At 59.7% G+C, this 56,893-nt stretch carries 54 protein-coding genes and 1 pseudogene (2 of these 55 cut by a window edge); 31 read left to right on the top strand and 24 right to left on the bottom strand.

Annotation, left to right across the window (positions count from 1 at the left end; translation table 11 throughout):
• The 3 genes in view from O4H31_RS05240 to O4H31_RS05230 are tightly spaced (at most 3 nt apart) and all read left to right on the top strand, a layout consistent with a single transcriptional unit that may run on beyond the window.
• Window positions 1–563 carry the 3' end of an ArgE/DapE family deacylase gene (locus tag O4H31_RS05240; protein WP_269343514.1) on the top strand. Its footprint begins 727 nt before the window's first position, so 563 of the gene's 1,290 nt are visible here — the last part of the coding sequence; its start codon lies beyond the left edge, outside the window; the stop codon is at window positions 561–563.
• Entirely contained in the window at window positions 560–1,672 is a 1,113-nt protein-coding gene (locus O4H31_RS05235; protein WP_269343512.1) for a phosphotransferase, read from the top strand. Before O4H31_RS05240 ends, O4H31_RS05235 begins: the two co-directional genes overlap by 4 nt.
• A gap of 3 nt (window positions 1,673–1,675) precedes the next feature.
• Window positions 1,676–3,007, top strand: a complete 1,332-nt coding sequence (locus O4H31_RS05230; RefSeq protein ID WP_331283697.1) for an aspartate aminotransferase family protein — start codon at window positions 1,676–1,678, stop codon at window positions 3,005–3,007.
• A 10-nt stretch (window positions 3,008–3,017) separates the two neighbouring features.
• Here the strand turns inward: O4H31_RS05230 and O4H31_RS05225 are convergent, their stop codons facing one another.
• The 6 genes from O4H31_RS05225 to O4H31_RS05200 form a co-directional block, all read right to left on the bottom strand.
• Window positions 3,018–4,634, bottom strand: a complete 1,617-nt coding sequence (locus tag O4H31_RS05225; RefSeq protein ID WP_269343508.1) for an ABC transporter ATP-binding protein — start codon at window positions 4,632–4,634, stop codon at window positions 3,018–3,020.
• Between the two features lie 18 nt (window positions 4,635–4,652).
• A complete protein-coding gene (locus O4H31_RS05220) occupies window positions 4,653–5,471 on the bottom strand; it encodes an ABC transporter permease (RefSeq protein ID WP_201722017.1) in 819 nt (272 codons plus the stop codon).
• A 2-nt stretch (window positions 5,472–5,473) separates the two neighbouring features.
• Window positions 5,474–6,430 carry an ABC transporter permease gene (locus tag O4H31_RS05215; protein WP_269343504.1) on the bottom strand — a complete coding sequence of 319 codons (957 nt, stop codon included), beginning with the start codon at window positions 6,428–6,430 and terminating at the stop codon, window positions 5,474–5,476.
• A gap of 82 nt (window positions 6,431–6,512) precedes the next feature.
• Window positions 6,513–8,084, bottom strand: coding sequence for an ABC transporter substrate-binding protein (locus O4H31_RS05210; protein ID WP_269343501.1), 1,572 nt, complete (start codon window positions 8,082–8,084; stop codon window positions 6,513–6,515).
• Between the two features lie 484 nt (window positions 8,085–8,568).
• Window positions 8,569–8,715, bottom strand: a complete 147-nt coding sequence (locus O4H31_RS05205) for a hypothetical protein (RefSeq protein ID WP_269343499.1) — start codon at window positions 8,713–8,715, stop codon at window positions 8,569–8,571.
• Between the two features lie 260 nt (window positions 8,716–8,975).
• Window positions 8,976–9,254 (bottom strand): metal-sensitive transcriptional regulator, encoded by a 279-nt coding sequence (locus tag O4H31_RS05200; RefSeq protein WP_067630970.1) that lies wholly within the window; start codon window positions 9,252–9,254, stop codon window positions 8,976–8,978.
• A 199-nt stretch (window positions 9,255–9,453) separates the two neighbouring features.
• Here O4H31_RS05200 and O4H31_RS05195 point away from each other — a divergent pair, with 199 nt between their 5' ends.
• The 10 genes from O4H31_RS05195 (at window position 9,454) to O4H31_RS05150 (ending at window position 17,905) form a co-directional block, all read left to right on the top strand.
• Window positions 9,454–10,356, top strand: coding sequence for a DUF305 domain-containing protein (locus tag O4H31_RS05195; protein WP_269343497.1), 903 nt, complete (start codon window positions 9,454–9,456; stop codon window positions 10,354–10,356).
• 118 nt (window positions 10,357–10,474) lie between these two features.
• Complete coding sequence (locus tag O4H31_RS05190; RefSeq protein WP_269343494.1) at window positions 10,475–10,879, top strand: hypothetical protein; 405 nt, start codon at window positions 10,475–10,477, stop codon at window positions 10,877–10,879.
• Window positions 10,880–10,961: 82 nt separating this feature from the next.
• Window positions 10,962–11,252, top strand: coding sequence for a hypothetical protein (locus tag O4H31_RS05185; protein ID WP_120350362.1), 291 nt, complete (start codon window positions 10,962–10,964; stop codon window positions 11,250–11,252).
• Entirely contained in the window at window positions 11,252–12,715 is a 1,464-nt protein-coding gene (locus tag O4H31_RS05180; RefSeq protein WP_269343491.1) for a TolC family protein, read from the top strand. The genes O4H31_RS05185 and O4H31_RS05180 overlap by 1 nt, the downstream gene beginning before the upstream one ends.
• Before the next feature lie 17 nt (window positions 12,716–12,732).
• The gene (locus tag O4H31_RS05175; protein ID WP_269343489.1) at window positions 12,733–14,091 is read left to right on the top strand and encodes a multicopper oxidase family protein; all 1,359 of its coding nucleotides are present in this window, start codon (window positions 12,733–12,735) and stop codon (window positions 14,089–14,091) included.
• A gap of 45 nt (window positions 14,092–14,136) precedes the next feature.
• Window positions 14,137–14,871, top strand: coding sequence for a copper-binding protein (locus O4H31_RS05170; protein ID WP_269343487.1), 735 nt, complete (start codon window positions 14,137–14,139; stop codon window positions 14,869–14,871).
• A gap of 69 nt (window positions 14,872–14,940) precedes the next feature.
• Window positions 14,941–15,513, top strand: a complete 573-nt coding sequence (locus tag O4H31_RS05165) for a helix-turn-helix transcriptional regulator (RefSeq protein ID WP_269343485.1) — start codon at window positions 14,941–14,943, stop codon at window positions 15,511–15,513.
• A 46-nt stretch (window positions 15,514–15,559) separates the two neighbouring features.
• Entirely contained in the window at window positions 15,560–16,009 is a 450-nt protein-coding gene (locus O4H31_RS05160) for an ion channel (RefSeq protein ID WP_269343483.1), read from the top strand.
• 175 nt (window positions 16,010–16,184) lie between these two features.
• Window positions 16,185–17,483: a multicopper oxidase family protein gene (locus O4H31_RS05155; RefSeq protein ID WP_269343481.1), complete on the top strand. Its 1,299-nt coding sequence runs from the start codon at window positions 16,185–16,187 to the stop codon at window positions 17,481–17,483.
• Window positions 17,480–17,905, top strand: coding sequence for a c-type cytochrome (locus O4H31_RS05150; protein ID WP_269343479.1), 426 nt, complete (start codon window positions 17,480–17,482; stop codon window positions 17,903–17,905). The genes O4H31_RS05155 and O4H31_RS05150 overlap by 4 nt, the downstream gene beginning before the upstream one ends.
• Before the next feature lie 102 nt (window positions 17,906–18,007).
• On the opposite strand, the gene O4H31_RS05145 is transcribed toward O4H31_RS05150, so the two are convergent.
• The 3 genes from O4H31_RS05145 to O4H31_RS05135 form a co-directional block, all read right to left on the bottom strand.
• A complete protein-coding gene (locus O4H31_RS05145; protein WP_269343477.1) occupies window positions 18,008–19,636 on the bottom strand; it encodes an alkaline phosphatase family protein in 1,629 nt (542 codons plus the stop codon).
• A gap of 74 nt (window positions 19,637–19,710) precedes the next feature.
• Window positions 19,711–20,742, bottom strand: a complete 1,032-nt coding sequence (locus tag O4H31_RS05140) for a TAXI family TRAP transporter solute-binding subunit (RefSeq protein WP_269343475.1) — start codon at window positions 20,740–20,742, stop codon at window positions 19,711–19,713.
• A gap of 18 nt (window positions 20,743–20,760) precedes the next feature.
• Window positions 20,761–22,620 carry a TRAP transporter permease gene (locus tag O4H31_RS05135; RefSeq protein WP_269343473.1) on the bottom strand — a complete coding sequence of 620 codons (1,860 nt, stop codon included), beginning with the start codon at window positions 22,618–22,620 and terminating at the stop codon, window positions 20,761–20,763.
• 123 nt (window positions 22,621–22,743) lie between these two features.
• On the opposite strand from O4H31_RS05135, the gene O4H31_RS05130 reads away from it, so the two are divergent.
• The 4 genes from O4H31_RS05130 to O4H31_RS05115 all read left to right on the top strand — a co-directional run bounded on the left by O4H31_RS05130 (window position 22,744) and on the right by O4H31_RS05115 (window position 25,838).
• Window positions 22,744–23,529, top strand: coding sequence for an IclR family transcriptional regulator (locus tag O4H31_RS05130; protein ID WP_269343471.1), 786 nt, complete (start codon window positions 22,744–22,746; stop codon window positions 23,527–23,529).
• Window positions 23,530–23,811: 282 nt separating this feature from the next.
• Entirely contained in the window at window positions 23,812–24,063 is a 252-nt protein-coding gene (locus O4H31_RS19675) for a homogentisate 1,2-dioxygenase (RefSeq protein ID WP_419723584.1), read from the top strand.
• Window positions 24,064–24,067: 4 nt separating this feature from the next.
• Window positions 24,068–24,703, top strand: a complete 636-nt coding sequence (gene maiA, locus O4H31_RS05120) for a maleylacetoacetate isomerase (RefSeq protein ID WP_269343469.1) — start codon at window positions 24,068–24,070, stop codon at window positions 24,701–24,703.
• Window positions 24,704–24,968: 265 nt separating this feature from the next.
• Entirely contained in the window at window positions 24,969–25,838 is an 870-nt protein-coding gene (locus O4H31_RS05115) for a bifunctional allantoicase/(S)-ureidoglycine aminohydrolase (RefSeq protein WP_269343467.1), read from the top strand.
• Here the strand turns inward: O4H31_RS05115 and bhcR are convergent.
• Window positions 25,819–26,667, bottom strand: a complete 849-nt coding sequence (bhcR, locus tag O4H31_RS05110; protein WP_269343465.1) for an HTH-type transcriptional regulator BhcR — start codon at window positions 26,665–26,667, stop codon at window positions 25,819–25,821. The genes O4H31_RS05115 and bhcR overlap by 20 nt on opposite strands.
• 169 nt (window positions 26,668–26,836) lie before the next feature.
• Here bhcR and bhcA point away from each other — a divergent pair, with 169 nt between their 5' ends.
• From bhcA to O4H31_RS05075, 6 genes and pseudogenes are all read left to right on the top strand, one after another.
• A complete protein-coding gene (gene bhcA / locus O4H31_RS05105) occupies window positions 26,837–28,027 on the top strand; it encodes an L-aspartate--glyoxylate aminotransferase BhcA (RefSeq protein WP_269343463.1) in 1,191 nt (396 codons plus the stop codon).
• Window positions 28,027–28,998: a beta-hydroxyaspartate dehydratase BhcB gene (gene bhcB / locus O4H31_RS05100; RefSeq protein WP_269343460.1), complete on the top strand. Its 972-nt coding sequence runs from the start codon at window positions 28,027–28,029 to the stop codon at window positions 28,996–28,998. The genes bhcA and bhcB overlap by 1 nt, the downstream gene beginning before the upstream one ends.
• A gap of 35 nt (window positions 28,999–29,033) precedes the next feature.
• On the top strand, window positions 29,034–30,197 hold the full coding sequence (bhcC, locus tag O4H31_RS05095) for a 3-hydroxy-D-aspartate aldolase BhcC (protein WP_269343458.1): 1,164 nt from the start codon (window positions 29,034–29,036) through the stop codon (window positions 30,195–30,197).
• Between the two features lie 205 nt (window positions 30,198–30,402).
• Window positions 30,403–31,368 (top strand): iminosuccinate reductase BhcD, encoded by a 966-nt coding sequence (gene bhcD / locus O4H31_RS05090; RefSeq protein ID WP_269343456.1) that lies wholly within the window; start codon window positions 30,403–30,405, stop codon window positions 31,366–31,368.
• Window positions 31,369–31,434: 66 nt separating this feature from the next.
• Window positions 31,435–31,940, top strand: a pseudogene (locus O4H31_RS19655) (AmiS/UreI family transporter).
• A gap of 2 nt (window positions 31,941–31,942) precedes the next feature.
• The gene (locus O4H31_RS05075) at window positions 31,943–32,941 is read left to right on the top strand and encodes a type I glyceraldehyde-3-phosphate dehydrogenase (RefSeq protein WP_269343449.1); all 999 of its coding nucleotides are present in this window, start codon (window positions 31,943–31,945) and stop codon (window positions 32,939–32,941) included.
• Between the two features lie 122 nt (window positions 32,942–33,063).
• On the opposite strand, the gene O4H31_RS05070 is transcribed toward O4H31_RS05075, so the two are convergent.
• Genes O4H31_RS05070 through puuE form a run of 3 tightly spaced genes read right to left on the bottom strand, consistent with a single transcriptional unit; the run spans window position 33,064 to window position 36,438 of the window.
• Window positions 33,064–34,488, bottom strand: coding sequence for a uracil-xanthine permease family protein (locus tag O4H31_RS05070; protein ID WP_269343448.1), 1,425 nt, complete (start codon window positions 34,486–34,488; stop codon window positions 33,064–33,066).
• Between the two features lie 55 nt (window positions 34,489–34,543).
• Window positions 34,544–35,029, bottom strand: a complete 486-nt coding sequence (locus O4H31_RS05065; RefSeq protein WP_269343446.1) for an ureidoglycolate lyase — start codon at window positions 35,027–35,029, stop codon at window positions 34,544–34,546.
• Complete coding sequence (gene puuE / locus O4H31_RS05060; protein ID WP_269343444.1) at window positions 35,026–36,438, bottom strand: allantoinase PuuE; 1,413 nt, start codon at window positions 36,436–36,438, stop codon at window positions 35,026–35,028. Before puuE ends, O4H31_RS05065 begins: the two co-directional genes overlap by 4 nt.
• Window positions 36,439–36,588: 150 nt before the next feature.
• On the opposite strand from puuE, the gene uraH reads away from it, so the two are divergent.
• Window positions 36,589–36,942, top strand: a complete 354-nt coding sequence (gene uraH, locus O4H31_RS05055; RefSeq protein WP_269343442.1) for a hydroxyisourate hydrolase — start codon at window positions 36,589–36,591, stop codon at window positions 36,940–36,942.
• 24 nt (window positions 36,943–36,966) lie between these two features.
• On the opposite strand, the gene O4H31_RS05050 is transcribed toward uraH, so the two are convergent.
• Window positions 36,967–37,866 carry a LysR family transcriptional regulator gene (locus O4H31_RS05050; RefSeq protein WP_269343440.1) on the bottom strand — a complete coding sequence of 300 codons (900 nt, stop codon included), beginning with the start codon at window positions 37,864–37,866 and terminating at the stop codon, window positions 36,967–36,969.
• Window positions 37,867–37,966: 100 nt separating this feature from the next.
• Between O4H31_RS05050 and O4H31_RS05045 the strand changes: the two genes are divergently transcribed.
• The gene (locus O4H31_RS05045) at window positions 37,967–39,199 is read left to right on the top strand and encodes a urate hydroxylase PuuD (protein WP_269343438.1); all 1,233 of its coding nucleotides are present in this window, start codon (window positions 37,967–37,969) and stop codon (window positions 39,197–39,199) included.
• 144 nt (window positions 39,200–39,343) lie between these two features.
• Here the strand turns inward: O4H31_RS05045 and O4H31_RS05040 are convergent, their stop codons facing one another.
• Window positions 39,344–40,246, bottom strand: coding sequence for a LysR family transcriptional regulator (locus O4H31_RS05040; RefSeq protein ID WP_269343436.1), 903 nt, complete (start codon window positions 40,244–40,246; stop codon window positions 39,344–39,346).
• A gap of 160 nt (window positions 40,247–40,406) precedes the next feature.
• On the opposite strand from O4H31_RS05040, the gene xdhA reads away from it, so the two are divergent.
• Genes xdhA through guaD form a run of 5 tightly spaced genes read left to right on the top strand, consistent with a single transcriptional unit; the run spans window position 40,407 to window position 48,137 of the window.
• A complete protein-coding gene (xdhA, locus tag O4H31_RS05035) occupies window positions 40,407–41,870 on the top strand; it encodes a xanthine dehydrogenase small subunit (RefSeq protein WP_269343434.1) in 1,464 nt (487 codons plus the stop codon).
• 17 nt (window positions 41,871–41,887) lie between these two features.
• The gene (gene xdhB, locus O4H31_RS05030) at window positions 41,888–44,206 is read left to right on the top strand and encodes a xanthine dehydrogenase molybdopterin binding subunit (RefSeq protein WP_269343431.1); all 2,319 of its coding nucleotides are present in this window, start codon (window positions 41,888–41,890) and stop codon (window positions 44,204–44,206) included.
• A gap of 3 nt (window positions 44,207–44,209) precedes the next feature.
• Window positions 44,210–45,091: a xanthine dehydrogenase accessory protein XdhC gene (gene xdhC, locus O4H31_RS05025; RefSeq protein ID WP_269343429.1), complete on the top strand. Its 882-nt coding sequence runs from the start codon at window positions 44,210–44,212 to the stop codon at window positions 45,089–45,091.
• A 41-nt stretch (window positions 45,092–45,132) separates the two neighbouring features.
• Window positions 45,133–46,734: a xanthine/uracil/vitamin C permease gene (locus O4H31_RS05020; RefSeq protein ID WP_269343427.1), complete on the top strand. Its 1,602-nt coding sequence runs from the start codon at window positions 45,133–45,135 to the stop codon at window positions 46,732–46,734.
• Window positions 46,735–46,793: 59 nt separating this feature from the next.
• Entirely contained in the window at window positions 46,794–48,137 is a 1,344-nt protein-coding gene (gene guaD, locus O4H31_RS05015) for a guanine deaminase (protein ID WP_269343425.1), read from the top strand.
• A gap of 160 nt (window positions 48,138–48,297) precedes the next feature.
• On the opposite strand, the gene O4H31_RS05010 is transcribed toward guaD, so the two are convergent.
• From O4H31_RS05010 to O4H31_RS04980, 7 genes are all read right to left on the bottom strand, one after another.
• Entirely contained in the window at window positions 48,298–49,230 is a 933-nt protein-coding gene (locus tag O4H31_RS05010; protein WP_269343423.1) for an oligopeptide/dipeptide ABC transporter ATP-binding protein, read from the bottom strand.
• A gap of 8 nt (window positions 49,231–49,238) precedes the next feature.
• Entirely contained in the window at window positions 49,239–50,213 is a 975-nt protein-coding gene (locus O4H31_RS05005) for an ABC transporter ATP-binding protein (protein ID WP_419723586.1), read from the bottom strand.
• 5 nt (window positions 50,214–50,218) lie between these two features.
• Window positions 50,219–51,091 (bottom strand): ABC transporter permease, encoded by an 873-nt coding sequence (locus O4H31_RS05000; RefSeq protein WP_269343419.1) that lies wholly within the window; start codon window positions 51,089–51,091, stop codon window positions 50,219–50,221.
• Window positions 51,091–52,011: an ABC transporter permease gene (locus tag O4H31_RS04995; protein WP_269343416.1), complete on the bottom strand. Its 921-nt coding sequence runs from the start codon at window positions 52,009–52,011 to the stop codon at window positions 51,091–51,093. The genes O4H31_RS05000 and O4H31_RS04995 overlap by 1 nt, the downstream gene beginning before the upstream one ends.
• A 72-nt stretch (window positions 52,012–52,083) precedes the next feature.
• Window positions 52,084–53,616 (bottom strand): ABC transporter substrate-binding protein, encoded by a 1,533-nt coding sequence (locus tag O4H31_RS04990; protein WP_269343414.1) that lies wholly within the window; start codon window positions 53,614–53,616, stop codon window positions 52,084–52,086.
• A gap of 54 nt (window positions 53,617–53,670) precedes the next feature.
• Window positions 53,671–54,285, bottom strand: coding sequence for an RraA family protein (locus O4H31_RS04985; RefSeq protein WP_269343413.1), 615 nt, complete (start codon window positions 54,283–54,285; stop codon window positions 53,671–53,673).
• Between the two features lie 108 nt (window positions 54,286–54,393).
• Complete coding sequence (locus O4H31_RS04980; protein ID WP_269343412.1) at window positions 54,394–54,738, bottom strand: RidA family protein; 345 nt, start codon at window positions 54,736–54,738, stop codon at window positions 54,394–54,396.
• Between the two features lie 165 nt (window positions 54,739–54,903).
• Between O4H31_RS04980 and O4H31_RS04975 the strand changes: the two genes are divergently transcribed.
• On the top strand, window positions 54,904–55,836 hold the full coding sequence (locus tag O4H31_RS04975) for a LysR family transcriptional regulator (protein ID WP_260011557.1): 933 nt from the start codon (window positions 54,904–54,906) through the stop codon (window positions 55,834–55,836).
• On the opposite strand, the gene O4H31_RS04970 is transcribed toward O4H31_RS04975, so the two are convergent.
• Together O4H31_RS04970 and O4H31_RS04965 are read right to left on the bottom strand one after the other, a co-directional pair.
• Window positions 55,818–56,765 (bottom strand): ornithine cyclodeaminase family protein, encoded by a 948-nt coding sequence (locus O4H31_RS04970; protein ID WP_269343411.1) that lies wholly within the window; start codon window positions 56,763–56,765, stop codon window positions 55,818–55,820. The two genes, O4H31_RS04975 and O4H31_RS04970, sit on opposite strands and share 19 nt — an antisense overlap.
• Window positions 56,762–56,893, bottom strand: partial view of a Zn-dependent hydrolase gene (locus tag O4H31_RS04965; RefSeq protein WP_269343410.1) — the end only. 1,113 nt of this gene lie beyond the right edge of the window; 132 of the gene's 1,245 nt are visible here — the last part of the coding sequence; its start codon lies beyond the right edge, outside the window; the stop codon is at window positions 56,762–56,764. Before O4H31_RS04965 ends, O4H31_RS04970 begins: the two co-directional genes overlap by 4 nt.

Raw genomic sequence — 56,893 nt, 5'->3', positions numbered from 1 at the left:
TGCGTGAGATGGAGGAGGACTGGAACGCCGAGAAAGGCGACCACCCGCATTTCGAAGACGAAGCCCATCCCATTAACCTCAACATCGGCAAGATCGAAGGCGGCGATTGGGCATCTTCGGTGCCGTCATGGTGCAACATCGATTGCCGCGTTTCCATCTATCCGGGCCGCCGTGCCGAAGACGCCGCGCGGGAAATTACCGAACGGGTCAAGGCCTTTGCCCAGAGTGATAACTTCCTGTCCAACAACCCGCCCAAAGTGGTCTTTAACGGCTTTCACGCCGAAGGCTATGTGCTGGAGCCGGGCAGCGAAGCCGAAGCCGTGTTGGAACGCGCCCATGAAGAGGCCATCGGCGCGCCGCTGCAATCCTTTATGACGGCAGGCTACCTCGATACACGGGTTTATGCGCTTTACAACAAGATCCCGGCGCTCTGCTACGGGCCAAAATCGCGCAACATTCACGGGATCAACGAATCTGTCAGTCTGAGTTCGGTCAAGAAAATCACCCAAGCCATGGCGCTTTTCATCGCCGAATGGTGCGGGACCGAGGACATCACCCCATGACCGAGGTCGGGATCACGCCTCAAGGCGGCTTGCCCCCCTTTCTCAGCGGTGTGCTGGCCGAAGAGAGCGGCAACAAGACCGATCTTCTAGCGCAAGATCCGCCCGCCTTTGACGCGGCACGCGCGGCAGAGGTTGCCTTGCAGCGCTATGGTATCTCGGGTGAGATCAAGCCACTGGCGGCAGAGAAGGATGCAAATTTCCTGATCACCCTGCCAAGCGGAGAAGAGGCGTTGCTGAAGATCACCAATGCCGCCGAAGAGCGTGCTGTAACTGATATGCAGACTGCCGCGTTGATGCATCTGGCCGCCGCTGATCCCGACCTCCCCGTGCAGCGCATCTGCGCCAGCCTGAACGGCAAGGCCGCCGAAGTGGCCACCGCCGCCGATGGTCAATCCCATGTCGTGCGTTTGATGACCTTCCTTGGCGGCACCGTCCTCAGCAATGCCACGCCGCGCCCCGGCCTTCACCGCGCTTTGGGGGATTTTCACGCACGGGTGGCGCTTGGTCTGCGCGGTTTTTTCCATCCGGCGGGGGGACATTTTCTGCAGTGGGACATCAAACAGGCAGGCCATCTGCGCCCGCTGCTGGCGGATGTGCAAGACGCCGAGCTGCGCGCCCAACTGGGGCGCACCCTCGATCACTTTGATGCAGAAGTCGCGCCCCAGCTTCCACATCTGCGGACGCAGATCGTGCATAATGACTTTAACCCCCATAACATTCTGGTCGATGGGCCAGAGGCGCAGCACCCCGTCGGGCTGATCGACTTCGGCGATATGGTGCATACGCCGTTGGCCTGTGATCTGGCGGTGGCCTGCTCCTATCAACTCGGCCAAGGCTCGGACCCGCTCGGCGCCATTTGCGAGATGGTAGCGGGCTTTGCCGCACGGCTGCCGCTGGAGGCCGAGGAAATCGCGTTCCTGCCAAGCCTGATCCGTCTGCGCCATGCCACCACCTTGGCGATCGGTGCATCCCGCGCGCGGCGCTATCCCGAGAATGCCGCCTATATCCTGCGCAACGCCGCCGCCTCGCAACGCGGGCTGGCAGCACTCGACCAGATCGGCGACGCCGCCGCGATCAAAGCCCTGCATCGTGCTGCGGGAACGGAGTGACCGATAACCATGATCAACGCCTATGACAACGCCCAAGCTGACGCCCTCAGCCCCGCCGACCGCGCCCTGATCGACCGCCGCGCCAAGGCGCTCGGCCCCGCCTACCGGCTGTTCTACGACCAGCCGCTGCACATTGAGCGCAGCGAAGGCGTCTGGCTGTGGGACAAGGACGGGCGCAAATACCTTGATGCCTACAACAACGTCGCCTCGGTCGGCCATTGTCATCCGCGCGTGGTCGAGGCGATCACCCACCAGTTGGGCGTGCTGAACACTCACACCCGCTATCTGCATGAAAACGTGGTGACTTACGCCGAACGGCTGCTCGCCACGATGCCAGACGCACTCGGTCATGTCATGTTCACCTGCACCGGGTCCGAGGCGAATGACATCGCCCTGCGCATCGCCCGCAGCTATACCCGGCGCGAGGGAGTCATCGTGACCCGCCTTGCCTATCACGGGCTGACCGAAGCGGTGGCCGAACTCTCCCCCTCCTTAGGCGATTTCACCCCGCGTAGCCCGCGCATCCGACTGATCGACGCGCCCGACACGCTCCGCATCCCCGAGGCGCAGCAGGGCGCCAAACTCGCCGCCGATCTGGCCCAAGCGATTGCCGAGATGCGCGCCGATGGGATCGAGCCTGCGGCCTTCATCGTCGATACGATCTTCTCCAGCGATGGGCTGCACCCCGATCCGGCGGGGTTCCTGCAACCGGCGGTCGATCTGATCCGCGCCGAGGGCGGGCTCTTCATCGCTGACGAAGTGCAGCCCGGCTTTGCCCGCACTGGCGACGCCTTCTGGGGGTTCCAGCGCCACGGGCTGGTGCCTGACATGGTCACGATGGGCAAGCCGATGGGTAACGGGTTCCCCCTTTCCGGCACCGCGATGCGGCCAGAGCTGGTGCAAGAATTTGGCGAAAAGGCACGCTATTTTAACACCTTTGGCGGCAACCCCGTGGCCGCCGCCGCAGGCATGGCCGTGCTCGACGTGATCGTGGATGAGGGGTTGCAGGCCAATGCCACAGCCGTCGGCGGCTACCTCAAGGGCGGCTTGCAAGACATCGCGACCCGCTACCCCGAGATCGGCCATGTGCGCGGCGCGGGGTTGTTTCTGGCGGTCGAATGCGTCACCGCGCGCGAGACCAACGCGCCCGACGCCGCCCGCGCCAAATTCGTGGTCAACCACCTGCGCCAGAATGGCGTGCTTATCAGCGCCACCGGGCCGGGGGCCAATGTTCTGAAAATCCGCCCCCCGCTTGTCTTGCAGCAGGCCGAAGCGACCCTGTTCCTCGACGCGACCGAAGCCGCCTTCGCCGCCGCGCGGGCCGAGGGAATTTAACCCCGCGGCCCTACTGTGCCTCGCGCAGGGACCGCTCCCGCGCGCGGGCCTCGGTCAGCCATTCAGGATCCATCTGCGGCACCGATGTCAGCAGCCGCTTGGTATAGGCCTGCTTTGGCGCGCCGAAGATCTCATCGCGCCCGCCCTGCTCGACGATCTGGCCATTCTTGAGCACGATCACCTTATGGGCAATCGCCTCAACCGTGGCCAAATCATGGGTGATAAACATGAAGGTCAGGTCCAGCTCGGTCTGCAAACGCACCAACAACCGCAAGATCCCTTCGGCCACCAGTTGGTCCAGCGCGCTGGTGACTTCGTCACAGATGATGAACTCGGGCTCGGCGGCCAGCGCGCGGGCGATGCCAACGCGCTGCTTCTGACCGCCGGACAGCTCGCTGGGTTTGCGATCAAGAAAGGCGCGGTCGAGGTCGACCAAATCCATCAACTCCTCCACCCGCGCCCGAAGCTCTTGCCGCTTGCGACCCGTGAACTTGCGCACCGGGCGCGTCAATATCTCGCGAATATTGTGGCGCGGGTTCAGCGAGGTATCCGCCGATTGATAGATCATCTGAATGTTGCGCAGCGTCTCGGCCCCGCGCTTTGACAGCCGTGGCTCCAGCGGGGCGTCATCCCAGAAAAACTGCCCCGAGGCGGGGGGTAGCAGCCCCGCGATCACCCGCGCGAGGGTGGATTTACCTGACCCGCTTTCCCCCACCACCGCCGTGGTCTGGCCGCGCGGAAAGGTGAAGTTGAGATTATCCAGCACGGTCATCGGCCCATAGGCCGCCGAGACCCCCTCGCAGCGGATCAGCGCCTGAGCCTCCCCCGCCTCAGCGTCGGGACGGCGAAACGACCGCACGGCCCAGAGCGAGCGGGTGTATTCCTCCTGCGGGGCGTCCAGCATGGTCCTGGTCGGCGCGGTCTCCACCGCCGCGCCATCCTTCATTACGCAGATGCGGTCGGCCATCTGGCTGACCACCGCCAGATCATGGGTGATATAGATCGCCGCCGTGTCATATTGCTCGACAATATCACGGATCGCGCCCAGCACTTCTATCTGGGTGGTGACGTCTAGGGCGGTCGTCGGCTCGTCAAAGATGATCAGATCGGGGCGGCAGGCCATGGCCATCGCCGTCATCGCCCGCTGCAACTGGCCGCCCGACACTTGGTGCGGATAGCGAAAGCCGATCTCTTCGGGGTTGGGCAATTGCATCTGACGGTAGAGCGCAACGGCGTCCTGTTCTGCCGCCGCGCGGCCCGAGACACCGTGCAGGCGGGGCGCTTCGGTATATTGGTCGATCAACGTCTTGGCGGGGTTAAAGCTCGCCGCCGCGGACTGGGCGACATAAGCGATCCGCTTGCCGTGCAGACGGCGCAATTGCCCGCCCGCCATGCCGATCAATTCGGTCCCGTCAAATTCGACACTGCCCCCGGCAAAGCGCACCCCGTCGCGGACATAGCCCATCGCCGCCAGCCCGGCGGAGCTTTTACCCGCCCCGCTTTCGCCGACAAGGCCCAGCACTTCACCCCGGTCCAGTTCCAGATCGAGCCCTTTGATAATCGCATTGGGCCACGCGCGGCTGCCTGCCTCAAGCCGGAGACCGCGAATGTTAAGAAGATTTCCCATATTCCTGCCCCTGCTTGGTTAACTTTTCAGACCGCTGGCGCGGTGCAGCATCCAATCGACGATCAGGTTGATCGCAACGGTCAGCAAGGCGATGGCCGCCGCCGGGATCAGCGGGGTGATATCCCCGAAACTGATCAAGGTGGCGTTCTCTTTCACCATCGACCCCCAGTCCGCCGTGGGTGGCTGAATCCCGATGCCGAGAAAGGACAGCGCCGCGATAAAGAGAAACACAAAGCAAAAGCGCACGCCAAACTCGGCGATCAGCGTCGACCAGATGTTGGGCAGAATCTCCCGCCGTAGCAGCCATGGCGTGCGCTCTCCGCGCAGCCTTGCGGCTTCGACGAAATCAAGGCCGACCACATTCATCGCCGCAGCCCGCGACAGCCGGTAGACTGGCGCCACATAGATCACCGCGATCACCCCGACCATATTGGGGATCGACGGACCGACGATGGCCAAGAGCATCAGCGCCAAAATCAGCGGCGGCACGGCCATCAGCACATCGACCAGGCGCGACAGGACTTCGTCCAGCCAGCCGCCTTTAAGCGCGGCCAGCATCCCCAGCGTTGACCCGACCGAAAAGGAAATAGCCGTGGTCAGCAGCGCCAGCCCGACAGTATTGCGCGCGCCAAAGATCATGCGCGACAGCATATCGCGACCCAGATTGTCGGTGCCCAGCGGATGCGCGGCACTCCATGGCAGATAGGCATCGCCCACCACCTGCGTCTCGCCGTAGGGCGCGACGATGGGCGCGAATACCCCCGTAAAGGCGACGATGGCCAGCACCACCATCCCAAAGATCGCCGAGGGGGGCGCGGATTTCAGCAAAGATTTCATCGTTATCTCCCGTGCCGCAGACGCGGGTTCGACATGATCGAGATGATGTCGGCCAAGACGTTGAGCGTGATGTAAACAGTGGCAAAGAATAGCCCCACCGCCTGCACCACCGGGAAATCCCGGCTGGAGACTGCATCGACCAACAACTGCCCAAGACCGGGGTAGGAAAAGACGACCTCTACCACCACCACGCCGACCACCAGATAGGCAAGGTTCAGCGCCACGACGTTGACGATCGGCGCCAAAGCGTTGGGCAGCGCGTGCTGCACGATAATGCGCCAGCGCGGGACACCCTTAAGGCGGGCCATCTCAATATAGGGCGAGGCCAGCACGTTGATGATGGCCGCCCGCGTCATCCGCATCATATGCGCCACGACCACCAGAATAAGCGTCAGCGCGGGCAGAAAGCTGCGATAAAGCGCGTCCCAGAGCCCTGTGGCGCTGTCGATCCGTGCCAGCGTAGGGAAGACACCCGCCTTGATCGACAGGAATAGGATCAGGACATAGCCCACGAAAAACTCGGGCATAGAGATCGCGGAAAGCGCGGTCAGGTTGACGCCCCGGTCAAACAGCGTGTTGCGCCACAGCGCCGCCAAAAGGCCAAGGATCACCGCCAGCGGGGCGGCGATGACGGCGGCATAGGTGGCCAGAAACATGGTGTTGGCAAGCCGCGGGCCCAAAAGCTCAGACACCTCGCGCCCTGAGGCCAAAGAGGTGCCAAAATCGCCGCGCAGCACACCACCAAGCCAATCGAGATAGCGAAGATGCGCAGGCTGATCGAGGCCCAGTTCGGCGCGAAAGGCAGCGAGGGTCGACTCGGTCGCCGATTGGCCTAGAATCTGCTGCGCCAGATCACCGGGCAAAAGCTCAATGCCAACGAACATGAGGGCGGATACGACAAAGAGGGTCAGAATGCCGAGGGACACTCGGCCGATAACAAGCTTCTGAAGCCGGGACATGCTAAGGTTTTCTCCGGCCCGGATCGGGCCATTGGTGCGGGAAACGGACGGCCCCTTGGGGCCGCCCGGATGAGGTTGTGGCTTAGGACATCCACCAGCGTTCGATGAAGCGCTGGCTGTCGAGATCCCACATCTCGGACACTTCCTCAGGCATCTGAACGCTTTCGCTCATGGCCGAGACATATTGACCAAAGGCCGGGATCAGCGCGCCGCCCTGCTCTTTCACGATCTTTTGCATCTCGCCGTACATCTCGGCGCGGCGGGTCTGGTCGAGCTCGGGCCGCGCTTGTAGCAGCAGCTCATTGAAGCGCTCATTGTCCCATTTGGTCTCGTTCCACTCCGCATCGGCGGCATAGCCGGTCGAGAACATCAGGTCAGGCGTCGGACGGCCACCCCAATAGGAGCAGCAGAAGGGCTTTTGCAGCCAGACATTCGACCAATAGCCGTCATCCGGCTCGCGCTTCACCTCGATATTCAGCCCCGCAGGCCGCGCGTTTTCGGCAAAAAGAACCGAGGCATCCACCGCCCCGTTAAAGGCTGCGTCCGAGGTGGACAACGTCACATCAAGGCTTTCAAGCCCCGCCTGTTTCAGGTGGTACTTCGCCCGCTCAGGATCATAGGTGATCTGCTCAAGGTCATTGTTGTAGTAGGGCATCGAGCGCGAGATCGGTTGGTCGTTGCCCACGGTGCCATAGCCACGCAGAACCTTTTCGATCATGTCTTCGCGGTTGATGCCGTATTTCAGCGCCATCCGCACGTTCATGTCGTCAAACGGGGCCGTGTTGGTCTGCATCGGCATGATGTAATGCAGCGTGCCGTCTTGGGTGTGGATCTTCACGTTGGGCGCGCGGCCCAGAAGGTTGATCGTCTTGAGGTCGGGCCGGTCGATCAGATCAACTTCGCCGGTCATCAGCGCGTTCATCCGCGCCGCCGGATCGCCGACTTTCAGGATCACAACCTTGTCGAAATGCGCGCGGCCCTCTTTCCAGTAGTCATCGCGGCGCGTCAGTTCGACCCGCACGCCCGGCTCGAAGACGTCGATCACATAGCCGCCGGTGCCGATGCGGCTGTTGGGGTCGATCGTGCCATCGCCGGTGTCTTGGCGAATGCCGAGGTGGTAATCATTGAAGATAAACGGGAAATCCGCATTGCCGGCGGCCAGTTCAAAAACCACAACCTTGTCGCCATCGGCGCGGATGTCGGTGATCTGCTCTAGCAGCGGTTTGATACCGGATTTGGACTCTGGCCCCATGTGGTGACGGATCGAAGCGATCACGTCATTCGCCGTCGCCGTTTTGCCGTCCGAGAATTGCGCGTTGTCGCGCAGGCGGAAGGTCCATGTGGCCGCGTCGGTGCTGGCCTCAAAGCTCTCAGCCAAGTCGGGCTGGGCGGTGCCGTCGGGAGCGATTTCCGTCAGAGTGTTAAAGACCGCATAGCCGCTGGCGAACATGAAGTCGTTGTTGAAGGTTGCAGGATCAAGGCTGTCGGAGGTCGACCCTTGGGTAAAGCCAACCCGCAGCGTGCCACCCTTTTTGGGCTGGGCCTGTGCCCGCGCGCCCTGTGGCAAGATCAGCCCTGCCCCCACCGCAGCCGCGCTCCCTGCTAGAAAACTGCGACGGCTCGGTCCGTTTTGACGTTTTGTGAAATTGGTCATTGTATCCCCCTATGTTTGTTTTCTTGGTCAAACGCTCTGACAAAGCGCTTAGCGTAATGGTCGGTTACGCGGCGTTTACCGCCGCCCCTCGCAGTGGCATGGGCCAGTCGCCCCGCCTGCTATCGCGGTCAAAACACCGCCGCCGCAGAACGACAGCGCGTCTCTGCCTGCAATGCGATCAGCCGCGGCAGTTTGCCCGCCGCAACGATCTTGGTCATAGGCATAGCCGGTTCCACCGCCGGGGTATAGATGCCCGACGCGCGTGTCGCGAAGTTACGCTACGGCTAGAGAGGTTTTTCGGGGAGAACAAAGTGTTGTGGTCGGGCTAAGTATGCGCCGCGCCCGCCGATCATTGCCGCGAGCGCCGCAAAACCGGGGGAGCTGATCCCGCCCCGTCCGCGGCACCCTTAGGGTATTTTTCGCCCGACAATAAAAACTGGGCGATACGCGAAAGCAGCGCGGGAATTTCGCACTGCTTTCGCGTTCACTTCTCTTTCCTCACCGCCTTTTGCGGGTTCTTTGGATCGAACTCCTCAGGACGGTGCGCCGCGCCTTCGTGGTCATCCTGCGCGTTGTGGCGCTCCCGGTGGGGCGGGCGTTTCTCTTTGGCGTGATCTGGCTCGTTTGGCATGACGTTCTCCTTTCGGTCAGTTAATGCGGTCAGCGATCCGCAGTCGGGAATTCATTAGCGCGGACGCCGACCATCTCTTGCGTCCCTAAAAAGCGGGGCGTTCGAAAAAATACAGCTACAAAGAGCTAATGTTCGCCTCGGAGGTATGGTTGCACCACGAAGTTGCGATGAGAGGAAACCTGCGCATTACGCTTGCGACCAAGCCGCCGGTTTCACCCCTTGGGTCCAAGGCCGAAACCACCCACCTCCAAAACGACCCCCTAGTCGCGTGCCTTTTCCAGCAAGGCGACCAATTCACGGAACTTCTGGCGCTGCTCTTCGCGGTCGCCCGATAGGATCGCCTCTTCCATACAGTGGTTGGCGTGATCCTCGATCACCAATCGCTCGACCGCGCGCAGGGCCGAGCGGACGGCGGCGGTTTGCACCAGCACGTCCACGCAATACCGCCCCTCGTCGACCATCCGTGTGACGCCGCGCAACTGCCCCTCCAGCCGCGCCAGTCGCTTGAGGATCGCTGCCTTGTTCTGCTTTGCTTCCACGTTTGGTGCCTCCACGTCCTGGAACTAAGACGACCGTGGCCAGTTAACATACCACAGGGGGGTATCTAGGGCCGCCTCATTCGCATTTTGCCGGCGCGTTGCTAGGCCCGCATTGGCTTTGGCGATCATAGCCCCCCGCGTTCTTGATTGCCACGGTGCGCGCCGCAATCGCGCAGAATTTTGAAAGAGGAGAACCCCCATGTCCTACTGGCGTTTCGCCGCAATGATCGCGACTTCGACCATCGTGATGTTTGGCCTGATGTACCTGAACACCTACGCCTTCGAGCATGTCTTTTTTAGCGAAACGCGGACCTATATGGCGCTGCTGATGGGGGCTGTGATGGCGGTCATCATGCTGAGCTTCATGTTGTCGATGTATTCCAACAAGGCCATCAACATCGCCATCTATATCGGCTCCATCGCGGTCTTCGCCCTGACCCTTTGGCTGGTGCGCAGCCAAATTACTGTGGGCGATACCAGCTATATGCGCGCCATGATCCCGCACCATTCGATCGCCATTATGACCTCTGAGCGGGCAGAACTTTCGGACCCGCGCGTGCGCAAGATGGCCGATGGCATCATCGCCGCGCAGCGCAAAGAAATCGCCGAGATGCGCAGCCTGATCGCCGATATCGAAGAGAACGGCGACGCGGTTGATCCGGAACTGGGCGAGACCGAAAGCCAGCCCGAAGTCGGTACGGTGGAAGAGGCACTATCCTCCGCAGAGGTCGCAAAAGTCGACCCGGCGGGACTGACCCCTGAGAACGTCGAAAGCCTGCTGGGCAGCGCCGCCACCTGCCAGTTTGGCCGCACCAACGAAGGCGATCCCAGCCTCGTGATGGCGGGGAATGCCGGGGGGATCAAACTCTCGGGCACCTTGATCGAACTGCAATCCGATGAGGCCATTGACCAAGCCGCGCTTGCCGATGGCGCCCGGTTCACCGCCGACGGCGTTGACGTGACCGTCACCCCCCTCGCCGGGGCGGATTGGACCGACACCGAAAGCAACCTGCGCCGCTCAGAAGCCGAGATGAAATTCCATCTCGACCGCGGGCTGACCGTTGGCTACCGCGGCTTCTTGGACTGCTCGAACGAGATGTGACCGTCCCCATGGGGGGCCTGCCGAACCGGCTGGGCCTCCCGTCGACTTTCGCGACTTTGATGCAAAGGTCAAAGATTTAATTGCAATCCTTCCAGCGCTGGACGCGTTGACAGGCTTCGTGACTTACGACACTGCTAAGGCCATGCGTGCTCTGGCAAACATATCAAACCTCTGCCGCGCCCTTTTGGGTGTGGTTTTGGCCTGTGGTCTGTTGCTGCTTCCGCCCTCTTCGGTTCATGCCGAAAGCGGAATGCACGAAAGCGCGCAGGCAGGGCATCACGCGGGCCACCAGATGACCGCAGCATCAGAACTGCAACAGGATGTTGCCGCGCTGCCTGATCTGACAGACATACCAGAGAGTTTCGAAGGCGAGCCTTGCTGTGGTGGCATCTGTCTGACGGCGGCGCTGACCACATCGCAGGACGCCAAGATAACGGTCGTGCGATCCGTTGAATATGCCAGCGTGTCCCACTCTGTCGCTTCTGGCCAGCCCACGGGCCAATTGCGTCCGCCTCGAGCCTAAGTTGATCCCGGCCCCCTGACGGCCTTTGCATCCGCGGTTTCGAGCCGCGGGTAAGATCACCTCTTTCTCAGGCAAAATATCAATGAAATTACCACTGATCGCAGGGACGCTGTCCCTGACCCTTGGTGCCTGCGCCACGGCGCTCCCGCCCCTTCCTGATGTCACTGCCGCCTATGTGCAGCAGCCCACGCCTCTGCCCCAAGTCGCCGCGATGACCGCCGCCGACAACAGCGCACGTGGCAGTGCGGCCACCGCCGAGGAACAGCCCTTCTCAGGCTACCGCCGTCGCGGTGTCGTCGAACCGCTCGATTGGCGGCGGCTGAATGCGGAACAGGCCCCCAAGCCGGGCGCAATGCAGGGGATGAACCACTGATGCGTTGGAAACTGAAAACCGCCGCCGTCATTACGCCTCTGATCTTGGGCGCCTGCACGGCCCCGGTGCTGCCGGTGAATTACTCGGCCCGCGATGCTGGTTTTGCCGCCGTTGAGGCACGCACCTCCAAGGCCATCGGCAAGCGCACCGTCTGGGCGCAGTCGCAGGCCGAGACCGTCGCGGCCTCTAAACAGGTCCGCGCCTTGGTGCAGGGCAAGACGATCAGTGCCGAAACCGCGGTGCAGGTTGCGCTTTTGAACAACAAAGGGCTTCAGGCATCCTATGCGCAGATCGGCCTTTCGGCGGCCGAAGCATGGCAACAGTCCACGCCAGAAAACCCCGTCGTTTCCATCGGTCTTCTGGGCATCGGCGCGCCCGAGGTCGGTCTTTACCGTGCCTTGGAAAGCATGATCGCCGTGAACCTGCTGGATGCCCGCACCCGCAAACAGCGCATCGCCGCTGCCGAGGCGGAGTTCCAGCACGCGCAGATGCAAGCGGTCAGCGACACGCTGGCACTGGCCAATGAAACGCGCGAGGCTTGGGTCAATGCTGTCGCGGCCTTTGAAACGGTCAGCTATCTGAAACGCGCGGCCGTCACCACCGATGCGGCGGCGGAACTGGCGCAGCAGCTGGGCAAGACCGGCGCGCTTAACAAAGCCGCGCAGGCCCGAGAGCAGGCGTTCAACGCCGAAATGGCGGGCCAGTTGGCACAGGCGCGGCTGGACGCACAATTGGCCAAGGAGCAACTGACCCGGCTTATGGGCCTTTGGGGGCAGGACGTGGCCTACTATGTGCCCGATGCCCTGCCGCGCGTGCCGAACACGGTCAGCAGCCACAAGGGCATTGAACGGCTGGCGCTGGCCAATCGCGTTGATCTGGAAGTCGCTCGGCTGGGGTTGGAGGCCACGGCCAAAGCCTACGGCCTGACCGATGCCACCCGCACCCTGACCGATCTCGAAGTCATCGCCGGGGCCGAAATCGAACGGGAGGAAGAGAACGGCGAGATTGAAACCAGCGTGTCACCGCAGGTCGAGTTTGAATTCGTGATCCCGATCTTCGACAGCGGCAAGGCGCGGCTGCGCAAGGCCGAGTTGAGCTATCTTCAGGCGGCCAATGTGCTGGCCGAGCAGGCTGTGAACGTCCGCTCAGAAGCGCGGGCGGCGGCCACGGCCTACCGATCCAGCCATCAGATCGCGCGGCACTACTCAGACGTCGTGCTGCCCCTGCGCCGCACAATCGACGAGGAAGCGCTGCTCAGCAACAACGGCATGATCACCAGCACTTTCGACCTGCTGAACGACGCCCGCGAGAAGATCGCGAGCCAGCTCGAAGCAGCCAGCGCCAAGCGTGAATTCTGGCTGGCCTCGGCTGGTCTGACTGCCGCGATCTACGGCGGTGGCAGCGGCGGCGGTGGCGGCGGTGGAGAAACCCAAATCGCCGCCGGTGGCGGCGGCGGACATTGAGACAAGGAAGCAACCAGATGATTAACAGACGTCAATTGCTGGGGGCCGGTGCTGCGGGTGCAACGCTCGTGTCCTCCAAAGCGTGGGGCCAGACCATGAACATGGGCCTGCCCGAAGCCGCGGTGATGGACAGCGCGCTGACCCAATCGCCAACCCGCCCCACCTCGGGGCCGGATTACAACCCCGTGGTCACGCTCAACGGCTGGACCCTGCCGCACCGGATGAACAATGGGGTGAAGGAATTTCACCTCATTGCCGAACCGGTGGAGCGCGAACTGGCCGACGGAATGGTCGCGCGCCTCTGGGGCTACAACGGCCAATCCACCGGCCCGACCATCGAGGCGGTCGAGGGCGACCGGGTGCGTATCTATGTCACCAACCGCCTACCCGAACATACCACCGTGCATTGGCACGGGCTGATCCTGCCCTCTGGCATGGACGGTGTCGGCGGGCTCAGCCACCCGGGCATCCCGCCGGGCAAGACCTTTGTCTATGAGTTCGATCTGACCAAATCCGGCACCTTCATGTACCACCCGCATGGCGATGAGATGGTGCAGATGGCCATGGGGATGATGGGCATGTTCGTCGTCCACCCAAAGGATCCGGACTTCATGCGCGTGGATCGGGACTTCCTGATTATGCTCAACGCCTTCGACATTGATCCCGGCACCTACATCCCGCGCATCATGACGATGACGGATTTCAACCTGTGGACTTGGAACAGCCGGATTTTCCCCGACATTGACCCATTGGTCGTCAACCAAGGAGACAAGGTGCGAGTCCGCGTGGGCAACCTTACGATGACCAACCACCCGATCCATATGCACGGCTATGACTTCAAGGTCACCTGCACCGATGGCGGCTGGGTGCCGGAATCGGCGCAATGGCCCGAGGTGTCGATCGACATCCCCGTGGGCGCCATGCGGGCCTATGAGTTTGTGGCCGACCATCTGGGCGACTGGGCAATCCATTGCCACAAGTCGCACCACACGATGAACGCCATGGGCCATGACGTGCCCACACTGATCGGCACCAATAGTTCCAATATGACACGTCAGGTCCGCCGCGTGCAGCCCGAGTTCATGCCCATGGGCACGGCAGGCATGGCGGATATGGGCGAAATGTCGATGCCGCTGCCTGACAACACCGTGTCGATGATGGCCGGTTGGGGGCCGCATGGCCCGCTGGAGATGGGCGGCATGTTCTCGGTCGTGAAGGTGCGCGAAGGCATCGACGCGGACGACTACGAAGATCCCGGCTGGTACGAAAACCCTCCGGGCACCGAGGCGTATGAATGGACGGGCGAACTGCCAGAGTTCGAGCAGAACCACAGCCCCAAAACCAAGATCACGCCAAAACCAACCTCCAAGGGCTAAGCGGCCCTCGGACCACAATGACAACCAACCCATACAGGAAACACCATGAACAAACTTCTTCTTTCGACCGCCCTCAGCCTTCTCATCACCGCCCCGGCCTTTGCCGCAGGCACCCATGGCGGCGGCCACGGCGATGACGGCCACGGCGACATGCACAAAGAGATGGCCGTCGGCATGCCCGGCAAGGCCGAGGCGGTCGATCGCACCATCGACGTGACCATGCGCGAAACCGACGATGGCGAAATGATCTTTGAGCCCGCCGCGTTCGACATCAAGGAAGGCGAGACCATCCGCTTTGCCGTCACCAACAAGGGCGAGATCGAGCATGAGTTCGTGATCGACACGATGGAGGGCAACGCCGAGCACAAGGAAGCCATGGCCAAGATGGACATGGAGCATGATGACCCGAACTCGGTCCGTCTCGACTCCGGCATGGAGGGCGAGGTGATCTGGACCTTCGCCAACGAAGGCTCCTTCGAGTTCGCCTGCCTCATCCCCGGCCATTACGAATCCGGCATGCATGGCCCGATCACCGTAGCGCAGTCTGATGATGCGCCAGAGGCGCCCGCGGTCTACTCCACCGGCAAGATCAAGAAAGTCGACGCCAAGGGCAAGAAGGTCACCATCATTCACGGCCCGCTTGAAAACCTCGACATGCCGTCGATGACCATGGTGTTCAAAGCCGATGAAGCGCTGATCGCCAATATGAAGGAAGGTCAAAACATCGAATTCGTGGCCGACCGCGTGAAAGGCAAGCTGACCGTCACAGCGATGAAGTAAGCGCCGACAGCAGGGCCGGCGAACGGGCTGGCCCTGCTCTTTCCACCAAAAAATAAGGCAGTTCGAGCAATGAGAACGCGTGGAACCATCGCCCTTTGGGCCATCGCTGCACTACAGGCAATTGTGGCAATCTTCTTTTCCGTCTGCTTCTTGCTGGACGCGATCGGATTGGAACCTGAATTTCTGATCTGGCAGAGCCATGAGTATCAGCAAACCGTGCTCGCCATCGGGTTGAACCTCGGCGTGGCACTTGGCTGGATCGCCCTTAGAACAAGCCTGCAACGCGCCCGGCTCGCCGAAGAAAAGATGCGCCGTTGCACCTCGGAGTTCTCACTGGTGATGTCGCAGCATTTCACCGACTGGCGTCTGACCCCCGCCGAGCGGGATGTCGCGGTGTTTTTGGTCAAGGGTCTCAGCACCCGCGATATTGCGGACCTGCGCGGCACTTCTGAGGGGACGATCAAAGCGCAGACAAACGCGATTTATCGCAAGGCTGCCGTTACCGGGCGCACCCAATTGCTCAGCACCTTCATTGAGGATTTGATGGATGACGCATTGATGCCCGCGGAGGCCCTGCAAACTGCGGCTGTGAAGGGCTCAGCGATAGGCCCGGCAGCCAGAACAAACGCCGCCCCGGCGTAATCGCTCCAGGAAACGCCCCCTCCCCCACAAAGCAGGTTGCCCCTTCATGATCCAAGCAATGCTCCTATCCGTTCTGGTCGTCAGCATCTGCACGGCGATCCACTATCTCGTGCTCAAACGGGTTTCCGATACCATCGCGCAGCGCAAAAGTGCTGCGCATGGCCAGAACCTAGGCTTGGCCATCGGCGCAATCACAATCGCGCATGTCATCGAGGCTTTCATCTATACGCTGTTCTTCCTCTGGGCCGTGCAGGGTTTGCAAATCGGCGCGCTGAACGAATCTGGCCCGGCGGGCAAGCCCCCCACAATGATGGATTATTTCTATTTCTCGCTGGTCAACTTCACCACCTTGGGGCGCGGCGATTTGACCCCCGTGGGGCACCTGCGCTTCATCACCGGGATAGAGGCCTTTCACGGCTTTCTGATGATTACGGCGTCAGGCAGTTTCGTGCTGCAGGTCATGGGGGGACGCGCGCCCCTGTCAGACAAAGGGTGACCCAAATGGTTCGGCCCATTCTCTTTCCCGATAGAGAGCGCATGGGCGGCCCACCTCCAACCCATCACCGACAATTGGAATTGGCCCCGGCAGGACATACCTAGATGCCTCGGACATCTGCGCACCCCGTCCCCCGTGGCAACATCAACCGCAATTCATCCCGATAAGGCATGACATGAACAGAAGACAATTCCTCGCCAGTGTTTCCGCCGCTGCGGTTCTGCCCCTTCCGGGCTTTGCTGGCCAGACGCCACTGAAGCTGAAGGCCGAAACGGTAAGCCAGCAAATCCTTCCCGAAGGAGAAGGCACCACCGCAATGTTGGGGTTCAACGGCTCGATGCCGGGACCTGAGATCAGGCTTAAACGAGGTGCGCGGGCATCGATTGAGGTCGAGAACGGGCTTGAAGAGGGCACCGCCGTTCACTGGCACGGCATCCGGCTGGAAAACCGGATGGACGGTGTCCCGGTGCTGACGCAAGACCTCATCAACCCCGGTGATAGCAAGACCTACAGCTTCGTGCCGCCCGATGCGGGGACCTATTGGTATCATTCGCATTATATCTCGCAAGAGCAGGTGGCGCGCGGCTTGATGGGGCCGCTGATCGTCGAAGACGACGCCCCCCTCGATCTGGATCATGACATCACCGTGATCCTGTCCGATTGGATCATCGACGAAGATGGCAGCCTTGTTGATGAATTCACCGACATGCATAGCGTCGCCCATGCGGGCTATATGGGCAATTTCGCCCGCGGCTTCCTATCGCGAAGCGAGGTGCGGCAAGGTGATCGCATTCGCCTGCGGCTGATCAATGCGGCGACCAATCGTATTTTCCCCCTGAGCATCTCTGGCGTCTCTGGTTCGGTTGTCGCCCTGGACGGCATGGCACTGAGCCAACCCCGCGCGGCCTCTGACCTCGTTCTGGCGCCGGCCCAGCGGGCCGACCTGATCGTCGATGTCACCGGCCCGGTCTCCTTTCACATGCCCACGCGACAGGAGCCCTACCGTCTGGCCGAATTGTCCATTTCTGGCGAGAATACGGATCGGCAATCGGGGCCTCTGCCGACCTTGGCGGTACCGGACCTCCCGGCACCGGGCGCTCCCTCCCAGCACCTGACGCTGACCATGATGGGCGGTGCCATGGGCGGGCGGCACGGCGGTGCCAACATCTGGTCCTTCAACGATGTCTCGGACCTGCCACAGGATCCCTTTGCCGCCATCGAACGCGGCGAAACGGTACGGATCACATTCGTGAATGATACCGCCTTTCCGCATGGCATACATCTGCACGGTCATCATTTCTATGAACTTGCCGCTGATGACAGCCTTGGCGATCTGCGCGATACGACTTTGGTGGCGGCCGGTGAAAGCCGGGATGTGCTGTGCGTTTTCGACAATCCGGGCCGCTGGCTGATCCACTGCCATATGCTAAGCCATGCCATCGGAGGGATGCGAACATGGGTAGAGGTCACATGATACGATATTCACTTCTTGCCCTTGTCTGGGCGACCACGGCGCAGGCGGGCCATGAGCTTGAGGGCCGCGACATTGACGCGGGCCGCACGCTCTATGCCGAGACCTGCGCAGCCTGTCATGGCGCCAACCTCGAAGGCCAGCCTGACTGGCGGACACCGGATGAGGACGGCATCCTGCCAGCGCCCCCCCATGATGCCACAGGCCATACCTGGCACCACGACAATGCCCTGCTTTTTGAATATACCAAGCGCGGCGGCAGCGCCGCGTTGGCCGCGCGCGGGATTGATGATTTCGCCAGCGGAATGCCCGCCTTTGAAGGGGTGCTGTCGGACGCGGACATCTGGGACATTCTCGCCTACATCCGATCAACCTGGCCACCCCGCGAACAGGCTGCTCAGGCAGGTCGCAACCGGCCACATTGAGGCCTCAGCCTCAGAACGCAAGCTCCAGCGGTGGCGTTGATGGCCCAGACCAAGAACGCATGCCACAGACCTTCGCGGTGCTATGGCATGCGCAGCCGCCCTCTACCCCTTGGGCTTCTCGCCTTCCGCTGCAAAGGCAGCTTCAAGGTCGGCCTCCGTCGGAAAGCCGATCAGCACACCCGCCCGCGCTTCGTTGAGGTCGACCCCGCGCCGCTCAATTTCAGCGTCGGACATCGTGGTGCGCTGGCTGATGCGGCGGGTCCATTGGAAGAACAGGTTTTGCAGGCGTTCGCATTCTTGCGCGGAATGCGGATCATTGCCCAGATCGTTAAACTCATCCGGATCGGCCTGCAAATCGAACAGCATCGGGCGGAAGCCTTCGGCAAAGACGTATTTCCAACGTCCATCAAATAGCATCGTCAGTTTGGCTTCGGCAACGCTCACGCCCAGACGACGGCGGGCTTGGCGGAAGGAGTAATCGTATTCGGAGATGACAAAATCGCGCAGGCGGTCCGCCTTACCTTGCATGAGCGGACGCAGGGACTTGCCTTCGATGATATGCGGAACGGCGGCCCCATCGAAATAGTCGAGGATGGTCGGCACCACATCAATCGCTTCAACCAGCGCGTCTGACACCGTGCCGCGTGTGGCATCCGCCTCTCTGCTGGGGTCGACAACGATCAGGGGAATGCGCGCCGAAGGGTCGTGAAACAACTCTTTCTCGCCAAGCCAATGATCGCCCAGATAATCGCCATGATCCGAGGTGAAGACGATCATCGTCTCATCGGTCAAACCCTTGGCATCCAGAAACGCCATGAGTTCGCCCAGCTGGTCGTCGATCTGTTTAATCAACCCCATATAGGCGCCGATCACTTTCGTCCGGGTGATGTCATTGGTGAAAGCTTTAGACACCCGTTCTTGCATGAAGGCACCAAACACCGAATGCGGGTCCGTCTGTTCCGCGTCGCTGCGCAGCACCGGCTGATGGGTCTCTGGCGGGTACATATCGTGGTAGGGTTCGGGCACGATATAGGGCCAGTGCGGTTTGATGTAGCTCAGGTGCAGGCACCACGGTGTGTCGCCCGCTTCCTGAATGAAATCCATCGCACGGCGGGTGATATAGGGGGTCTCACTCTCTTCATCCGAGGCGCGGGCCTTGGCGTCCGAATTGTCAAGGAACCAACCGCTCAGGATGTTGCCGTCGGCATCCTCGCCACTGTTGGCGACACTGTCCCAAGGATTTTCATCCTCCCAGCCCCGCTCTTTCATGTAGTCGTCATAGGCTTTGTTGCGCTTGCCATAGGCGGTGCTTGGATGCAGCCCGTCATCGCGCTCGTAAGGCTCGAAGCCACATTCAGACACCAATGCGCCGATCGTGCTGTCGGGGGCCAAACCAAGGCGTTTCATCCCCTCTGCATCGGCGCTCATATGGGTCTTGCCGCAGAGAGCCGTGCGCACCCCAAGCGGGCGCAAATGGTCGCCCAATGTCATCTCACCCACTTTCAGCGGCACGTTGTTCCACGTCGACCCATGCGAGCTGACATAGCGGCCCGTGTAGAATGACATGCGCGATGGGCCGCAGATCGTCGACTGCACATAGGCCCGGTCAAACCGCACACCGCGTTTGGCCAAGGCGTCAATATGTGGCGTATCCAGCCCCGGATGCCCCGCGCAGGACAGGTAATCCCACCGCAGTTGATCACACATGATGAAGAGTACGTTTTTTGTCATGATGGCGTCCGGGTTCGAGGAGTATTTAAGCTGTAGCGAAGGGGCCGGGGCTGATTGAACCCCGGCCATTGAGATCAGACTTTGGCCGCATCGGGAATTTCGACACCCAATTCGGTCAGGGCACGCAAAGACCCGGGGTGCAGTGGCAGGTTGATATCCTGCACGGCTCCCTCTGGCGTGATCGCGCGCAGCCATGGCGCGCTCTCGCCCGCTTCTTTGACACCCTCGTAGAAGGCCTTGGTCATCTGATAGACCATCTCTTCGCCCGCATCCTTATTGGTCACGATCCCAACGGTGACGCCCAATGTCGTGATGTCCTCTTCGTTGGCTTGATTGTCACCATAAATGCCCGCAGGCAGCGTCGCGGCGCTGAAGCCGGGGCGACCGACGAGCGCCTGAACATCTTCGGATTCAAGCACTTCGGCAGGGATACCGAGGAAGCGGATCTTGTTGGTCACCGCGATTTGGGTCAGCGCGGGGCTTGGGGCGTTGGTGGGGTTGCAGTACACGTCAAGGTTGCCATCTTGGAAGGCTGCCGCCGCCGCATCCCAGCCGAGTTTGACGGCTTCGTAATCGGTGCCCTCTTCCAGCCCAGCTACGGCTTTGAACAGACGTGCCATGGTGGTGTAGGCCGCGCCGCCGGGGGGGCCAAGGAACACGCGCTTACCGGCGATCTGATCCATCGACGTGATGCCGGAGGAGTCGTAAACCGCAATGTGATAGACGCCCATCGGGAAGTTCAGCACGGTGCGCAGGTTGTTGACCAGTTCAGGCGCCTGTTCGATCTTCTCATACATGGCCGCCTGACGGCGCATCAGCGAATGGATCACGGGCGAGGACATGCAAAAGTCGCTGCGCCCCATCGCCACTTCCAGCACATGGCGCGTGGCGGCCCCGGTCGCATTCAGCTGAATCTCATAATCCGGCAGCGCACCGTTCACGATATTCGCGAAGGTGGTCATCACGAGGTTCGGGCTGGTGCCCGGCCCCAGCGTCGACATGCGCAGAATGTCTTTCGCAAAAGCCCCGCCCGGCAAAGCGGCAAGCGCGGCGGCACCTGCGGCAGTGCCTAGAAAGCCACGGCGTGAGAATGTTGGGTTGGTCATGGGGTGTCCTCCTCTGGATTATGAAACTTCGGGCGTCATGAACGCCCCGAACCGAACGGCGGACCAAAGCGCTACGGTGGCTGCCACGGCAATCCACGACACCAACGGTCCGAAAAACAAAAGCGCAAAGGCAATCCCGAGGCCCAAGGGCGCATAGCCCGCCTTGCCCTTCGCCGGGTAGCAGGCGCGCGAGATATGCAGCACCGCCAAAGTAACGAACAGGATCGACTGCGCGGACTGAACCAGCGGGTAACCCGTTCCAAGCAGCATGGCTGGCTGGTAAATAAACGCGAAAGGGATCACGAAACCGGGCAATGCCAGTCGTGACGCCTCGATCGCCGTGCGCATGGCCCCGGCCCCGGCAATGGGCGCCGCAGCAAATGCCGCAAGCGCCACAGGCGGCGTTACCGCAGATAGCACGCCGAAATAGAGCACGAACATATGCGTGTGAATGATCGGCACGCCGAGCCGTTGCAGCGCAGGCCCCATGACCAGCACAATAATCAGATAGGCAGGCACGGTGGGCATCCCCATGCCCAAAAGCAGACATGCCACCGCCATGAGCAACAGCGAAATCGCCAACTGCCCATCCGCATAGCTCGCCACCAGCGACGCGAACCGCAGGCCGACGCCGGTCAGGTTCAAAATACCGATGATGATACCAACCGCGCCGACGATCACTACAAGCTGGGCCGAGATCAGACCCGCCGAGCGAATGAACCTGACCCACGACGATACATCGGTCAAAAGGCCCGGCTTGATCGCGAAACCAAGCACGACCGCAAAGGCCACGCCGATAAAGCCTGCATATGCCGGAGAGGAGCCACCGACCATGGCAACGACGATGGCCGTCAGCGACAGCATGAAGACAATGATCTGCGCAAGCTCACGCCAAACGAAACTGGGCTTTGGCTGTTCGGAAACGTCCAGATCCATGCTCCGCGCCGCACTTGAGGTCGCCATGAACAACCCAACGTAGTAAAGGATCGCCGGAACGGCGGCGGCCGCGCAGATGGTTAGATAGGGCTCACCGGTGACATCGGCCATTATAAAGGCCACGGCCCCCATGATGGGCGGCGTGATCTGTCCCCCGCTTGAGGCCGCAGCTTCGACCGCTCCGGCAAAATGCGCTTTGAACCCGCGTTTCTTGATCAGCGGTATCGTAATGACGCCGGTGCCGACGACATTGGCCACCGCGCTGCCGGAAATCGTGCCGAACAACCCGCTGGCAATGGTTGCCGCCGCCGCAGGCCCCGAACGGACCCGCCCGGTCGCCGCAAGCGCCAGCTTCACAAGCACCCGGTCGATCGTGAGAAACTCGAGGAACGCGCCGAAAATGATAAAGATCAGGATGGTCGAGACCACCGTCGCCATGGGGCGGCCAAAGACCCCGTCAAAGGAATACCATAGAACTTGGATCAACTCTTCTGAGGTCATGCCCGCATGGCGCATGAACCCCGGCGCATATTGCCCAAAGGCCCCATAAAGCAGCACAAGGGCCGCCACGCTTGCCATGACCACGCCAACAGACCGGCGCGTGAGTTCGATCACGGCGATCAGCCCCAAAGTGCCCAGCCAAATGTCGGTGGAGGTCAGGAAATACAGCCCGGTTTCGATCTCTGCCGCTGCGCGAAAGTATTGAAAGACCGAGACCCCCAATAGCGCCGCCGTAAGCAGGGCCAAAGGTTTTTCTGCGCCAGTTTGGCCGCGTTCCATCTGGGTCAACAGGATCAACAACCCTCCGACCAGCAGCATCCCGACGCGCAGATAGGACTCACTAAACACGCCAAAGATGGAAACGTAGAAAACGACGACAATGATCAGTCCCGATAGCCCAAGGTTCAATCCGGTCACGGATTTTGAAAGCAGGTTTTGCATCGGTCCTCATCCCCCCTTAATGCGGCACCCCGGCAAAGACCTCCTCCGCCCCTGCCGTGATGGCGCAAAAACTAGACAGCGAAGGGGTAACGGTCCAACATGGATTTCACTAGGTGGAACGCTATGACGAAATTAAATCGCTCCGTTGAACGCGGGCTCAACATCCTCGAAGTTATCTCCAGCAATGGCGTGTGTTCCTTGGCCTTTCTGGCCGAGCGGACCGGCTTGCCTAAGCCGACAATCCTGCGCATCTGCGCCACATTGGTCCAACAGCGCTGGCTGACCCAAAGCAGAAGTGACAGCCGCTACAGGGTCGGGTCCCGGTTCCCGCGGGTGAATTCCCGCCCTACGTCGATAGACACGCTGGTCGAAGCAGGTGCCTCTGCAATCCTATCGCTCTCTGATGCCACCGGACTTGGCGTGGACCTTGCTGCGCCAATCGGCAATGGCCGGGTCGAGATTGTGGACACAACGCGGAACTTTTCTAGGCACGGTATCTTTCCCGATTGCATTGGCTACAGGCCCTCGCCTTTCCGTTCCGCACTGGGATGCGCCTTTCTGGCGGCACTGGAGCCCGCGCAGGAGGCAGAATATTCCGCCCGTTTGGCCGTCCACACCACCGGCAAAGACCGCACCGCCGCCTTGGCGCTGCCAGCAAAGTTGCGCGAGGTGCGCGCGCAGGGCTTCGCCATCCGAGAGGACGGCTATTGGGGGCGTGCGGTGGATTACGGCGGCATTCCAAGCGCGATTGCCGTCGCCATAAGCGCACAGGGTCATGCTGTCGGCGCGGTTAGCCTGATTGGGCTGGCCGAACAGCATAGCGCCGCCGCCGTGGCCAAAGCGCATTTGAAAAAACTGACCGAGACGGCAGAGGAAATCGGCAAGCTCTACGCGGCCAACGTCGGCTAATTTGCATTGGCCTGGCGTTCAGACCTCGCCCGTTTGTTCATCCAAAGCGCCCTGCAACCGGCTTGTGTGCGTCCAATACGGACAGTCTGTAGGGGAGGAAACCCGACAGGTTGAAGTCATCCGATGCCATCCGGAACGGCCCTCCCGCGATCTTTGCACCTGGAATTCTCTTGACGGATTGTCCCACGGCTCCCTATTCGTTGCAATTGTAACGATTCTGAAACGGCGGTTCTGGCATGGTTTATGGCCGACGCATAAAGGATCGAGGGGAGGGGAAAATTGATGACTGGCACTGACATAAGCGCGTTTAATCCGGGCGGAGGGGACAGGCCCGGCTGTATGCCCGGTGGCGACTATTTCGAGCCCAAAGCGCTTTCCGATGCCCTGCCCCAAGTCATGAACAGCCCGCAGAACTGCAGCTATGGCCTCTACGGGGTGCCGTTTTCCAGAAAAGAGGCACCGCCTCAGGATGATTACATTGACGGCTGGGCGGATATGAAAATGAAGTTCGTCGGCCCGCCGGGTATGAAATAACGCGATGCTTACGCTTTATTCCTACTGGCGCTCGACCACATCCTACCGCGTGCGGATAGCGCTGAATCTCAAGGGCCTCCCCTATCGGGTGGTCCCGGTGGACCTCGTGGCCGGGGACCAACGCAGCCCAGACTATGTGGCCAAGAACCCCATCAAAGGGGTGCCAACCTTGCTTCTTGAAGACGGGCAGGCGTTGACCCAATCGCTGGCAATCATGGCCTATATGGACGAGATCGCGCCGGACCCCGCCCTTTTGCCCGAGCCTGCGTTTGAGCGGGCTCAGGTACTGGCCGCCGCACAGTTGATCGCGACGGACATTCATCCGATCAACAACCTCAAGGTGGTCAGCCACCTCAAAACCCATCATGGGCTGACCGCGGATGAGGGAACAGCATGGATGCGCCATTGGATGACTGAAGGGCTGCACGCCTATCAAGCGCTGCTGCCGGATGGCCCGAAATTCAGCTTTGCCGATCACCCGCTGCTTTGCGACCTTTGCCTTATCCCGCAGCTTTACAACGCCCACCGGTGGGGCGTCGAGATGACACCCTTCGCGCGGCTGCTTGAGATCGAACGGGAGGCCCTGCGCCTCCCGGCCTTTGACGCCGCACGCCCCGAAAATCAGCCGGACGCCAATTGAAGCGCAGCTCATGCATTCATGGGCTGGAAGCGGCGATACCGCCGGGACTGATGCTGCGTGTCTCAATGGACGACCGGGGGCGACACCTCGAACGCCTCTGGCGAACTTGAAAACAGGCGGGCATCTGACCTGAAGCAATCGACATTGGCCCTATCTCGCCTATTTTCAAATCTCACCGAATAGAGTTGTCGTCACTTTGCTGGTGGTCGCCCCCTAGCCGCATCGAATACCCTCGCATAAACAGTCTTTTTCTTCCGGAGCATCCATGAGCACCAAATATTTCGCGCCACACGGGGGACATCCCGGGCAAGAGCAGCTTCTCACTGATCGCGCAGTTTTCAAGGATGCCTATGCGGTCATCCCAAAAGGTACGATGCGGGATATCGTCACCAGCTTCTTGCCCTTTTGGGAGGATACGCGCCTGTGGGTCATCGCGCGCCCGATGAGCGGCTTCGCGGAGACATTTTCGCAATACATCATGGAGGTGCAGCCCGGAGGCGGTTCTGAAAAGGCTGAATTGGACCCGGAAGCTGAAGGTGTATTATTCGTTGTGGAAGGCACAGCCACTTTGCGTGTCGCGGGCGCGACTTACGAGCTGAGCCCAGGCGGTTACGCATACCTGCCCCCGTCGAGCGCCTGGACCCTGCGAAACGAAGGCGAAGAAGTCTTGCGCTTCCATTGGGTGCGCAAGGCATATGAGGCCGTCGAAGGGTTGGATATGCCCGATGTGTTGGTCCTGAACGAAAACGACATCGAACCGACGCCCATGCCGGGCACAGATGGCAAATGGTCGACGACCCGCTTTGTCGACCCATCCGACCTGCGTCACGACATGCATGTCACGATTGTGACATTCGAACCGGGCGGCGTTATTCCCTTTCTTGAGACACATGTGATGGAGCACGGGCTCTATGTGTTGGAGGGCAAAGCCGTCTATAATCTGAACAATGATTGGGTCGAGGTCGAGGCTGGCGATTACATGTGGCTCCGCGCTTTTTGCCCTCAGGCATGCTATGCAGGTGGCCCGGGGCGGTTCCGGTACCTGCTTTACAAGGACGTAAATCGGCACATGGCGCTCCGTCCCGGCGCCACGTCATACCCTCAACATCAGCGCCTCAAGGCTGCGGCCGAGTAACGCTGCCCCCGATCGCGAGGCTCAATTGGTGAGCCGCCTTGATGACGGGGCGGCTCAATTCTTCGACCTCGGACGCGCCGACCCTGCTGGTTGGGCCGGATATCGAAATTCCCGCGACAGCTTCGCCATTCATGTCGAATACCGGCGCCGCGATACAGCGCATGCCTTCGTTTCTCTCTTCATTATCAACTGAAAAACCGTTTTCCCGAATGGCTTCGAGATTCTGACGCAGGGCCGTCGGATCGATGATCGTATGTGCGGTAAACCGCGTCATCTGCCCTTTCGAGAGTAGTTTGTCCACACGCTCCGGGTCCATATATGCGAGCAACGCCTTGCCAATGCCGGATGCATGCATCGGAGAAAGGCTGCCGGGCGGGAAAAAGGCGCGGATGTTCGCATGTGTTTCCACTTGGCTCAGGAACAAAACCGCCTCTTCTTTTCCGACGCCGATATTGGCTGTTTCACCGGTCGTTTCCATCAGCTTTCGCATGATGGGTCGCGCACGATCGACAAGACTTGTGCGCCGAAGGAAACGCGCGCCGATCACAAACGCGCGCGGGCCAATGTACCAAACCTGCTCCTCGGGGTCGAATTCGACCAGCCCCCTGCCCTCAAGGGTTACAAGGATACGGTAGACGGTCGCTGGCGATTGGCGCATCTCATCTGCCAGCTTAGAAAGCGGCTTGCCCTGCGCTTCGCTGAGATACTCGAACACCTCCATGGCCCGGTCGAGCGATTTGATCGTGTTCTGCGCGGTCTTGTCCGTCCAGCCTCGGGGCCTTCCGCGTGCTTTCCGACCAGTTCCTGAACCATTGTCTTGAGATTCCATAAAAACCCTTCGTTTCTATGTGAAAGACGAAATCACCATGTGAAAAATATAACGCACTGACAACACTCACCTTTACGCATTAACTAAAGAACTGAAACCCTATTTCAAAAAAATATCGGTTCGCCCCGGTCCGGTCTACTGTGAAGCCAACAACGGAAGGAGACCGTCCATGAGCTTTCAAAATCCCGTTTTCATCCCGGGCCCGACCAACATTCCCGAGAGCCTGCGCAAGGCTTGCGACATGCCTACGATCGACCACCGGTCACCGCTGTTTGGGCAAATTCTACATCCCGCTCGCGCAAGTGTTCGCAAAATCCTCAAAAGCGACACCGCAGAAATCTTCATTTTTCCGTCCACCGGCACGGGCGGTTGGGAAACCGCACTGACCAACACGCTTTCATCGGGTGACAAAGTGCTTGCGGCGCGCAACGGAATGTTCAGTCATCGTTGGATCGATATGTGCCAGCGTCATGGTCTTGCGGTGCAGACAGTCGAAACCACGTGGGGCGCAGGTATTCCGGCGGATCGCTACGAAGAGATCCTGACAGCCGACAAGAGCCATGAGATCAAGGCGGTCCTTGCGACACATAATGAAACGGCCACCGGCGTGAAATCAGACATCGCGGCTGTGCGCCGTGCGCTGGACGCATCGGGTCATCCGGCAATGCTGTTCGTCGACGGTGTATCGTCGATTGCCTCGATGGATTTCCGTTTCGACGAATGGGGCGTGGATGTTGCCGTGACCGGGTCACAAAAAGGCTTCATGCTGCCCGCTGGCCTCGCCATTATTGGCTTCTCACCCAAGGCGATGGAGGCCACCAAAACCGCCTCTCTGCCCCGCACGTTTTTCGACGTACACGACATGGCCAAAGGCTACGCGAACAACGCCTATCCCTATACGCCTGCTGTGGGACTGCTGAACGGTCTGAACCAAGCCTGCAACATGCTGCTGACCGAAGGTCTGGAGAACGTGTTTGCCCGGCATTACCGGATTGCAGAGGGTGTGCGCGTGGCGGTGGGCGCTTGGGGCCTTGATCTTTGCGCCACGGACTCTTCGCTTTACTCCGACACTGTCAGTGCCATTCGGACGCCCGAAGACTTCAACGCCACCGATATCGTGACCCATGCCGCCAACAAGTATGGCGTGGCCTTTGGCGTGGGGCTCGGTGAGGTCGCTGGCAAGGTCTTCCGGATTGGCCACCTCGGCAGCCTGACGGATGTCATGGCCCTCTCCGGCATCGCGACCGCAGAAATGTGCATGGTCGATCTTGGATTGGAAATCAAACTCGGCTCCGGGGTCGCGGCTGCCCAAGAATACTATCGCGGCCATACCGCGGCAGCGCAAAAAGACGCGGCGTGATGAAGGATTACCAGATGTACATCCCGACTTACGAGGACATGTTAGACGCCCACGCGCGGATCAGCCCCTATATTCACCGCACGCCTATCCGCACCTCGGATTACCTCAACGAACTTGCCGGTTGCGAGCTGTTCTTCAAATGCGAGAACTTTCAGGAGCCCGGTGCCTTCAAGGTGAGGGGTGCCTCGAACGCGGTGTTCGGGCTCAGCGAGGAGCAGGCGGCCAAAGGTGTGGCAACACATTCCTCTGGCAACCATGCATCCTGTCTGTCTTATGCCGCTATGAAGCGCGGCATTCCATGCAACGTGGTGATGCCCCGCACAGCCCCTCAGGCAAAGAAGGATACGGTGCGTCGTTTTGGCGGCCTCATTACCGAGTGCGAGCCGTCGACCAGTTCTCGTGAGGCGACCTTTGCCGAGGTGCAAGCTGCGACAGGGGGCGACTTCGTACACCCCTACAACGATCCCCGAGTGATCGCCGGACAGGGCACCTGTTCGAAAGAATTCATGGAGCAGACGGATGGTCTTGACGCTGTGGTGGCGCCAATTGGGGGCGGTGGCATGGTATCGGGCACCTGCCTTACCCTCGCGACCCTCGCGCCTGAGACTCAAATCATCGCTGCCGAACCTGAGCAGGCAGACGACGCCTATCGCAGCTTCAAGGCGGGCCGTATCATCGCAGACGATGCCCCCAAGACCATTGCCGACGGGCTTCTGGTCCCGCTCAAGGACCTGACCTGGCATTTCGTCTCAAACCACGTGTCCGAGATCTACACGGCGTCAGAGCAAGAGATCATTGAGGCGATGAAGCTGACCTGGAAGCATCTGCGCGTGGTCATGGAGCCATCCTCTGCTGTGCCGCTCGCCACGGTTCTCAAGAACCCCGAAGCTTTTAGGGGCAAGCGCGTCGGCCTGATCATCACGGGCGGCAATGTCGACCTCGACAAGCTGCCGTGGCTGAACGCCGCCTGATCTCAAATATTGACTGAAAATGAAGGAGCACGGACATGAAAGATATGACCAATCTCGACGAATTCGAAGTGGGCTACGATATCCCGGCAAAACCGGGCATGGACGAGGCCGACATCCAAACCCCGAGCCTTGTGCTTGATCTTGACGCGCTGGAGCGCAACATCAAGAAAATGGGAGACTACGCCAAGGCGCACGGCATGCGCCATCGGACCCATGGCAAGATGCACAAGTCGGTCGATGTCCAAAGGCTTCAAGAAAAGCTCGGCGGTGCATGCGGTGTCTGCTGCCAGAAAGTCTCAGAGGCCGAAGTCTTTGCGCGGGGCGGCATCAAAGATATCCTCGTCTCGAACCAAGTGCGCGATCCCGCCAAGATCGACCGTCTTGCCCGCCTGCCCAAGCTTGGTGCCCGCACGATCTGTTGCGTGGACGATCTTGCCAATGTGGCCGACCTGTCATCGGCGGCGCAGAAACATGGCACCCAAATCGAATGTCTTGTCGAAATCGATTGTGGCGCAGGGCGCTGCGGTGTGACCACCACGTCTGATGTGGTGGCGATTGCCAAGGCCATCGACGGTGCCGAGGGGCTCAAGTTTTCCGGCCTGCAAGCCTATCAAGGTGCAATGCAGCACCTCGACAGCTATGACGAACGCAAGGCGAAAATCGATATCGCCGTGGCGATGGTCAAAGACGCGGTCGATACGTTGAAGGCCGAAGGTTTGGACTGTGACATCGTCGGCGGTGGCGGCACTGGCTCCTACTATTTCGAGTCCAACTCGGGTGTGTATAACGAACTGCAGTGCGGCTCCTATGCCTTCATGGACGCGGACTATGGGCGCATCCTCGACAAAGACGGCAAACGCATCGACCAAGGGGAATGGGAGAACGCCTTTTTCATCCTGACAAGCGTGATGAGCCATGCAAAGGCGGACAAGGCGATCGTCGACGCTGGCCTCAAGGCTCAATCTGTCGACAGCGGCTTGCCAGTGATCTACGGGCGCGATGATGTCGAATATATCAAGTGTTCGGACGAACATGGGGTCGTGATGGACCCAAACGGCGCATTGAAGGTCAACGACAAGCTAAAGCTGGTTCCGGGTCACTGCGATCCGACCGCCAACGTCCATGATTGGTATGTCGGTGTTCGGAACGGCATGGTTGAGTGCCTCTGGCCTGTTTCGGCGCGCGGTCACGCCTACTGATCTAGCCTATGTCAGGTAGGGAGGCTGGTTCGCAAAGCGCCAGACAACTGCCCAAGTGTCTGCTTTCCTCCCGGCGGGGCACATGGGCAAACTCATTTAGAAATGTGTCAGAATGCTCTTATCCGCCGTGATCTTGAGCGCGATGTTCTCAAACCATTTGTGAACCTCTCAGGGACTTCTGAAACGAAAAGATTTGGAGAGAAAGATGCTGATCGTACCTGAACGTGAGATCGCCAACCTAATGACCCGCGAGGCAGCCTTTGATGCTATCGAGAAAGTCTTTGCTGCAATGGCCGCCGGCGACGCCTACAACTTCCCTGTCGTACGCGAAGCGATTGGACACGAAGATGCGCTCTACGGGTTCAAAGGCGGATTTGATCGCGCCGGGTTGAGCTTGGGGTTGAAGGCCGGTGGATACTGGCCGAACAATCTTGAAAAACGCAACCTGATCAACCACCAGTCCACCGTGTTCCTGTTCGATCCTGACACCGGCAAGGTCAAAGCGATGGTCGGTGGCAATTTGCTCACCGCGTTGCGTACGGCGGCGGCTTCGTCGGTTTCAATCAAACACTTGGCACGTGAAAACGCGACCGTTATCGGCATGGTGGGCGCAGGCCACCAAGCCACCTTCCAGCTACGTGCCGCATTGGAGCAGCGAAAGTTCGAGAAGGTGATCGGCTGGAACTACCACCCAGAGATGCTACCCAATATCGAGAAAGTCGCGCATGAGGCAGGGGTTCCCTTTGAAGCCGTCGATCTGCCCGGCATGACCGAAGCCGACGTCATCATCTCGATCACCTCTGCCTTTTCACCGTCGTTGATGGCCGATCACGTCAGCCCCGGAACCCATATCGCATGTATGGGCACCGACACCAAAGGCAAACAGGAGGTCGAAGCGGCCTTGCTGGCACGCGCCTCCGTGTTCACCGATGAGGTCGCCCAGTCCGTGAGTATCGGCGAGGCGCAACATGCCATTGCTGAAGGGCTTATCAAGGACACAGATGTTGCCCAGCTTGGCGCGGTCATCAATGGGACCAATCCGGGCCGCACGTCGGATCATCAAATCACACTGTTCGACGGGACCGGCGTGGGCCTTCAGGACCTCGCGGTGGCGGCCAAAGTCGTTGATTTGGCCGTTGAACAGGGCGTCGCAATTGACGTGGACTTCTAAGCCAAGACGCATTGAACTGGCCCAGAAACCGAAAGACTTTCTTTCAGCGCACAAACGGTAGGTTTCATGTTTTTGCCAATATCCCTGCTGTTTGTGGGGGCAGTTCTTGTGTTGAATGGTCTTTGGATGTCTGGGCGCATCTCGGATCGAGAGATTGTTGTCATCAACTTTGCCACAGCGGCAATTACCGCCACAGTCGCCGCTGTGTCACTCGTGCGCGCCCCGACCGGGGATGAAATCCGCTCTGTTGCCCTGACGCTGCTGTTCAGCGCGACCTACCTTTGGGTGGCGGTTAACCGTTGAATGGCGCCGATGGCCGCGGTTTGGGATGGTTCAGCCTATTTGTCTCTCTTTCCGTGTTGCCTCAGACCTTTTTAGCCCTCGCCTCTGCGGCGAAATTCATTGATATCTGGCTGGGCATTTGCTGGCTTACTTGGTCGGGTCTTTGGTTCATGTATTTCGCCACTTTGACGTTGAAGAAACCGGTTCAAGACCAAACAGCAGTTGCCACACTCCTAAGCGGCGTGCTGACTGCCTGGCTGCCCGCCCTTTTCCTGATGTACGGAGCTTGAACGTGACCCGCCAGCTAAGTGTCTTTATCAACGGTTTTGGTCGCATCGGCAGGACTTTGCTGCGCCAGATTTTACAAAATGAAAGCCAGACCGCCGTCAAAGTCGTTGGCATCAACGATATCGCGCCACTCGAAACTTGCGCGTACCTGCTGCGCTACGACAGTGTTTTCGGCCCTTTGCCTCTCCCAGTAGAAACGGGGGATCGCCAGATGACAATTGGCGGTCGCCCCATCCCCTTTACCTGCGAACCGGACCTGCGCGCCTTGGATTTACGCGGTGTGGATGTTGTTTTGGAATGCACCGGGAAGGTCAGGGATAGAGATTTTGCAGAAGCAGGCATCGACGCTGGGGCGTCGAACATTCTAATCTCCGGCCCGTCCGAGGTCGCCGACAAGACGGTTGTCTTAGGCGCGAATGAACAAGAACTCGGCGATGCGCGGATCGTCTCCAATGCGTCTTGTACGACCAATGCGATCGCCCCCCTCCTCCGCACGATTGATCTAGGGCTCGGAATTTCAAGGGCACATATCACGACCATTCATTGCTACACCGGGAGCCAACCGACTGTTGACCAACCCGGTGCCAGTCTTGAAAGAAGCCGTGCTGCTGCTGTCTCAATGGTTCCGACAACAACCAGCGCGCTTAATCAGATCTTTAACGTATTGCCAGAATTTCAGGGCCGCCTCAGTGTCAGCGCCGTCCGGGTTCCCTGCATCTCAGTATCGGCAATCGACGCGACGCTGCAAATCTTGGAAAAGCCCAAAGGTTCATTTGTCGAGTTCTTGCGCGAAGCCTTTGCAGACTCGACCCTCATTGGTCTGACAGAAGACCCCTGTGTCTCGACCGATTTTCGGAGCCGCCCTGAATCTCTGGTGATCGCCCTTCCCGAAACGCAATCAATCGAACAGCGCCAGCTGCGCGTCTTTGGATGGTACGACAACGAGTGGGGCTTCTCTGCACGCATGCTTGAAATGGCGGAACGTCTTGCGGCGAGACGGTAATTTTGTGCGACTGACACGGGATCTTAAGGCTTGGAGACCCTCTAAAAGAAAATGCGACGCTTAGATTTGCGTCGCATTCCATTTGCTCAGTCCGCGATGATTTCTTCACCGCGAAAGCGCCATCAGACGCGGTCACTCTGCGCGAGTGATCCGCTCCCCTGTCCTGCCATACCACCAGAGACTTCCTCGGTGGCTTCACCCGAAAGCTCCTCGGGCAATACCAGGTTAAGAACGATGGCGATGAGGGCCGCGGGCAGAATGCCCGAAGTTCCTAGGACTTTCAGCGTGCCCGGCAGATATTGAAGCGCATCCGGCTCAAGCTGCAGGCCCAGACCAAGCGACAGGGCGATGGCAAAAATGACCATGTTGCGACGGTTCCAGTTCACATCGGACAGCATCGAGATACCAGCCGCGACCACCATGCCGAACATCACGATGACACCACCGCCCAGCACTTCAATCGGGATCGAAGAGATCACCGCACCGATTTTGGGAACAAGACCACATATGATCAGAAAAATCGCCCCGATTGTAACGACCATCCGGCTCATCACACCCGTCATGGCGATGAGACCGACGTTTTGACTGAACGACGTATTGGGCAGCGCGCCGAACATGCCCGAAATGGCCGTGCCAATCCCATCTGCATAGGTCGCCCCTTGGATTTCGCGGTTGCTCGCCTCCCGACCCGCGCCCCCTTTGGTGATCCCGGAAACATCGCCGACAGTTTCGATGGCCGAGACGAAAGACATGGCACAAAAGCCGATGACCGCGGCGACCGTGAATTCAATGCCAAAGTGAAACGGGTTCGGCAGCGCAAAGCTTGCCGCTTGACCTACGTTGCCAAGATTGACCTGCCCAAGCGCAAAGGCGACGACATAGCCAACCAAAAGACCGATCAGAACGGCCGACACAGAAAGCATGCCGCGGGTAAAGAACTTCAGGCCGAGGGTCACCAAAATCACGGTACCTGCCATGAACCAGTTAAGCCCGGAGCCGTATTCTTCGGTGCCGATTGCAGGCACACCCCCTGCCGCATATTGAACACCGACCTTGACCAGAGCCAGACCAATCATGGTCACGACCAAACCAGTGACCAGCGGCGGCAGTGCAAAACGAAGTTTGCCGATGAATAGCCCCAGAAAGGCGTGGAACAGGCCGCCGACGACGATACCCCCCATCAGGACCGCAATCGCGTCCACGCCCTTCCCGGCGACAAGCGGGATCATGATTGGAATGAAGGCAAAAGATGTCCCCTGCACGATCGGCAAGCGCGCGCCAATCGGACCTACGCCGACCGACTGGAACAGCGTCGCGACCCCGGCAAAGAACATGGACATCTGAATCATGTAGATCATTTGCGGGAAATCAGGGCTGTTTGAGCCAAAGCCGAAACCGGCAGCGCCGCAGACGATGATCGCCGGAGTGACGTTCGATACGAACATCGCCAGCACGTGCTGGATCCCCAGCGGCACCGCTTTTGTGAGCGGCGGGGTGTAATTTGGATCGCGGAGCTGGTCCGGCGTTCCGATGGATGCATCAGACATTATAATTGTCCCTCCCTATGGATGCGTGAGCCGGCGCGTTTTTTTGCCGAATTATTTATTGTCGCTCGATGATGAATGGCTCATCGAACCAATGTTCCTCCAGATTTGGCCCCTCGCTGACGCGGTCGACGACCATGAAAAGCCCTGGATCGGACAGCGGACACAAAACCCCGTGCCAGACGTTGCGCCTGATGTTCACGCCCTGCCCCGGCCCAGCAATAAAGGCCCGTGGCGCAACCGGAGCACCGTTTTTATCTTCAGCCAGCACGACCAGATATTCGCCTTCCTGCATCGGCAGAAAAGCTTGGCTGCCCAAAGGGTGGCGCTCCATCATTTCCATTTTGAAAGGCATGGAGAACGATGTGGATTGAAAGACGCTGACCCCTACGCGACCTTCAACGTCGAGGGTCGCCCGATCATGAAAACGTCCGCAAAGCCCTTGGTTTATGAGCTTGTCGGGCGTGTCTGATGCATCGATCAGTTCTGCTAGCCCGGCAATGGCATCGGAATTGATTGTGGTTGCCGTCAAAACGTTGCTCATGATGCAAACCTCTCAATCAGGCGCAGTTCTGCAATGCGCTCAACCTGTCGGCAGGCTTCGGAGAACTCGGTATCGCGGTTATTTTTGATACGGCGGTGAAATGCTTCGAGAATGCTCGATTTGGTGTTGTCCTTCACGGCGATGATGAAAGGAAAGCCATGCCGCTCAACGTATTCAGCGTTGAGGTTCTGGAAGGTCTCCCGTTCGTCGTCAGTCAGCAAATCCAGTCCGGCACCCGCCTGTTCGGCAGTGCTTTCCTTTGTAAGGCGCCCGGCTGCCGCTAGTTTTCCCGCTAAGTCGGGGTGGGCGGTCAGCACACCCAGCCGCTGTTCTTCGGATGCGTTGCGGAACACACGCGCCAGTGCGTTGTGAATACCTGCTGCATTGTCATGGGTCGCGCCAAGTTCAAGATCAAAGGCACCCTCGGCAATCCAAGTGCTGTGTTCGAACATGCCACCAAATTCCGCGACAAAGGTTTCCCTGTCCATTTCAGATGGCGCGGTCCCCTCAGCAGGCGGGTGCAGGCTAGCCCAGTGATCGGCGATCTGTTCCCGGGTGGCGAACCAGACCCCGTCGTGTTTCGCGAAATGTTCCAAGGCGCGTTTCAATGCCATTGCGCGCCCCGGCCGCCCAATGAGACGACAGTGCAAGCCGATCGAAAGCATCTTGGGCGCACCTTCGGCCCCCTCGGCATAGAGCATGTCAAAACTATCCTTGAGATAGCTCTCAAACTGATCACCGTTCGTGTATCCCGCTTGAATCGCAAAGCGCATGTCATTGCAGTCCATCGTGTAAGGCACGATCAACTGATCCTTACCGCCAGCCCGCACCCAGTAGGGCAAATCATCTGCATAGCTGTCGGCGATATAGGCGAAATCGCCCTCCTCGGCGGCAAGGTCCACAGTGTTCATGGAGCAGCGTCCGGTGTACCAGCCGCGCGGGGCCTCCCCCACCACTTCGGTATGAAGGCGGATTGCCTCGCGGATCTGGGCGCGCTCTTCCTGCGGCTCCATATCCTTGTGTTCTATCCACTTCAGACCATGGCTGGCAATCTCCCAGCCCGCCTCCTTCATCGCCTTGAGCTGCTGGGGCGCCCGCATAAGAGCGGTTGCTACACCATAAACAGTGATTGGCGTGTTTTTGAGCAGTTTGTGAACACGCCAGAACCCGGCGCGGCTGCCGTATTCATAGATCGATTCCATGTTCCAGTGGCGTTGACCCTGCCAGGGAGCAGCCCCGGTGATTTCCGAGAGGAACGCTTCAGACGCAGCATCACCGTGGAGAATATTGTTTTCCCCACCTTCTTCATAGTTCAGCACGATCTGAACGGCGATTTTTGCGCCATTCGGCCATTGCGCCGCTGGTACAGCGCCACCATAGCCGGTCATATCTCTTGGGTAACGTTTCACGCAAATATTCCTTTTCTTCCAAGACCCAACCTAAACAGGAAAAATGGATCTGTTTTTCAAAAAAATCTTAAAGGAGCCTTCTGTTAGTGGAGATTTGTCACTTAAAGGCATTCAGCCTAGAAACAGACAGCGTTTCAGGAGAAGTTAAAAATGGCCGGCTATCTTACAACTCATGTCCTCGACACCGCCTTTGGGTGCCCCGCCGAAGGGCTGAAAATTGAATTGTTTCGCATCAGCGGTGTTGAACGGCATCTGTTGAAAACGCTTACGACGAACAACGACGGGCGCACTGACGAACAAATCCTGCCCGAAGCAGAGTTCGAAGTGGGCGAGTATGAACTGGTGTTCCACGCAGGCCCCTATCTGGATGCAAGCGGCACGCCGCCTGAAGATCCCCGGTTTCTAGGCGTCATACCGATCCGCTTTGGGATGTCGGAGCAATCGCACTACCACGTGCCCTTGTTGCTTTCTCCTTTCGGATACTCAACATATCGCGGAAGCTGAGGCTTCGGCCCACTGATTGCTTCGCTAGATTGTCGCGGCGATGCGATCAATCATGAACTCCATGAAAAGGCGCGTTTTCGGGTCCTGTCTACGGCGATGCGTGAATAGGCACGCCATCTGGATCGGCTCCGGTGGTGTCGCTTCAGCGACAGGCACCAGAGCGCCGGTCCGCAAGTGTTCTGCAATTTCGAAAACCGGCTTCATTGCGACGCCATGACCGGCAAGTGCCCAATCGGTGAGCACGTCCCCGTCATCTGACTCATAGCGCCCCGAGACACGAAATCGCTTGGGGCCATCCGGTGTCGTTAGCCGCCATTGAAATTCGGTCGCCCCTGGGAAGCGAAGGCTCAGGCATTCATGCCCCTCCGCCACCAACGCGCTTCCGCTCTCGGGCATGCCACGGCGCGCAATATAGTCCGGCGATGCGCAGAGCACCCGCTCCACGTCTGCGATTTTTCGGATGCGCAGATTGCTATCTTCGGGCTGCCCCAGAAAGAATGCCAAATCCAGACCCTCTGTGGTCAAGTCCACTTTCCGGTCGGACAAACGCAACCTCACGCTGACTTCGGGATAGTTCTTCAAGAAACCGGGGACTTGCGGGGCGATTAACCTACGACCGACACCTAAAGGCGCCGCAACATAGAGCGATCCTTTCAGGTTCTCGGTGATGTTGACGATCTGCGCCTCGGCGCTTTCGACGGCTTCAAGTATTTCAGTCGCGCCGCGGTAGAACGACTTGCCCTGCTCGGTCGGGGATAGACTGCGTGTCGTCCGTTGGAAAAGTCTGACGCCAAGCCGTTCTTCTAATTGTGAAATCCGTGACGACGTAACAGCTGGAGATATCCGCAAATCCCGCCCCGCGGCAGACATGCTGCCCAGTTCATAGACGCGCACAAAAGTGCGGATGTTATCGAAGTAGGACATTATTCTGTCTTTTTTGATGCTGCTTGGTCCTTTACGGCGATACCAGAACAAACCTGTCTCGCCTAGGGTGTTAGAAAATTCGAATCTAAGGAGACCAGCCATGTACGATTTGGCAATTCTGTGGGACTGGATCGCGTTCAGCGTCCGCTGGCTACACGTGATCACTGCAATGGCGTGGATCGGTGCGTCGTTCTATTTTATCGCGCTCGATCTAATGCTTAAACCAAACGACGCCCTGCCCGACGGCGCCTACGGCGAAGAATGGGAAGTACATGGCGGGGGGTTCTATCACACAGTCAAATATCTGGTCGCGCCCGCCCGGATGCCAGAGCACCTGACGTGGCACAAATGGCAAAGCTACAGCACTTGGTTGTCAGGGGCGGCGCTCTTGATGATCATCTACTGGGTCGGCGGTGAATTGTTTCTGCTCGACCCCACCAAAGCCGATATTTCGCTGTTTCAGGGCATCCTGATCTCCGGCGGCTCCCTGACGATTGGCTGGTTGCTCTATGATGCGATGTGCAAATCCAAATTGGCCGACCACCCCACAGTTCTGATGCTGCTTTTGTTCGTAATCCTTGTGATCATGTCTTGGGGATACAACCAGATTTTCACCGGCAGGGCTGCATTGCTGCATCTCGGCGCTTTCACGGCGACGATCATGACCGCCAACGTGTTTTTTCAGATCATGCCCAATCAACGGGTCGTCGTCGAAGACCTTAAGGCCGGTCGCACACCTGACGCGAAATACGGCAAGATCGCCAAGGTGCGCTCGACCCACAACAACTACCTTACCTTACCGGTGGTGTTCCTGATGCTGTCGAACCATTACCCGCTGGCGTTTGGAACAGAGTTCAGCTGGATCATTGCCAGCCTGATCTTTTTGACCGGTGTCACCATTCGCCACTACTTCAACACGATGCACAAAACCGGTTCCGGTCCGCATTGGACTTGGGCGGTGACCGTGTTGCTCATGGTTTTGATCGCGTGGCTTTCCACCATCAGAACGGGGGAGACATGGGAGGACGCAGAAGCCCGAGATCTGACGGCATATGAGCAGGCCTATGCCTCTGCTGAAGGGTTCGAGAGCGCCTACGACTCCGTTATCGGCAACTGCTCAATGTGCCATGCCCGAGAACCGGTCTGGGGCAATATGCAGTGGGCGCCAAAGGGGGTCTACCTTGAGACCCCCGGCGACGTCGCGCGTCATGCGGACCAGATCTATCTCCAAGCGGGCGTGAGCCACGCTATGCCGCCGCCAAATGCCGTACAAATGGACGAGGAAGCGCGACGCAATATTGTCGCTTGGGTGCGCGAAGTGCGTAGTCAGTAGCGTTCCGCATTCCGCATTTATTTCAAAGAATTATCGGCATCGACAGCGCGGGTTCACTACTGCAATTGTAAAAAACCTTTGGCGCGGCGGCAGGCACCCGGCCATCCGTCACACAAGAGTTGCAACGCTGAACGGGCGTCGAATTCAGACGAAGAAGCGTTTGCTGTTTCGTGCGATGTGGTCAACGAACAGACGAACCTTTGGATCCTGAAGCTTTTTGTGGGGATACAGGCAGCCAAAAATGGTCGGCTTTGGCGGAGTGTGCGGCAATACCTCGACAAGTCGTCCCGACTTAAGGTGTTCACGCACATCAAAGCGCGGCTTGTTGATGATCCCGCGCCCGGCCAGCGCCCAATCGGTCAGTACATCACCGTCATCGGCATCGAACCGACCGCGAACCTCCAATTTTCGGGGGCCCATATCGGTCTGAAGTGTCCAATAATACTCTGGCGATCTTGGATACCGCAGCAAAAGGCAGTTGTGCGCCTGATCGTGAAGATCGTCAGGCGTCAGCGGCGTCCCACAGCGCGCAAGATAATCCGGAGAGGCACATAAGACCCGATCGCAATCCGCGAACTTTCGCAGCTTCATCGTGGAATCGCTCGGCTCCCCGATAAAGAACGCGATATCAAGCCCGTCGGCCATGATGTCTACCCGTCGGTCAGACAGCCGCATCCTTATCTCTGTATCGGGGTAGGTTTCAGAGAATTCCGGGACCAATGGCGCAACTATTCGACGCCCGACCCCAAGCGGTGCCGTGATCCGCAGGGCGCCTCGCGGGGCGTCGGAGAAGCTGGCGACCCGGGCCTCGGCGTTATCCAGCGCCTGCAGAATAGCATGGGCCTCATCGTAAAAAACGGTGCCGACCTCTGTCGGGGTTATGGAGCGGGTCGTCCTGTTAAACAGGCGCACGCCGAGATGTTTCTCTAGTTCTTTCAAACGCTTGCTGGCAACTGCAGGCGTCAGCCTCAGGTCCCGCCCGCCCGCGGTGATACTTCCCAAGTCCATCACGCGAACGAAGACGCGCAAGCTTTCAATATAAGACATACGGCGCCCCCTCCCCTTCCACATGAACATGCCCAAGGTCCGGCAAATTTTCAACGTTCTGTTGAAAGTATTTAGCGTTTCCGGTGATTTTTTTACCTAAACAACTGTGTCTATCGTAGCGGCGACGATCACAGCCAGACTGGCGATTGGGAGGCACCCCTTGGACTATCAACGCGACATTCGTTTCATTCTCAACGGCACAGACGTGGCGCTGGACGACGTTTCAGCCAGCCAAACGCTTTTGGACTTTCTTCGGCTCGAACGCCGTCTGACCGGGTCAAAAGAAGGCTGCGCCGAAGGCGATTGCGGCGCCTGCACCGTACTGGTGGGCCGACTTGGCAATGCCGGGCTGGTCTATGAGCCCATCAATGCCTGCATTCGGTTTCTGGCCTCGATCAACGGTTGTCATGTGGTCACGGTTGAGCATCTCTCCGGCCCGAAAGGTCGGCTGCACCCTGTTCAGGAAGCAATGATTGAACATCACGGGAGCCAATGTGGTTTCTGCACGCCCGGATTTGTCATGTCGCTTTATGCGCTCTGGATGCAGACGCCCGAACCGACATCGCAAGAGGTTGAAACGGCGCTACAAGGGAACCTGTGCCGCTGCACCGGCTATGAGCCCATCATCAAGGCAGCGGTGGCCGTGTCGCGCTATGGCACGCCATCATCGGATCTTCTGAATGCCGAACGCGCGCAGATAACGACGCAACTGCAAGCGCTTCAGCACGGCAAGCGCATCGTCTCCGGACCCGAAGTCGACCTGAGCATCATCCCGGCTGACGTGGATGATCTGGCCGATTGCCTCTTGAGCTACCCGAACGCAACCATCGTGGCTGGGTCCACAGACGTCGGGCTTTGGGTGACAAAATTCCTACGTAAAATCGGGCCCGCAGTTTTCACCGGCCATCTGAATGCGCTGAAAACAGTTGAGCGTCAGGGAGGGCAGCTAAAAATCGGGGCTGGGGCCAGCTACACCGATTGTCAGGCCATTCTGTCAGAGCACCTGCCTCATCTTCTCCCCTATTGGAACCGTATCGCGGGATGGCAGGTGCGAAACATGGGCACGGTCGGGGGCAATATCGCCAACGGTTCTCCTATCGGTGATACCCCGCCCGTCCTGATCGCGCTTGGCGCAGAGATCACCCTCCGCCACGGTGCTGCCCGTCGAAACGTGCCTCTTGAAAGGTTCTTTATAGACTATGGCAAGCAGGACCGCGCACCGGCGGAATTTGTCGAGAGCATTCAGGTTCCCCTGCCCGGCCCCGATGATTTGAACGCCGCCTACAAAATCTCCAAACGGCGCGACGAGGATATCTCGTCGGTGGCCGTTGGCATCCATATGACGGTGACCGGAAACGTCATCAGCAATGCCCGCATTGCCTTTGGCGGCATGGCCGCGACACCCAAACGTGCAACGGCGGCAGAAGCTGCGCTGAATGGTCAGCGCTGGACGCGAGAAAACTTCGAGGCCGCCGCAGCAGCGCTGGCCGAGGATTTCGAACCGCTTACGGACTGGCGCGCCTCCGCGGCGTATCGAAAGCTTTCTGCTCAGAACCTGCTGCGCCGTTTTTATCTGGAACAGGATGCGCAATGCGCCGCGCCCGTTCAACTGATCAACGCTTAACGCAAGGAGACGCAAAAATGAAAGACAACGTTTCCATCACCGGCACCGCCCACAGCGACCGCATTCATGACAGCGCGTCAAAACACGTCACGGGCGCGGCAGACTACACCGACGACATTACGTTGCCCGAAGGCACGTTGCATGCCTATCTAGGTGTCTCGGATGTTGCTCATGCGACGCTTTTGGACATCGACTTTACCGATGTTCTGGCAACTCCGGGCGTGATCGGCATCCTAACCGCCGAGGATGTGCCAGGCGTCAACGACCTAAGCCCCACGGGTCTGAATGATGAGCCGGTTTTCCCCACTGATTTGATTCAATTTCATGGCCAACCCCTCTTTGCGGTGGTCGCAGAGACACGGGAAATTGCGCGCCACGCCGCAGAAAAAGCCAAGATCAACTGCGATGTTTTACCCCATGCGCTTGATCCCATTCAGGCGCAACAGGCGGGATACCCACACGTCACCGCCCCGCTGAAACTCGAACGCGGCGATGTCGATGGGGCGCTCGAAACCGCCAGCAATCGGATCAAAGGCAGGATTGCTGTGGGCGGACAGGACCACATGTACCTCGAAGGGCATATCGCCTTGGCCATTCCCGGAGAAGACGATGATATCATCGTGCATTCCTCCACGCAGCACCCCTCCGAGGCGCAGCATATGGTGGCTCAAGTTCTCGGCGTGCCCTCGAATGCAGTGGTGGTGAACGTGCGCCGCATGGGCGGCGGGTTCGGCGGCAAGGAAAGCCAGATGAACCTGTTCTGCGCTGTTGCCGCTATGGCGGCGAAAAAGTGGAACCGCGCCGTCAAAATCCGCCCCGACCGGGACCAAGACATGACGGCTACGGGGAAACGCCACGATTTTGTAGTCGATTACGATGTCTCTTTCGACGCGGCCGGACGCATCGAAGCGGTGAATGGCAGCTTTGCTGCACGGTGCGGTTTTTCGTCCGACCTCTCGGGCCCCGTGACCGACCGTGCCCTCTTTCACGCCGATAACGCCTATTTTTACCCGAATGTGCGGCTTGAAAGCCATCCGATGAAGACCAACACAGTGTCCAACACGGCTTTTCGTGGCTTTGGCGGCCCGCAGGGAGTGGTGGCGGCTGAACGCATTATCGAAGAGATCGCCTATGCCACAGGCCAGGATCCACTGGACGTGCGCAAGGTGAACTTCTACGGCGGCGAAGGGCGAGACATCACGCCCTATCATCAAAAAGTCGAAGACAGCATTCTCGAACGGCTTGTCGAGGAGTTGGAAACCACCTCTGACTACCGCCAGCGCCGCAAAGACATCATGGCCTTCAATGAGACCTCGCCGGTGCTCAAAAGGGGGATTGCCCTGACCCCGGTCAAGTTCGGGATCTCATTCACGGCGACGTGGTACAATCAGGCCGGGGCATTGGTGCATGTCTATAACGACGGCTCGATCCACCTGAACCACGGCGGCACAGAAATGGGTCAGGGGTTGAACACCAAGGTGGCACAGATTGTCGCCGAGGCGTTTCAGGTCGATTTTGAGCGGATCAAGATTACCAAGACCACCACTGAAAAAGTGCCGAACACGTCGGCAACCGCTGCTTCCAGCGGAACCGACCTGAACGGCATGGCCGCGCTCAACGCGGTGGAACAGATCAAAGCGCGGTTGGTCGAGTTCGCAACAAAAACTTGGGGTGTCACCGCAGCAGAGGTAAGTTTCCACGCCAATCATGTGTTTATTGGCAAAGACATCCTGACATTTGCGACCTTCATCAAGCAGGCCTATCTTGCCCGCGTGCAGCTTTCGGCGGCCGGTTTCTACAAGACGCCGAAAATCTACTGGGACCGCGCCAAAGGCCAAGGGCGTCCGTTCTACTACTATGCTTACGGGGCAGCATGCTCTGAAGTGACAATCGACACATTGACGGGCGAATACCGTGTCGAGCGTACTGACATCCTGCATGATGTGGGCCGTTCCCTCAATCCGGCGCTCGACAAAGGCCAGGTCGAAGGCGCATTCATCCAAGGCATGGGCTGGCTCACAACCGAAGAGTTATGGTGGGACGATGCCGGACGACTGCGGACCCATGCGCCCTCTACATATAAAATTCCCCTCGCTTCCGACCGCCCACGCATATTCAACGTGAACCTTGCCGACTGGTCGGAGAACCGCGAACTGACCGTGAAGCGCTCCAAGGCGGTAGGAGAGCCGCCCTTCATGCTTGGCATTTCGGTGCTCGAAGCGCTGTCGATGGCCGTCGCTTCGGTGGCCAACTACCGCGCGTGTCCTCGTCTTGATGCGCCGGCCACGCCGGAACGGGTGTTGCTGGCTGTGGCACGGTTGCAGGCCGAGGGGTGAACCATGTCGAATAGCGCCGTTTCTTTGGATGAATTTCTTGCGGCACATGCATCGGTCATTCGCGTCGCATTGACCCGCGTGCGCGGCTCCTCCCCGCGGAACGAGGGAACTGAAATGTTTGCCTCTGCCCAAAGGCTCTGGGGAACGATAGGCGGTGGCCAGCTGGAATTTCTGGCCATCCAAGCAGCGCGGGACATGGTGCAGAGCGGAGATTTGGTGCGAGAGTTGGACGTGCCGCTTGGCCCTGAGATCGGCCAATGCTGCGGGGGAAGGGTCGAAATCCGCCTGACGCGGATGCGGTCATCAGACAAGCGCGCCGCAGCGGACCGGGCTCGCGAGACAAAAGCCGCCCTGCCTCATGTCTATGTCATGGGGGCCGGTCATGTCGGGCGGGCCTTGGCCGACCTGTTTCAACATTTGCCCGTCAGATGCATCCTGATTGACACTCGAACCGAGGAGATCGCCCTCAACACGGCAGCGGTAGAGACCCGTATCAGCGTGCTGCCAGAGGCCGATATCTGGAGCGCGCCAGCGGGCAGTGCCTTTATCGTTCTGACCCATGATCATGCGTTAGACTTTCTGCTGACCTCCGCCGCGTTGGAACGGGGTGATGCCTTGTACGTCGGTATGATCGGCTCAGCGACCAAGCGCGCAAAATTTAAAAACTGGGCGCGCATGCACTGCGACGGCCAAACGATCGAACAATTGAATTGCCCTATTGGGGCATGCGGTAGCCGCGACAAGCGGCCCAGCGTCATTGCGGCCTTCGTGGTTGCCGAGGTGATCGCTGAATTGACCACTGAAACTGCCGCAACCGCCCCGATCGGGGCAATAGAAGCGCCCCACGGGCGCGCATATCTGGGCCGAACGGGGAGACTGGCCTGATCGGCCAGAGGCGTTCCGCCCTATCAGTGGAGGAGACCGTCATGGACGGGAGGACTTATAACTACAAGCTGTTTGCACGCAGCGATTTTAACGCTTTTTGGGCGTTATTTACCGACAACCTTGTGAACTTGCTGATCCTGACTGGCGTTTGCCAGTTCGTGTTTCAGATGCCACCCGAGATCGTTTTTGGCCGCATCGTACCCGGCGCGGCCATCGCCATTTTGGCCGGTGTTGCAGTCTATACCTATATGGCCAAATGGGCCGCCAACAAACAGGGCAAAGACGTCACGGCCCTGCCCTACGGCATCTCGACACCCGTGATGTTCGTCTATCTATTCGGAGTCATCGGGCCAATTTACTGGGCCACGAACGACCCGTTGCTGGCATGGCAGGTCGGCATCGGGGCGGGCTTCATGGGCGGTGTCGTCGCCGCTCTCGGGGCTATCGTCGGGCCGTGGTTGAAAGAGATCACGCCGCGCGCGGGCATGCTCGGCACCCTATGCGGCATCGCGCTTGTGTTTATCGGCTCGGTGCCCTTGGCGCAAATTTTCGAACGCCCAATCATCGCCTTCACCTCGTTATTGTTCATCCTATGGGGGCTGATCGGACGGTTTCGCCTTCCGGGCAACTTGCCTGCCGGTTTGGTGGCAATCGCTGCGGGTACAGTGATCGCCATTGTCTTGGGGGAGTCCGAAGTTGACGTGAGCGGGATCGGGTTCTACCCGCCGGTTCCCTACATCGGGGATCTGCTTGCCGGCATTCAGTATCTATTCGCGAACCCCGAACTGTTCCTCGTGCTGATCCCGGTGCAAATCTACAACTTCATCGAAACCATGAACAACGTGGAATCTGCGGAAGCGGCAGGCGACCACTATCCGGTCGGTCTGTGTCAGGTTACCGATGGTGCGGGCACAATGCTGGGCGCAGTCTTTGGATCGCCCTTTCCGACGACTGTCTACATCGGCCATCCCGCCTATAAACGGCTTGACGCCCATGCGGGCTATATCATTGGCGTTGCTGTCGTCATCGGCGCTGCCGCATTTGTCGGGCTCTTGTCGTTCCTTGCGGGGCTGATACCGGTTGCCGCGGCCGCGCCGGTCTTGGTCTTCGTATCCGTCAGCCTGATCACCAATACGGCATGGGCGGTAAAGCCGATGCATATGGCCGCCGTGTCCTTCGCCATCCTGCCGCATATCTCGGCCTTCTTGGTGACCAAATGGGGTTCGTTGATGAATGCCCTGCGCAGTTCCGGCGTTGAGGGTCTGCCATCTTTGGGTGACGAAGCGCTCACCGCCGCGCTTTTGATGGAAGGCGCGCATTACGAAGGCCATCTGGCGCTTAGTCAGGGGGCGATTATCACCGGACTTATCTGGGGTGCGATCGTCGCTGACATCATTGACGGCCGCTTCAAAATGGCAGGCGGTTTTGCAATCGCAGCGTCTTTGATGTCGTCGGTCGGGATCATTCATTCCTACAAGCTGCAACTGCCGCAGCTGGACCCGATCACCATAGGCTACCTGATCGTCGGCTCCTTTATGTACCTATATCCGTTGGTCGCACCGAAAGAGGACCTAGAGCACCGCATTGTTGTGCCCGATGAGCCAGACTTCATTGACGAAGATATGCCCGCCCATCAGGCGTAACCAAACGATGGGCGGCAGGTTGCCGCCCCTCTAAACTCTTCCTTAGATTTGAGACCCCTATGACCCAAAAACTGCTTCGCGGTCGCCTGTTGACCTTTCACCGCGCGCCGCAAGATGGCTCTGATACCCAAGCCTATACCTACCTTGAAGATGCCGGTTTGTTGATCAGCGATGGCATCATTCAAGACAGTGGTCCCTTCGACAGTATGCTGGCCAAAGCCCCCGATGCGCCAATCACGGATCACCGCCCTCATTTGATGATGGCAGGCTTCATCGACACCCATATTCACTTTCCGCAGGTGCAGGTGATCGCCTCCTGGGGTTCGCAACTGCTGGACTGGCTCAACAATTACACTTTCCCGGAAGAAACGCGCTTTGCCTGCGAAGACCACAGTCACCGCATGGCACAGGCGTTTTTTGATCAGTTGGTTGCGCATGGCACGACCAGCGCCGCCGCATATTGTTCGGTTCACAAGACCTCGGCGGATGCTTTTTTCTCAGAAGCGACGCGGCGCAATATGCGGATGCTGGGCGGTAAGGTTTTGATGGATCGCAATGCGCCAGCCGATCTTCTCGACACGCCGCAGAAAGGGTATGATGAAACAAAGGCGTTGATCTCCGAATGGCACGGCAAAGGCCGGAACGGCTATGTCATAACGCCCCGGTTTGGCATCACGTCATCGCCAGAGCAGATGGAAACGGCGATGACGCTCAGTGCGGAGCATCCTGACTGCCACATCCAGACGCATTTATCCGAAAACAAAGATGAAATTGCCTTCACCAGAGAGCTCTATCCGCAGGCGCGTGATTATTTGGATGTGTACCAGTCCTACGGCCTGTTGCGGGAAAACACATTGTTAGGGCACGCCATTCATCTCGAACCTAGAGAGGTTGACGCGCTGGCAGAAACCGGCGCGCACCCCGTGTTCTGCCCCACCTCGAACCTTTTTCTCGGCAGCGGACTGTTTGATTATCGCAACTTAACTGCGCATGGCGTTCAGAGCGGGATTGCGACGGACGTGGGCGCGGGCACAAGCTATTCGATGCTCCAAACTCTGAAGGAGGGCTATAAAATTCTCCAGCTACAGGGGCAATCTATGCATCCGCTCCAAGCTTTCGATTGGGCGACACGAGGCAACGCCAATGTTCTGGGTCTGGAGGACAAAATCGGTACGTTGGCATCGGGAACAGAGGCAGACGTTGTGATCTTGAACTCATCTGCCACAAGCGCGATGGCCCTGCGCATGGAGCGCGCTGAGAGCCTCGCGGAGGAGTTGTTCGTGCTGCAAATCATGGGGGACGACCGCGCTGTCGAAGAAGTCTACGTGAGTGGCGTTGCTCAAAAAGCTAGCCAAGATCGGCCTGCAGGGGTGGTCCGCTTCAGTAGGGGGATTGCCACCTAGGGCCCCGCGCAGATTCTGCCGATTAGTCGCGATTTGCCGCAGCCTGCCCTTATGTTTGGCGAAGGGCTCTGGGCTGCGGGTCTTGTTCCTGCACGCAAAGCAAAACAGCGCGTTGCCGAAATGCTCATCGGCGTGGTTCAGCGATAGAAGGAACACGACGTCATGCCGCCCGCTCGCACCTGACATGGGTGTCGCGCACCTCCCGTAGCTCTTGCGGGCCTTTGACACAGCTTTCCCGCACATCCGGACAGCGCGGCGCGAAAAGGCACCCGCGGCGTGCGGCAAACGGGTCCGCCGCCGCCGCGCCCAGCTTTTGTTCCGGCAGCCCTACCTGTGGGTCCGGCACCAAGGTCGCGGCAAGAAGGGCACGTGTATAGGGATGGCAGGGATTTTCGAAAAGTGTATCGGTTCCGGCTTCTTCAATCTTTTGCCCAAGGTACATGACAGCCACGTGGTCTGCCAAATGCTCGACCACGGCCAGATTGTGGCTGACGAAAACCATCGTGAGGCCAAGCTCTTTCTTGAGCGAAAGCAGCAGATTGATGATCTGCGCCTGTACCGAGACATCAAGTGCCGAGGTCGGCTCGTCACAGATCAGCACATGTGGGCCGAGGATGAGTGCGCGGGCGATGGCGACACGCTGCCTTTGCCCGCCCGAAAGCTCGCCGGGATAGGAATCGGCCAATCGCGCGGGAAGCCCCACCAGGTCGAGCATTCGCTTGACCTCGGCATCGACATTTGTGCCGCCGTGCAGGCGCAGCGGCTGGCCGACGAGGGTCTGAATGCGCTTGACCGGGTTGAGCGAGGCATTGGGGTTCTGAAACACCGGTTGGATCAGCCGCACGCGGTCGGCCACCGGCATAGCGCCGATATTCTGGCCCGCGATCTCGACCTCGCCTTGGCCTGGTTGCAACAGGCCCAGCATGATGCTGACCGCCGTGCTTTTGCCGCAACCGGATTCGCCGACGAGCCCAAGCGTTTCACCCTCGGCCACCTCAAGCGACAGGTTGTTGACCGCCACCAGTTCCTCGGCCGGAGCGAACATGCCGCGGCGCAGGCGGTAGGCTTTGCGAATGTTGGTCATTCGGATCATGGGAGGCGTCATGCTGCCACCTCCGCTGCCTTGACACATTCAACCAAATGGCCGGGACCGGTGTCGACGCGCGGCACCGGATCATTGACGCAGTCCGGTCCCGCCCGAGCACAGCGGTCGCGAAAGGCGCAGCCCTGCATCGTGCCGATCAGCCCCGGCACGCGGCCCGGAATGGCGGGCAATTCGCTCCCGCGCGGGGTGACGCCCGGTACCGGGATCGCAGCAAGTAGGCCTTGGGTATAGGGGTGGCGCGGCGCGGCAAAGAGGTCAGCGGCAGGCGCGCGTTCGGCGATGCGTCCGGCGTACATCACCGCGACATCGTTAGCGATGGCCGCGACCACGCCCAGATCATGCGTGATTAGCAAAAGCGACAGGCCAAGATCGCTCTGCAGCTCGCCCAGAAGCGCCAAGATCTGGGCTTGAATGGTCACATCCAGCGCGGTCGTCGGTTCATCCGCGATCAGCAGTCCGGGCCGCCCCATGAGCGCCGAAGCGATCATGATCCGCTGGCGTTGGCCGCCGGAGAACCCGTGCGGATATTGCGTCAGCCGCGCCGCCGGATTGGCGATGCCCACGCGGTCGAGCATCTCGATGGCGCGGGAGTCAGCGTCCTTACGGCTCAGCTTTTCGTGGCGCATGACGCCTTCGGTCAGCTGTCGCCCGATGGTCAGCGTCGGGTTCAGCGCGCTGGTCGGATCCTGAAAGATCATCGCAACATCACGGCCACGCAGCTTTGCCAGCTTGCCATCGGTCCTCGTGGTCAGGTCCTGACCCGCCATCTGAAAGCGGTCGGATGTGACCTTGGCGTAGCGCGGCAGCAGTCCCATAATCGAGGTCGCGGTCAGCGATTTGCCGCAGCCCGACTCGCCCACAAGGCAGAGCGTCTCGCCCTTGGCAATTTGCAGATCCACCCCGCGAACCGCGTTCAAGATGCCCCGGTCGGTGGGGATCGAAACGCGCAGGTTGCGAATATCAAGCATCATCTCGGTCATTTCCGTGCAGGTCCCGTTATATCGCGCAGTCCGTCGCCAAAGAGGTTTACAGCCAGCACCAGCAGACAGAGCGCCGATCCGGGAAGGGCGATCAGCCACGGATCAAACAGAATATTGTCGCGACCCTCGGAAATCATCAGCCCCCAGCTTGGCGTCGGGGGGCGCACACCCAGCCCGAGAAAGGAGAGCGCGGCTTCCAGAAGGATCACGTTTGCGACCTCCAGCGAGACGACGACAAGGATCGTGGCGCGCATGTTGGGCAGAATCTCGAGGAATAGGATGCGGGTTCGGCTCGCCCCGATGGCCCGCAGGCCCATGATGAATTCCTGATGTCGAAGGCTTTGTGCGGCAGCGCGGGTGACGACGGCGAACCGATCCCAGAGCAGCAGACCCAGAACCGTGATCAGCGTGATCAGCGACGCGCCGCCAAGTGCCACCGCCGCCAGTGCGACCAGCACGATGGGCAGCGACAGCCGGGTTGTGATGGCAAAGCTGATAACCATGTCGATCCAGCCGCCAAAATACCCTGCAAGAAGGCCCAGCGTGATGCCGATGGCACCCGAGACAAAGATTACCCCCAGCCCCACACCCAGAGACACTCGCGCGCCATAGATTAGGCGCGACAGGTAATCGCGGCCAAGGTGATCGGTGCCTAGAAGATGTTCGGGCACGGAACGGTCATGCCAGAACGGCGGCAGAAGGCGGCGTGTCAGATCCTGCGCGATCGGGTCATGCGGGGCGAGCAACGGCGCCAACAGCGCGATCAAAATGATCCCCGCCAGCAGCGTGCCACCAATCAGCGCCCCGGTATTGCCGCGCATCTTGCGCCAAAGGCTGGGCCGTGCGGTTTCCATGGTGACTTCGGACATCAGGAAGCCCCCCGCAGGCGCGGATCAAGCACAGCGTTCAGAATGTCGGCCAATGTGGTCAGAACGACGTAGAGCAGCGACAGGATCAGGATAATCGCCTGCATCACCGGCAGGTCACTGCGCAACAGCGATTCCCAAGCCAGCCGCCCAAGCCCGTTCAGCGCAAAGACGCTCTCGATCACAATGGACCCGGACAGAAGCTGGCCCAGTTGCACGGCCGCCAGCGATACCAGCGGCAGCACCGCGTTGCGCAGCGCGTGGCGTGAAATCACCAAGTGCATTGGCAGCCCCTTGGCTTTGGCCGCTCGGACGTACTCTGTGGCCAGCACATCGATCATGCCCGAGCGGGTGATCCGCATAAGTTCTGGGATGGCGTAATAGCTCAGCACGATCACCGGCAGGATGTAGCCCCGCCAGGTGTCCGCACCTGAAATCGGCACCATGCCGTACCAGACGCCAAAGACGACGATGGCCATGAGCCCCAGCCAGAAACTCGGGATTGCCTGTCCCGAGACGGCGATCACCAGCGCGAGGCGGTCAATCCAGCCGTTCGGCCTCAGCGCAGCCGCGACGCCCATGGGCACGGCGATCACCAAGGCAACGATGAAGGAGACGAACCCCAATGTCAGGGTGACGCCGACACGGTTGCCGATGATCTCGGTCACCGGCACGTTGAAATAAATGCTCTGCCCCAAATTTCCGGTCAGCGCGCTGCCGATCCAATCGAGATATTGCACAATCAGCGGCCTATCGAAGCCATAGGCGATACGGACCGCCTCGGCGTCCTCGGCCCTGCCACCGGAGCCCGCGATGGCAATCGCCGGGTCGCCCGACAGGAACATCAGCCCGAAGCTCAGCGCCGAAACGGTCAAACAGACCAGCAGCGCCACGGCCAAGCGTTTGGAGATGAAAGAGAGCATGGGTCTTTCCATTAATAGAGGCCGGACGGTGGAGAGCGGTCCGCCCGGCCCTGTTCCGCAGGAGGGGTCAGCCTATTTCCAGCTGGCCGCCCACCAACGGGCGAACTCGTCGGGGTGCGGGGTGAAGTTCAGGTCGTTGGACAGCCCGTAGTTGACGTTGAAGTTGTACATCGGCATCCAATAGGCCTCGTCCGCGACCTTCTTGACGGCCTTGGCGTAGTTCTCGGCGCGCACCTCGCGGTCGGATGCGGTATCGGCCTCGGTCAGCCATTCAGCCAGTTCGGCGTCCTGCACAAGATCGTCCGCGCCGCCGCCAAAGAAGTTCGACAGGATAAACGCCGTGTCGCCAATGCCGTAGCTGCCCCAGTTCGAAAAGAACGCCGGAAGCTCCTTGGCGCGCCATTTGCCGATACCCGAGGAATACTGCTGTTCGTTCAGCTCCAGCGTCACGCCGACATTCGCAAGGTCCGCCGCCACCGCCTCGGCCGTCGGGCGGGGCATGGCGGCAAACACCATTTCCATCTCGAAGCCGTCTTCATAGCCTGCTTCGGCCAACAGAGCCTTGGCTTTCTCCGGGTCGTATTCATAGGCCGCAACGTCCTGCGCGCACCCGAATTGGGCCGGGTTGCAGGGAGTATTCAGCACCTCGGAGGCGCCGCCCGCGAAAGCTTCGACAATCGCGCCTCGGTTGGTGGCATGGATTAGCGCCTGACGTACCTTCTTGTCGGCAATCGGCGTGTTGCCTGCCATCGCTTCCGGTGCAAAACCCACATATCCGATGCGCATGATCGGCGCGCTGATGATTTGAACCCGGCCTTCCAGACGCGACGCCTGATCCGGGGGAATGCGCCAAATCCAGTCTAGCGAGCCCGACATCAGCTCGGCATACTGGGTGTTCATTTCGGGGATGGTACGGACGGTGATCTTGTCGATGGTCGCGCCACCCTTGGGGCTGGCGGCGTAGTGATCTTCAAACCGCTCCATCTCGTAGCGAATGCCCGGCTCTTGGCTCACCAGCTTGTACGGCCCGGTGCCGATCGGTGTGGCGGCTATCCCGGCAGACCCGTTTTCAGCAAAGAACTCATGCGGATAGATCGGAAGCGCATCGGCCAGCATCTCGACCGCGCCGGCAAAGGGCTTGGACATATTGATGCGCACCTTGTAATCGCCCAGCATCTCGACGTTGTCGATCCAGTCGACCGAAATCGAATAGCGGGTGCCGTATTCCGGGGTGATCACGGTGTTGAGCGTTTCGACCACGTCGGCGGCGGTGAAATCGGCGCCATTGTGGAACTTCACGCCCTGACGCAGAGTGAACTCCATCGTCAGCGGGCCGGTGAATTCCCAAGATTCCGCCAAAGCAGGCACGATCTCTCCCGTGTCGAGGTTCTTGTAGAGCAACCCGTCATAGATGTGCCGCGCGAGGATCAGGCCCTGACGACCGGCGATCTTATAGGTGTCAAGCGGCTCGGGTTCGGCGGCGAAGGCCACGTTGAGCGTATTGGACGCCTTGTCGGCCAATGCGGGCGTGCCCAGCATCAGCGCTGTACTGGCGGCAAGCGCCGCCATCCCGGTGAAGCGTTTTCTAGATACAGTTTGAATCATGGGTCTCTCTGTCGGTTGAGTGAAGTGAAGAAAGGTGGTGCCGGTTTTCCGGTTCTAGGAAGGTTGCTTTGCGCCCCGCGTGATGTCGGCCAGTGTCTCGCCCGCGCGCAGGCGTTCGAGAATCCCGACCTCGTCTTCCTGCATCTTGCGGGCGCGCGCCGCGTGGTTTGCGGCTTGCTTCTTGTCCAGCACGACAACGCCGTTTTCGTCGGCGAGGATCATGTCGGCAGCCCGGACGGAGACACCGCCACAGCCCACTGTCACGTTGAAGTCGCCGCCAAGCCGACGCGGCTTGGTGGTGATTGGCGAGCGACCGCGGCACCAGACGGGGAAGTCTTCGTGCTCTATGGCGGACCGGTCGGTGACAAAGCCGTCAATCACCGCGCCCACCACGCCGCGCGCCTTGGCGGCGGCGGTGGTAACCGCACCCCAGCAGGCATGGCGCAGATCGCCGCAACGGTCGATGACAATGACCTGACCGGGTTTCGCGGCAGAGAGTGCATCGGTGAGCATCGCGCCATCGTCGCCTTGTATGCGCACGGTCAGCGCCGGGCCAAATACCCGACGGCCGGGCAACAGCCCCTGCAGCGACGGCGCCATGAAGCCGGTTTCAAGGAAATGGCCCAGCGTGGCCGTTTCGATGTCCGAGAGGTCGAGTTGGGGTGTCATGCTCTGTCCTGTCGCCTGTTTTCTAGCAAAAGGATGGCGGTGAGAGAGCTAATGGGTCAAATAGCCGGGAGTTATGACAAGCATAACCCCCGGGCCGGGGTGCGGAGCTCAGACTGCCGCGGTGACGATGAATTCAACCTTGTAGTCAGGCGTGGCCAGCTTGGCCTCGCCACAAGCACGCGCGGCCGGATTGGCAAGATCAATCCATGCGTCGTAGACCGCGTTCATCTCTTGGAAATCTGCCATGTCGGCCAGCCAGATAATAACCTGCAACAGCTTGGATTTACTGCTGCCTGCCTCATCCAGCAGGCGGTCGATGGCATTCAGGCAGTCCTGGGTCTGGGTGGCGACATCGGCACCGGCGGTGCCGACTTGGCCGGCGAGGTAGATGGTGTTGTTGTGAATGACGGCCTGGCTCATGCGCGGGCCTGGGTGCAGTCGTGTGATGCTCATGCTTTTCGCTTTCCGATTAAATGAGCGGCAAGCCTATCCGAAGGCGGGCGAAGCGCACAGTTGCGCCACATAGGCGCTGTCAATCACAGGCATTCGCATTGACTATGTGGCCAGTGACCAAAATAGGGCACTCTCAGCCAACCCGAACAAAATCGAGTCGCTCCCATGATCACCCAATCGCAATCCGACCTGAACTGGAACCTGCTGCGCATGTTCTACATGATTGCGAAAGAGCAGAGCATCACCAAGGCGGCCAGGCAGCTGGGCCTAAGCCAGCCTTCGGTCAGCAATGCGCTGCAAAAGCTCGAAGCGCAACTCGATTGCCAGTTGGTCTTCCGCGACAGCCGCCATTTCGAACTGACGACACGCGGCGACAAGATTTTTCAGGAATGCCGCGATATCTTTCACAGTGCCGAGCGGATCAACCTTCTGGTGCGCAATGCTGAAGAAGAGGAACGGGGGCAAGTCCGGTATCAGATCATCAGCAATCTGGTGTCACCGATGTTGGACGAGTTGCTGCGGCTTTATCATCAGCGTTATCCTTCCGTGGCCTTTCAAAGCGAGGTCCAGAACAGCCAATCCATCGTCCGCTCGATCCAACAGGGGCGCGGTACGATCGGATTTTGCCTCTTGGCCAAACCGTTGGTCAATCTGCCGTCGATCCGCCTCTTTCGAGAAGAGTTCCTCGTCTTCTGCGGTGCCGAGCATCCGCTCTTCGGGCAGGAGACCGTGGCACTGCGCGATCTCAGGCACGAGCCCTTCATCAGCTTCGCCTGCGCCACCGAAGGCATGGGGCTCGAGCCAATGTCGGTTCTGCGCGAAGGCACCCGGCTGGGCAGCCGCATCAACGGGCTGAGCACCAACATCGAAGAGGTTCGCAGGATGATCGTGGCCGGCCTTGGCGTTGGCATCCTGCCGTTGATGACCGCGCAGGACGACATCCGGCGCGGCGATCTCTGGCCGCTCAAGATCACCGATGAGGCCATCGGCGCCGATGTCTATCTCGTGCATGCCCCGAGAGAGAAGCTGTCGCCCTCGGAACAGAAATTCGTCGATATCGCGCAGGAACTACTGGCGCTTTACCCCGATATGGCGTGATCGCGCGCTAGATTGGCCGCAGCCAAGTCCTGAAGCGCCATGCCTGCGGATTTGAACACAGTGCGTGCTGTGTCATCCCTCCGGCCCGGATGCGCCCTTTGGCACAATTCGGTCAGATCGGCACGGATGTGGCCCGGCGTGATCTGCCCTGTGTCCAGCGGCTGAGCAAGGTCACCCGCCAGCGAAGCCCCGGCACGCAGATCAACGAACAGCTCCGCCTGCGTGATGGCCTGATCGTCGCTTTCGCGCATATCACTCTTAAAGGCACCAATCAGGTCAAGGTGACTGCCGGGTTTGAGCCAGTGGCCATGGATGATCGGCGCTGTCGAGGCGGTGACTGTGCTGATCACATCCGCGGCTCGGCACGCCACCTCGAGGTCACGCGCGGCTTGCGCAGGCAGACCCTGTTCGCAGAGCGCTTCGGCGACAGCCACCGCCTTTTCGCGGCTGCGCCCCCATATCGACACCGTTGTGTAAGACCGCACCGCACAATGCGCCGCCGCCACGGCGAGCGAAAGCTGCCCGGTGCCGACGATCAGCAGATGACGGGCGTCCTTACGTGCGAGGAAATCCGCCGCCAGTGCCGAGGCCGCCGCCGTGCGCCGCGCGGTCAATGCGTCGCCATCCAGCGCCGCCTGCATCTGTCCGGTTTCGCCATTAAACAACAGATAGCCTGCATTGATCGTCGGGCACCCCTTGGTGGCGTTGTCGGGAAAAAAGGTCACCACCTTGACGCCGATGCTTTCACCCGGAACCCATGCGGGCATGATCAGAAGCGAGGCTTCGCTGCCATCGGGCTGAGCGATGCTCAGCACCTGCCGGTCCGGGGCCTGCACCGCGTTGCCGCAGTACCAGTCGCGCAATTGCCCGATCAGATCGGGCCAGCCCAGCGCGGCTTCAAGCGCCTCATGCCCGATCAATGCGCTCATCTGTCGGCCCGATTGACGACGGCATGCAGCAAGATATTCAGCCCGGCGACGAAATTCTCGGGGGTGCAATTTTCTTCGTTATTGTGGGTGATGCCGTTTTTGCAGGGCGTGAAGATCATCGCGGTCGG

This window comes from Sulfitobacter dubius, from assembly GCF_027214245.1.
GTDB classification, from domain to species: domain Bacteria; phylum Pseudomonadota; class Alphaproteobacteria; order Rhodobacterales; family Rhodobacteraceae; genus Sulfitobacter; species Sulfitobacter dubius_A.
This window is presented reverse-complemented; position numbering and strand designations above follow the sequence as displayed.

Bases quoted from the DNA above. Each gene is read 5' to 3' on its own strand.
- O4H31_RS05235 (WP_269343512.1), top strand. From the start codon at position 560: ATGACCGAGGTCGGGATCACGCCTCAAGGCGGCTTGCCCCCCTTTCTC.
- O4H31_RS05225 (WP_269343508.1), bottom strand. From the start codon at position 4,634: ATGGGAAATCTTCTTAACATTCGCGGTCTCCGGCTTGAGGCAGGCAGC.
- O4H31_RS05220 (WP_201722017.1), bottom strand. From the start codon at position 5,471: ATGAAATCTTTGCTGAAATCCGCGCCCCCCTCGGCGATCTTTGGGATG.
- O4H31_RS05215 (WP_269343504.1), bottom strand. From the start codon at position 6,430: ATGTCCCGGCTTCAGAAGCTTGTTATCGGCCGAGTGTCCCTCGGCATT.
- O4H31_RS05210 (WP_269343501.1), bottom strand. From the start codon at position 8,084: ATGACCAATTTCACAAAACGTCAAAACGGACCGAGCCGTCGCAGTTTT.
- O4H31_RS05205 (WP_269343499.1), bottom strand. From the start codon at position 8,715: ATGCCAAACGAGCCAGATCACGCCAAAGAGAAACGCCCGCCCCACCGG.
- O4H31_RS05195 (WP_269343497.1), top strand. From the start codon at position 9,454: ATGTCCTACTGGCGTTTCGCCGCAATGATCGCGACTTCGACCATCGTG.
- O4H31_RS05185 (WP_120350362.1), top strand. From the start codon at position 10,962: ATGAAATTACCACTGATCGCAGGGACGCTGTCCCTGACCCTTGGTGCC.
- O4H31_RS05180 (WP_269343491.1), top strand. From the start codon at position 11,252: ATGCGTTGGAAACTGAAAACCGCCGCCGTCATTACGCCTCTGATCTTG.
- O4H31_RS05175 (WP_269343489.1), top strand. From the start codon at position 12,733: ATGATTAACAGACGTCAATTGCTGGGGGCCGGTGCTGCGGGTGCAACG.
- O4H31_RS05170 (WP_269343487.1), top strand. From the start codon at position 14,137: ATGAACAAACTTCTTCTTTCGACCGCCCTCAGCCTTCTCATCACCGCC.
- O4H31_RS05165 (WP_269343485.1), top strand. From the start codon at position 14,941: ATGAGAACGCGTGGAACCATCGCCCTTTGGGCCATCGCTGCACTACAG.
- O4H31_RS05160 (WP_269343483.1), top strand. From the start codon at position 15,560: ATGATCCAAGCAATGCTCCTATCCGTTCTGGTCGTCAGCATCTGCACG.
- O4H31_RS05155 (WP_269343481.1), top strand. From the start codon at position 16,185: ATGAACAGAAGACAATTCCTCGCCAGTGTTTCCGCCGCTGCGGTTCTG.
- O4H31_RS05150 (WP_269343479.1), top strand. From the start codon at position 17,480: ATGATACGATATTCACTTCTTGCCCTTGTCTGGGCGACCACGGCGCAG.
- O4H31_RS05145 (WP_269343477.1), bottom strand. From the start codon at position 19,636: ATGACAAAAAACGTACTCTTCATCATGTGTGATCAACTGCGGTGGGAT.
- O4H31_RS05140 (WP_269343475.1), bottom strand. From the start codon at position 20,742: ATGACCAACCCAACATTCTCACGCCGTGGCTTTCTAGGCACTGCCGCA.
- O4H31_RS05135 (WP_269343473.1), bottom strand. From the start codon at position 22,620: ATGCAAAACCTGCTTTCAAAATCCGTGACCGGATTGAACCTTGGGCTA.
- O4H31_RS05130 (WP_269343471.1), top strand. From the start codon at position 22,744: ATGACGAAATTAAATCGCTCCGTTGAACGCGGGCTCAACATCCTCGAA.
- O4H31_RS19675 (WP_419723584.1), top strand. From the start codon at position 23,812: ATGACTGGCACTGACATAAGCGCGTTTAATCCGGGCGGAGGGGACAGG.
- maiA (WP_269343469.1), top strand. From the start codon at position 24,068: ATGCTTACGCTTTATTCCTACTGGCGCTCGACCACATCCTACCGCGTG.
- O4H31_RS05115 (WP_269343467.1), top strand. From the start codon at position 24,969: ATGAGCACCAAATATTTCGCGCCACACGGGGGACATCCCGGGCAAGAG.
- bhcR (WP_269343465.1), bottom strand. From the start codon at position 26,667: ATGGAATCTCAAGACAATGGTTCAGGAACTGGTCGGAAAGCACGCGGA.
- bhcA (WP_269343463.1), top strand. From the start codon at position 26,837: ATGAGCTTTCAAAATCCCGTTTTCATCCCGGGCCCGACCAACATTCCC.
- bhcB (WP_269343460.1), top strand. From the start codon at position 28,027: ATGAAGGATTACCAGATGTACATCCCGACTTACGAGGACATGTTAGAC.
- bhcC (WP_269343458.1), top strand. From the start codon at position 29,034: ATGAAAGATATGACCAATCTCGACGAATTCGAAGTGGGCTACGATATC.
- bhcD (WP_269343456.1), top strand. From the start codon at position 30,403: ATGCTGATCGTACCTGAACGTGAGATCGCCAACCTAATGACCCGCGAG.
- O4H31_RS05070 (WP_269343448.1), bottom strand. From the start codon at position 34,488: ATGTCTGATGCATCCATCGGAACGCCGGACCAGCTCCGCGATCCAAAT.
- O4H31_RS05065 (WP_269343446.1), bottom strand. From the start codon at position 35,029: ATGAGCAACGTTTTGACGGCAACCACAATCAATTCCGATGCCATTGCC.
- uraH (WP_269343442.1), top strand. From the start codon at position 36,589: ATGGCCGGCTATCTTACAACTCATGTCCTCGACACCGCCTTTGGGTGC.
- O4H31_RS05050 (WP_269343440.1), bottom strand. From the start codon at position 37,866: ATGTCCTACTTCGATAACATCCGCACTTTTGTGCGCGTCTATGAACTG.
- O4H31_RS05045 (WP_269343438.1), top strand. From the start codon at position 37,967: ATGTACGATTTGGCAATTCTGTGGGACTGGATCGCGTTCAGCGTCCGC.
- O4H31_RS05040 (WP_269343436.1), bottom strand. From the start codon at position 40,246: ATGTCTTATATTGAAAGCTTGCGCGTCTTCGTTCGCGTGATGGACTTG.
- xdhB (WP_269343431.1), top strand. From the start codon at position 41,888: ATGAAAGACAACGTTTCCATCACCGGCACCGCCCACAGCGACCGCATT.
- xdhC (WP_269343429.1), top strand. From the start codon at position 44,210: ATGTCGAATAGCGCCGTTTCTTTGGATGAATTTCTTGCGGCACATGCA.
- O4H31_RS05020 (WP_269343427.1), top strand. From the start codon at position 45,133: ATGGACGGGAGGACTTATAACTACAAGCTGTTTGCACGCAGCGATTTT.
- guaD (WP_269343425.1), top strand. From the start codon at position 46,794: ATGACCCAAAAACTGCTTCGCGGTCGCCTGTTGACCTTTCACCGCGCG.
- O4H31_RS05010 (WP_269343423.1), bottom strand. From the start codon at position 49,230: ATGATCCGAATGACCAACATTCGCAAAGCCTACCGCCTGCGCCGCGGC.
- O4H31_RS05005 (WP_419723586.1), bottom strand. From the start codon at position 50,213: ATGATGCTTGATATTCGCAACCTGCGCGTTTCGATCCCCACCGACCGG.
- O4H31_RS05000 (WP_269343419.1), bottom strand. From the start codon at position 51,091: ATGTCCGAAGTCACCATGGAAACCGCACGGCCCAGCCTTTGGCGCAAG.
- O4H31_RS04995 (WP_269343416.1), bottom strand. From the start codon at position 52,011: ATGCTCTCTTTCATCTCCAAACGCTTGGCCGTGGCGCTGCTGGTCTGT.
- O4H31_RS04990 (WP_269343414.1), bottom strand. From the start codon at position 53,616: ATGATTCAAACTGTATCTAGAAAACGCTTCACCGGGATGGCGGCGCTT.
- O4H31_RS04985 (WP_269343413.1), bottom strand. From the start codon at position 54,285: ATGACACCCCAACTCGACCTCTCGGACATCGAAACGGCCACGCTGGGC.
- O4H31_RS04980 (WP_269343412.1), bottom strand. From the start codon at position 54,738: ATGAGCATCACACGACTGCACCCAGGCCCGCGCATGAGCCAGGCCGTC.
- O4H31_RS04975 (WP_260011557.1), top strand. From the start codon at position 54,904: ATGATCACCCAATCGCAATCCGACCTGAACTGGAACCTGCTGCGCATG.
- O4H31_RS04970 (WP_269343411.1), bottom strand. From the start codon at position 56,765: ATGAGCGCATTGATCGGGCATGAGGCGCTTGAAGCCGCGCTGGGCTGG.